Annotated in this window: 52 protein-coding genes and 1 tRNA gene (1 of these 53 running past the window's edge); 27 read left to right on the forward strand and 26 right to left on the reverse strand. The window is 46.8% G+C overall.

All coding sequences use genetic code 11. The features are described 5' to 3' along the window. Positions 1-273: 273 nt before the first annotated feature. The gene (gene rpsT / locus Q1A23_RS02150) at positions 274-534 is read left to right on the forward strand and encodes a 30S ribosomal protein S20 (protein WP_299818848.1); all 261 of its coding nucleotides are present in this window, start codon (positions 274-276) and stop codon (positions 532-534) included. Positions 535-815: 281 nt separating this feature from the next. Here the strand turns inward: rpsT and pyk are convergent, their stop codons facing one another. Both pyk and Q1A23_RS02160 read right to left on the reverse strand, forming a co-directional pair. Continuing rightward, complete coding sequence (gene pyk / locus Q1A23_RS02155) at positions 816-2,243, reverse strand: pyruvate kinase (protein ID WP_299818851.1); 1,428 nt, start codon at positions 2,241-2,243, stop codon at positions 816-818. Positions 2,244-2,245: 2 nt separating this feature from the next. Then, positions 2,246-2,674, reverse strand: a complete 429-nt coding sequence (locus Q1A23_RS02160) for an IPExxxVDY family protein (protein WP_299818854.1) — start codon at positions 2,672-2,674, stop codon at positions 2,246-2,248. A gap of 159 nt (positions 2,675-2,833) precedes the next feature. Between Q1A23_RS02160 and Q1A23_RS02165 the strand changes: the two genes are divergently transcribed. The 5 genes from Q1A23_RS02165 (at position 2,834) to lgt (ending at position 8,342) form a co-directional block, all read left to right on the forward strand. Continuing rightward, entirely contained in the window at positions 2,834-3,070 is a 237-nt protein-coding gene (locus Q1A23_RS02165) for an acyl carrier protein (protein WP_018477241.1), read from the forward strand. 58 nt (positions 3,071-3,128) lie between these two features. Beyond that, positions 3,129-4,382: a beta-ketoacyl-ACP synthase II gene (gene fabF / locus Q1A23_RS02170; protein ID WP_299818858.1), complete on the forward strand. Its 1,254-nt coding sequence runs from the start codon at positions 3,129-3,131 to the stop codon at positions 4,380-4,382. Then, a complete protein-coding gene (rnc, locus tag Q1A23_RS02175; RefSeq protein WP_299818861.1) occupies positions 4,382-5,122 on the forward strand; it encodes a ribonuclease III in 741 nt (246 codons plus the stop codon). Before fabF ends, rnc begins: the two co-directional genes overlap by 1 nt. A gap of 331 nt (positions 5,123-5,453) precedes the next feature. After that, a complete protein-coding gene (gene nadE / locus Q1A23_RS02180; RefSeq protein ID WP_299818864.1) occupies positions 5,454-7,340 on the forward strand; it encodes an NAD(+) synthase in 1,887 nt (628 codons plus the stop codon). 147 nt (positions 7,341-7,487) lie between these two features. Next, the gene (gene lgt / locus Q1A23_RS02185; RefSeq protein WP_363322013.1) at positions 7,488-8,342 is read left to right on the forward strand and encodes a prolipoprotein diacylglyceryl transferase; all 855 of its coding nucleotides are present in this window, start codon (positions 7,488-7,490) and stop codon (positions 8,340-8,342) included. Between the two features lie 61 nt (positions 8,343-8,403). Here the strand turns inward: lgt and Q1A23_RS02190 are convergent, their stop codons facing one another. Further along, positions 8,404-9,258, reverse strand: coding sequence for a hypothetical protein (locus Q1A23_RS02190; protein WP_299818866.1), 855 nt, complete (start codon positions 9,256-9,258; stop codon positions 8,404-8,406). A 148-nt stretch (positions 9,259-9,406) separates the two neighbouring features. Between Q1A23_RS02190 and Q1A23_RS02195 the strand changes: the two genes are divergently transcribed. Both Q1A23_RS02195 and rlmH read left to right on the forward strand, forming a co-directional pair. After that, complete coding sequence (locus Q1A23_RS02195) at positions 9,407-9,799, forward strand: VOC family protein (protein WP_299818869.1); 393 nt, start codon at positions 9,407-9,409, stop codon at positions 9,797-9,799. Positions 9,800-9,858: 59 nt separating this feature from the next. Continuing rightward, positions 9,859-10,332 (forward strand): 23S rRNA (pseudouridine(1915)-N(3))-methyltransferase RlmH, encoded by a 474-nt coding sequence (gene rlmH, locus Q1A23_RS02200; protein ID WP_299818871.1) that lies wholly within the window; start codon positions 9,859-9,861, stop codon positions 10,330-10,332. A 96-nt stretch (positions 10,333-10,428) separates the two neighbouring features. Here the strand turns inward: rlmH and Q1A23_RS02205 are convergent, their stop codons facing one another. From Q1A23_RS02205 to cdd, 3 genes are all read right to left on the reverse strand, one after another. After that, positions 10,429-11,013, reverse strand: a complete 585-nt coding sequence (locus Q1A23_RS02205; protein WP_299818874.1) for a hypothetical protein — start codon at positions 11,011-11,013, stop codon at positions 10,429-10,431. Between the two features lie 613 nt (positions 11,014-11,626). Then, a complete protein-coding gene (locus Q1A23_RS02210; RefSeq protein ID WP_299818876.1) occupies positions 11,627-12,280 on the reverse strand; it encodes a phospholipase in 654 nt (217 codons plus the stop codon). A 144-nt stretch (positions 12,281-12,424) separates the two neighbouring features. Continuing rightward, positions 12,425-12,907 (reverse strand): cytidine deaminase, encoded by a 483-nt coding sequence (gene cdd / locus Q1A23_RS02215; protein WP_299818879.1) that lies wholly within the window; start codon positions 12,905-12,907, stop codon positions 12,425-12,427. A gap of 126 nt (positions 12,908-13,033) precedes the next feature. Between cdd and Q1A23_RS02220 the strand changes: the two genes are divergently transcribed. Further along, positions 13,034-14,380, forward strand: coding sequence for a saccharopine dehydrogenase C-terminal domain-containing protein (locus tag Q1A23_RS02220; RefSeq protein ID WP_299818882.1), 1,347 nt, complete (start codon positions 13,034-13,036; stop codon positions 14,378-14,380). A 104-nt stretch (positions 14,381-14,484) separates the two neighbouring features. Here the strand turns inward: Q1A23_RS02220 and Q1A23_RS02225 are convergent, their stop codons facing one another. The 7 genes from Q1A23_RS02225 to thpR form a co-directional block, all read right to left on the reverse strand. Beyond that, positions 14,485-15,951 (reverse strand): sodium:solute symporter, encoded by a 1,467-nt coding sequence (locus Q1A23_RS02225; RefSeq protein ID WP_299818885.1) that lies wholly within the window; start codon positions 15,949-15,951, stop codon positions 14,485-14,487. A 78-nt stretch (positions 15,952-16,029) separates the two neighbouring features. Then, positions 16,030-17,058, reverse strand: a complete 1,029-nt coding sequence (locus Q1A23_RS02230) for an MBL fold metallo-hydrolase (protein WP_299818888.1) — start codon at positions 17,056-17,058, stop codon at positions 16,030-16,032. 135 nt (positions 17,059-17,193) lie between these two features. After that, positions 17,194-17,856, reverse strand: a complete 663-nt coding sequence (locus Q1A23_RS02235; RefSeq protein ID WP_299818892.1) for a hypothetical protein — start codon at positions 17,854-17,856, stop codon at positions 17,194-17,196. 94 nt (positions 17,857-17,950) lie between these two features. Beyond that, positions 17,951-19,783: a PDZ domain-containing protein gene (locus Q1A23_RS02240; RefSeq protein ID WP_299818895.1), complete on the reverse strand. Its 1,833-nt coding sequence runs from the start codon at positions 19,781-19,783 to the stop codon at positions 17,951-17,953. A 157-nt stretch (positions 19,784-19,940) separates the two neighbouring features. After that, entirely contained in the window at positions 19,941-20,612 is a 672-nt protein-coding gene (locus tag Q1A23_RS02245; protein ID WP_299818898.1) for a class I SAM-dependent methyltransferase, read from the reverse strand. Positions 20,613-20,648: 36 nt separating this feature from the next. Then, the gene (locus Q1A23_RS02250; protein WP_299818901.1) at positions 20,649-21,143 is read right to left on the reverse strand and encodes a CinA family protein; all 495 of its coding nucleotides are present in this window, start codon (positions 21,141-21,143) and stop codon (positions 20,649-20,651) included. 63 nt (positions 21,144-21,206) lie between these two features. Beyond that, positions 21,207-21,752, reverse strand: coding sequence for an RNA 2',3'-cyclic phosphodiesterase (thpR, locus tag Q1A23_RS02255; protein ID WP_299818905.1), 546 nt, complete (start codon positions 21,750-21,752; stop codon positions 21,207-21,209). A 91-nt stretch (positions 21,753-21,843) separates the two neighbouring features. Between thpR and Q1A23_RS02260 the strand changes: the two genes are divergently transcribed. After that, complete coding sequence (locus tag Q1A23_RS02260; protein WP_299818908.1) at positions 21,844-22,557, forward strand: phosphatase PAP2 family protein; 714 nt, start codon at positions 21,844-21,846, stop codon at positions 22,555-22,557. Between the two features lie 108 nt (positions 22,558-22,665). Continuing rightward, positions 22,666-22,747 (forward strand) — tRNA-Leu (locus Q1A23_RS02265). Between the two features lie 132 nt (positions 22,748-22,879). Here the strand turns inward: Q1A23_RS02265 and Q1A23_RS02270 are convergent. The 4 genes from Q1A23_RS02270 to Q1A23_RS02285 form a co-directional block, all read right to left on the reverse strand. Continuing rightward, positions 22,880-24,514 carry a glycosyltransferase family 39 protein gene (locus Q1A23_RS02270; RefSeq protein ID WP_299818911.1) on the reverse strand — a complete coding sequence of 545 codons (1,635 nt, stop codon included), beginning with the start codon at positions 24,512-24,514 and terminating at the stop codon, positions 22,880-22,882. Between the two features lie 6 nt (positions 24,515-24,520). Next, complete coding sequence (locus tag Q1A23_RS02275; RefSeq protein WP_299818914.1) at positions 24,521-25,171, reverse strand: lipid-A-disaccharide synthase N-terminal domain-containing protein; 651 nt, start codon at positions 25,169-25,171, stop codon at positions 24,521-24,523. Continuing rightward, positions 25,158-25,904, reverse strand: a complete 747-nt coding sequence (locus Q1A23_RS02280; RefSeq protein ID WP_299818917.1) for a glycosyltransferase — start codon at positions 25,902-25,904, stop codon at positions 25,158-25,160. The genes Q1A23_RS02275 and Q1A23_RS02280 overlap by 14 nt, the downstream gene beginning before the upstream one ends. Positions 25,905-26,094: 190 nt before the next feature. Then, a complete protein-coding gene (locus tag Q1A23_RS02285; protein WP_299818920.1) occupies positions 26,095-27,156 on the reverse strand; it encodes an NAD-dependent epimerase/dehydratase family protein in 1,062 nt (353 codons plus the stop codon). Between the two features lie 255 nt (positions 27,157-27,411). Here Q1A23_RS02285 and Q1A23_RS02290 point away from each other — a divergent pair, with 255 nt between their 5' ends. From Q1A23_RS02290 to Q1A23_RS02300, 3 genes are all read left to right on the forward strand, one after another. Further along, on the forward strand, positions 27,412-30,288 hold the full coding sequence (locus tag Q1A23_RS02290) for a tetratricopeptide repeat protein (protein WP_299818923.1): 2,877 nt from the start codon (positions 27,412-27,414) through the stop codon (positions 30,286-30,288). A gap of 54 nt (positions 30,289-30,342) precedes the next feature. After that, positions 30,343-30,933 (forward strand): phosphoglycerate mutase family protein, encoded by a 591-nt coding sequence (locus Q1A23_RS02295; protein WP_299818926.1) that lies wholly within the window; start codon positions 30,343-30,345, stop codon positions 30,931-30,933. A 125-nt stretch (positions 30,934-31,058) separates the two neighbouring features. Beyond that, positions 31,059-32,339, forward strand: coding sequence for a DUF389 domain-containing protein (locus tag Q1A23_RS02300; RefSeq protein WP_299818929.1), 1,281 nt, complete (start codon positions 31,059-31,061; stop codon positions 32,337-32,339). Here Q1A23_RS02300 and Q1A23_RS02305 read toward each other — a convergent pair. From Q1A23_RS02305 to Q1A23_RS02325, 5 genes are all read right to left on the reverse strand, one after another. Beyond that, complete coding sequence (locus Q1A23_RS02305) at positions 32,336-32,767, reverse strand: RDD family protein (protein WP_299818932.1); 432 nt, start codon at positions 32,765-32,767, stop codon at positions 32,336-32,338. The two genes, Q1A23_RS02300 and Q1A23_RS02305, sit on opposite strands and share 4 nt — an antisense overlap. A gap of 229 nt (positions 32,768-32,996) precedes the next feature. Continuing rightward, the gene (locus Q1A23_RS02310) at positions 32,997-34,001 is read right to left on the reverse strand and encodes a c-type cytochrome (protein WP_299818935.1); all 1,005 of its coding nucleotides are present in this window, start codon (positions 33,999-34,001) and stop codon (positions 32,997-32,999) included. Between the two features lie 179 nt (positions 34,002-34,180). Continuing rightward, positions 34,181-35,827: a pitrilysin family protein gene (locus Q1A23_RS02315; protein ID WP_299818936.1), complete on the reverse strand. Its 1,647-nt coding sequence runs from the start codon at positions 35,825-35,827 to the stop codon at positions 34,181-34,183. Between the two features lie 44 nt (positions 35,828-35,871). After that, positions 35,872-37,230 (reverse strand): pitrilysin family protein, encoded by a 1,359-nt coding sequence (locus tag Q1A23_RS02320; RefSeq protein WP_299818939.1) that lies wholly within the window; start codon positions 37,228-37,230, stop codon positions 35,872-35,874. Between the two features lie 237 nt (positions 37,231-37,467). Beyond that, the gene (locus Q1A23_RS02325) at positions 37,468-38,907 is read right to left on the reverse strand and encodes a cation:dicarboxylase symporter family transporter (RefSeq protein ID WP_299818941.1); all 1,440 of its coding nucleotides are present in this window, start codon (positions 38,905-38,907) and stop codon (positions 37,468-37,470) included. Positions 38,908-39,204: 297 nt separating this feature from the next. On the opposite strand from Q1A23_RS02325, the gene Q1A23_RS02330 reads away from it, so the two are divergent. The 5 genes from Q1A23_RS02330 to Q1A23_RS02350 all read left to right on the forward strand — a co-directional run bounded on the left by Q1A23_RS02330 (position 39,205) and on the right by Q1A23_RS02350 (position 43,227). Further along, positions 39,205-40,194, forward strand: coding sequence for an enolase C-terminal domain-like protein (locus Q1A23_RS02330; RefSeq protein WP_299818944.1), 990 nt, complete (start codon positions 39,205-39,207; stop codon positions 40,192-40,194). Between the two features lie 141 nt (positions 40,195-40,335). Then, positions 40,336-40,806, forward strand: coding sequence for a MarR family transcriptional regulator (locus tag Q1A23_RS02335; RefSeq protein ID WP_363322014.1), 471 nt, complete (start codon positions 40,336-40,338; stop codon positions 40,804-40,806). A 30-nt stretch (positions 40,807-40,836) separates the two neighbouring features. Beyond that, positions 40,837-41,487 (forward strand): YceI family protein, encoded by a 651-nt coding sequence (locus Q1A23_RS02340; RefSeq protein ID WP_299818946.1) that lies wholly within the window; start codon positions 40,837-40,839, stop codon positions 41,485-41,487. A gap of 210 nt (positions 41,488-41,697) precedes the next feature. Continuing rightward, positions 41,698-42,357, forward strand: a complete 660-nt coding sequence (locus Q1A23_RS02345; RefSeq protein WP_299818949.1) for a YceI family protein — start codon at positions 41,698-41,700, stop codon at positions 42,355-42,357. A 108-nt stretch (positions 42,358-42,465) separates the two neighbouring features. Continuing rightward, a complete protein-coding gene (locus Q1A23_RS02350; RefSeq protein ID WP_299818952.1) occupies positions 42,466-43,227 on the forward strand; it encodes a DUF6503 family protein in 762 nt (253 codons plus the stop codon). A gap of 319 nt (positions 43,228-43,546) precedes the next feature. Here Q1A23_RS02350 and Q1A23_RS02355 read toward each other — a convergent pair whose 3' ends face one another. Together Q1A23_RS02355 and Q1A23_RS02360 are read right to left on the reverse strand one after the other, a co-directional pair. Further along, positions 43,547-44,092 (reverse strand): hypothetical protein, encoded by a 546-nt coding sequence (locus Q1A23_RS02355; RefSeq protein ID WP_299818954.1) that lies wholly within the window; start codon positions 44,090-44,092, stop codon positions 43,547-43,549. A gap of 274 nt (positions 44,093-44,366) precedes the next feature. Continuing rightward, entirely contained in the window at positions 44,367-46,550 is a 2,184-nt protein-coding gene (locus tag Q1A23_RS02360) for a S9 family peptidase (protein ID WP_299818957.1), read from the reverse strand. A gap of 242 nt (positions 46,551-46,792) precedes the next feature. Between Q1A23_RS02360 and Q1A23_RS02365 the strand changes: the two genes are divergently transcribed. The 6 genes from Q1A23_RS02365 (at position 46,793) to Q1A23_RS02390 (ending at position 54,071) form a co-directional block, all read left to right on the forward strand. Further along, entirely contained in the window at positions 46,793-47,080 is a 288-nt protein-coding gene (locus Q1A23_RS02365; protein WP_299818960.1) for an ATP-dependent Clp protease adaptor ClpS, read from the forward strand. Positions 47,081-47,093: 13 nt separating this feature from the next. After that, entirely contained in the window at positions 47,094-47,702 is a 609-nt protein-coding gene (recR, locus tag Q1A23_RS02370; RefSeq protein ID WP_299818962.1) for a recombination mediator RecR, read from the forward strand. A gap of 438 nt (positions 47,703-48,140) precedes the next feature. Continuing rightward, positions 48,141-49,355, forward strand: coding sequence for a pyridoxal phosphate-dependent aminotransferase (locus tag Q1A23_RS02375; protein WP_299818965.1), 1,215 nt, complete (start codon positions 48,141-48,143; stop codon positions 49,353-49,355). Then, complete coding sequence (locus Q1A23_RS02380) at positions 49,355-50,374, forward strand: bifunctional ADP-heptose synthase (RefSeq protein WP_299818967.1); 1,020 nt, start codon at positions 49,355-49,357, stop codon at positions 50,372-50,374. Before Q1A23_RS02375 ends, Q1A23_RS02380 begins: the two co-directional genes overlap by 1 nt. Beyond that, on the forward strand, positions 50,355-52,154 hold the full coding sequence (locus tag Q1A23_RS02385) for a potassium transporter TrkG (protein WP_299818970.1): 1,800 nt from the start codon (positions 50,355-50,357) through the stop codon (positions 52,152-52,154). The genes Q1A23_RS02380 and Q1A23_RS02385 overlap by 20 nt, the downstream gene beginning before the upstream one ends. A gap of 117 nt (positions 52,155-52,271) precedes the next feature. Further along, a complete protein-coding gene (locus Q1A23_RS02390; protein WP_299818973.1) occupies positions 52,272-54,071 on the forward strand; it encodes a potassium transporter TrkG in 1,800 nt (599 codons plus the stop codon). A 142-nt stretch (positions 54,072-54,213) separates the two neighbouring features. Here Q1A23_RS02390 and hemE read toward each other — a convergent pair whose 3' ends face one another. Further along, positions 54,214-55,245, reverse strand: a complete 1,032-nt coding sequence (hemE, locus tag Q1A23_RS02395; protein WP_299818975.1) for a uroporphyrinogen decarboxylase — start codon at positions 55,243-55,245, stop codon at positions 54,214-54,216. 202 nt (positions 55,246-55,447) lie between these two features. Beyond that, positions 55,448-56,071, reverse strand: a complete 624-nt coding sequence (locus tag Q1A23_RS02400; protein ID WP_299818978.1) for a MarC family NAAT transporter — start codon at positions 56,069-56,071, stop codon at positions 55,448-55,450. A 148-nt stretch (positions 56,072-56,219) separates the two neighbouring features. Here Q1A23_RS02400 and Q1A23_RS02405 point away from each other — a divergent pair, with 148 nt between their 5' ends. Next, positions 56,220-57,350 carry a 5-(carboxyamino)imidazole ribonucleotide synthase gene (locus Q1A23_RS02405; protein WP_299818981.1) on the forward strand — a complete coding sequence of 377 codons (1,131 nt, stop codon included), beginning with the start codon at positions 56,220-56,222 and terminating at the stop codon, positions 57,348-57,350. A gap of 3 nt (positions 57,351-57,353) precedes the next feature. After that, a protein-coding gene (gene purE, locus Q1A23_RS02410) for a 5-(carboxyamino)imidazole ribonucleotide mutase (protein ID WP_299818983.1) crosses the window boundary here: on the forward strand, positions 57,354-57,671 show its 5' portion. Its footprint extends 210 nt past the window's final position; 318 of the gene's 528 nt are visible here — the first part of the coding sequence; the start codon lies at positions 57,354-57,356; the stop codon falls past the right edge of the window.

A 57,671-nucleotide genomic window follows, 5' to 3' on the forward strand; every position in this document is an offset into this window, starting at 1 on the left:
CAACACAAACGTATTGGAGGTCTCAAATTAAAAAGTAATTTCGTCTCAAACCCGTCAACTTATATCAGGACGAGACATATGCAGTCTTTGGCTTTTGTATCAGATATTAAACAAAAACAGTACTAGGACTAACGCCCTGTGTTTGTTACCTTTGCAAACCCAGGCATACTTTTAAAAAAATATGAAGAGGTGCTTTGGAAATTAGTTGTAAAGAATTTACCTTTGCAAACTCATTACAGAACGGAATAAAAGATTTAATTAGTATAAAATAATATGGCTAACCATAAGTCGGCATTAAAGAGAATCAGAGCGAATAACGCTAAACGTCTTCGTAACAGATATCAGGCGAAAACTACTCGTACTTTTATCAAGAGATTAGAAAACCTTACTGATCAGGCCGAGGCGCAAGAGCTTTACAAGACAGTTTCTTCTATGCTTGACCGTCTTGCCAAGAAAAACATTATCCACAAGAGAAAAGCAGCTAACAACAAGTCAAGATTGGCTAAGTTAGTTAACGGCCTGGCCGCAGCTTAATTTTGCTGGTATAAAGTAAAAGGGAGCCTTACACTTAGTGTAAGGCTTCTTGTGTTTTTTATACTTTTCAAAATTGCTGGTTATAAGATGGCGTCTCGTAATTACAAGTGTAAACCTGGCTCCTGAGAAGTGTACGTTTAGCCTGCCAGAGAAATTGCCTGGCTTATGCGAAAGACGAATCTGTAGTTGAAACTGTACAGCATTGCCAGTTAGGCTGGCCCATAAATCAAAGGGGCCCGGATGTATACACACCCGGGCCCCTTTGCTTTGTAAAAAGTATGTTAAGCGATACTTATTTTTATCATGTTGGTGCGCTTTTGCTCATTCATCGGCATACTAGCCGTGTTGATGAACACATCACCTTTGTTTATGTAGTTCCCCGCTAAAAGCTCCTGCTTAATATCCGCTATCGTAGCATCAGTAGACTCAAACTTATCGTAGTGGAAACCACGTACGCCCCACACCAGGTTAAGCGTGTTCAGTAGTTTGGTGTTCTCCGTAAAGATAAAGATATCAGACTTAGGGCGGTGCTTGGCCAGTTGGAAAGCAGTATAACCTGACTTGGTCATGCCGATAACTGCTCGGGCATTGGTATCGCGCGCCAGGTTACAGGCGTTTGCCACAAGGCTATCGCTAAAGAAAGTCTCGGAGTGCGGGTTAAGAATATATGTCTTGTTAAAGATGTCAGAGTGCGTCTCTACCGTTTTAATGGTAAGGCTCATACTACGGATCGTCTCGATCGGGTAAGCGCCTACAGCTGTCTCTGCACTTAGCATAAGGCAATCAGCGCCATCAATCACCGCGTTAGCAATATCGTTTGTTTCGGCGCGGGTAGGGCGGGGGTTCTCAATCATGCTCTCCATCATCTGGGTAGCAATAATTACCGGCTTAGAGGCTTTGTTTGCTTTTTCTACCAACATCTTCTGGATCATCGGCACTTTTTCCATGCCAACCTCAACGCCTAGGTCGCCGCGTGCTACCATTAGGGCATCAGCCGCATGGATGATCTCATCAATGTTTTTGATGGCCTCAGGCTTCTCTATTTTGGCTATAACACGCGTGTCTTTGCCGCGCTCACTTATAATACGCTTAATCTCCAGGATATCCTCCACTTTACGCACAAACGAAAGCGCCACCCATTCTACATCGTTATCCAGCCCGAAGTGCAGGTCGCGAATGTCTTTCTCAGTAAGCGATGGTGCAGAAACTTTTGTATCGGGAAGGTTGATGCCCTTGCGTGGCTTTACTACACCGCCATACTTCACTCGTGCTTCAATCATGCAGTCCTTATCGGTAGTAAGTACAGTCAGCTCCAGTTTGCCATCGTCAAGCAATATAGCATCGCCCTCGTTCACATCCCTGGCAAGTTCGGTATAGCTAGTGGCAAGATGGTCTGCGTTACTTACAGAGCCATCACAAAGCAGCTTTACAATTTGGCCTTCTTTAATTTCGACGCCGCCGTTCTCTACTTCGCCCACACGAATTTTCGGGCCTTGTAAATCCTGAACTAAGCACACATTGGTTTTATGGTTCTTGTTTAATTCACGCACATGCTCAATAACCTGTTGGTGTGCAGCATACTCACCATGCGAAAAGTTTAACCTAAAGGCGTCTACTCCTTCATGTACCAAGGCTACTAAACGGTCATAAGAATTGCAGGCAGGGCCTACTGTGGCAAGAATCTTTGTTTTGTTAAATGAAATTTCCATGTTTAGAAAAGTAGATTCTCCTTAAATTTAAGTGTAAGTGGATCGAATTTTTTTACGTACTGCACCAGCGGGGTTTTGAGAATCTTGTTAATAAACTCCTGCGGGTAAAGTTGCTGCATAGCACCTGCAATTTGTATCACATAATCATACTCTTTTATATCCGGTAACAGAAAAGGCTTTTTCAGCGTTGTAGCAACCAAGGCTTTATTACGGAATAATCGAATTATTGTGTGGTCGGTAATGTACTGATAATTTGAGATAATCAGGCGGTCTTTCCCAAAAAGGTCATAACATAGGTCCTTTTGTCTGGAAAGTTGCAGATCAAACAAGTTGTTCAGAACCCAGGCTAATTTATAATCCTTTACAGGCGAGACAATGCCGTAAATGTCAAAATCATAATCGTATTCTATGTTTAAGCTCAAAGTCTTCATGGGCCCGACTTGTTTGTACCCAAAAGTAAGAACCTCTTGCAGCAAAAGCGAAGTATTAGCGTTAAAACTTTTGTTAAAGTGCTAATAGCGTAATTTTTTTTGACATTGTCTGCCTAATTATATTTCTTTGCACAGTGTTTTAATAAACTATAAGAAAAAATGTCAGAAATCGCAGAAAAAGTAAAAGCTATCATCATCGATAAGCTTGGTGTTGAAGAGTCAGAGGTTACACCGGAGGCTAGCTTCACTAACGACCTAGGCGCTGACTCACTGGATACAGTTGAGCTTATCATGGAATTCGAAAAAGAATTCAATGTGTCTATTCCAGATGATCAAGCTGAGAATATCGCTACAGTAGGTCAGGCGGTTAGCTACCTGGAAGAGCACGCAAAGTAATTTTTGCTTTAAACCTATTAGTATAAATCTCTACCTATCTATCCTCTACTAGCAGCTTATGGAGCTTAAGAGAGTTGTAGTTACTGGGCTTGGCGCACTCACGCCACTTGGAAATACTGTTTCTGAATACTGGAACGGTTTGATCAATGGCGTGAGTGGCGCAGCGCCTATAACCCGCTTTGACGCGACAAAATTCAAAACTCAGTTTGCCTGTGAAGTAAAAGGATACGACGCAGAGAAATACTTCGACCGGAAAGAAGCCCGCAAAATGGACTTGTTTTCTCAGTTTGCAATGGTAGTTGCCGATGAGGCTGTTACCGATGCAAATCTGGTCGAGGGAAATTACGACCCTGACCGCGTTGGCGTGATCTGGGGTTCTGGTATCGGCGGTTTACGCACATTCCAGGAAGAATGTGTGAACTTTGCCAACGGCGACGGAACGCCACGTTTCAACCCGTTCTTCATTCCGAAGATGATCGCTGACATCAGCGCGGGTCACATTTCTATTAAGTATGGTTTCCGTGGACCAAACTTTGTAACCGTATCTGCCTGTGCATCTGCCACAAACGCTATCCTGGACTCTTACAACTATATCCGTTTGGGTATGGCTGATGTAATTGTAACAGGTGGTTCCGAGGCTGCCGTAACAGAGGCTGGTATTGGTGGGTTTAACGCCCTGAAAGCCCTTTCTGAGCGCAACGATTCTCCTGAAACTGCTTCCCGCCCGTTTGATGCTGACCGTGATGGTTTTGTATTAGGAGAGGGTGCCGGAGCCTTGATTCTGGAAGAGTATGAGCATGCAAAAGCCCGTGGCGCAAAAATCTATGCCGAAATAATCGGCGGCGGTATGTCTGCGGATGCTTACCATATTACTGCTCCGCATCCAGAAGGATTAGGTGCCTTAAACGTAATGAAAAACGTACTGCGTGATGCTGGCATTCAGCCGGAAGACGTGGATTACATTAACGTACACGGTACTTCAACACCACTTGGCGATGTGAGCGAGGTAAAAGCGATCCAAACTGTATTCGGGGAGCATGCCTATAAGCTTAACATCAGCTCAACAAAATCAATGACCGGCCACTTACTTGGTGCTGCAGGTGCCATAGAGGCAATTGCTTCTATACTTGCCATCAAAAACAATGTGGTGCCGCCAACCATTAACCACTTTACCGACGACGAAGCATTTGATCCGAAGCTGAACTTTACGTTTAACAAGGCACAAGAGCGCGAAGTAAATGTTGCCCTGAGCAATACGTTTGGTTTTGGTGGGCATAATACATCTGTTTTATTTCGTCAATTCAAGGATTAGTGTTTGGGCCTATTAAACCAGTTCGGCGCGTTTACCATAAGCTTTTTACCAGAGACAGGGAGTTACTACGCGCTATTACTGGGATAATTGGCATCACGCCAGATAACATCCGCCTTTATAAACTTGCCTTAACGCACACCTCTTTTGCGCGCCAGAATGACGCGGGCAAACATGAGACGAACGAGCGTTTAGAATTTCTGGGCGATGCTATACTTGGTGCTGTAGTAGCTGAACATCTCTTTAACAAGTTTCCGTACGAAGACGAAGGTTTTCTGACAGAAGTACGTTCCCGAATCGTAAACCGCGAATCGCTGAACCATATTGCCCTGAAAATCGGATTAAACCTGCTGGTAAAGGTAGATACTTCTAACCACAGCATGCGCCACAAATCTGTAAATGGCAATGCTTTGGAAGCATTGGTGGGTGCAGTTTACCTGGATAAAGGCTACGACAGAACACGGCACTTTATACTTAAAAAACTGATCAGGCCACATATAGACCTGCACGGCATCTTAAATACCACCGCCAACTTCAAGAGCAAGCTTATTGAGTGGGCACAGAGGCAGAATAAAGAAATACGATTCGAGATTGTTAATCGTAAGCAACAAGGCAATACCACCGAATTCACTTCCGAAGTATACATCAACGACGAGCCTATAGCCGTAGGTGTAGGTCTTTCCAAGAAAAAAGCTGAACAGGCCGCTGCAGAAAAAGGCTTGACTGCCCTTAATATTTCCTGATTGCTGCTGCTTTGCAGTAGGCCAAATACTTAAAAGTATAACGCTGTATACTTGGCTGCTGCAGTTTAAGGAATGTATTCAGATTTACACAAGTATAGGCTTTTGCATGATGATGCTTTGAGCATGAAAACTCAAAGTATAAAGTATGGCGTAAGGCTGTAAGCAACTCTGGCGCTATGACTTGTATCGCGCTATACTGTAAAACTGAGTACCGGCATCGCAGCAACAAACCCTTCCCAATCCACACCCGAGCCAATAATTACGACTGCTACTGTAGAACAAATCTGTAGAACGCTTAACTTGCCAGCGAAAAGTTGCGTTATAAAACTCCATGAAAGAAACCAGACTACAACTGGCGGCTGCTGCGCTCAATCAAACTCCGATGGATTGGGACAACAACCTGCAAAATATAAAAGATGCCATCACAGAGGCAATCACAAATAAAACAGATATACTTTTGCTGCCTGAGCTTTGCATTACCGGTTACGGCTGCGAAGACATGTTCCTGAGCCCCTGGTTATCGGAGGTGGCATTTGAGAAATTACTGCAAATAAAAGAGTGGTGCGAAAACATCACCGTTGCTGTTGGCCTGCCCGTTTTCCTGGACCGTAAAGTATACAACACCGCCTGTGTCATCAAAAACAAAGAGATTATAGGCTTTACGGCAAAGCAGTTTCTGGCAAACGATGGCTTGCATTACGAACCGCGTTGGTTTACACCCTGGCCTGCTAACGAGGTGCAGCAGTTCGAAATGATAGGGCAAACATACGCTATCGGCGACATTGTTTATGAAGAAAGGGGTGTGAAGTATGCCTTTGAGATTTGCGAGGACGCCTGGAGGCCAAACCGCCCTGCGGAGCGCCACATGCCAAAAGGTGTTCAGCTTATACTTAACCCAAGCGCCAGCCATTTTGCTCTAAGTAAAACCGATGTACGGCACAGGCTGGTAGTAGATGCCTCAAAAAAATACCAGTGCGCTTACATGTATGCCAACCTGTTAGGTAACGAGGCGGGCCGCGTTATTTACGATGGTGAAGTGCTGATTGCGCAAAACGGAAAACTGATTCGGAGAAATGAGCTGCTGTGCTTTAAAAATGTAGACCTGGAGTGTGCAGAAGTATGTTTCTCGGATAGCCCGAAAATAGAAGAAGTAATCGAGTACCTGCCACCCATTGATGAAAACAAAGAACTGATTGCTGCCTTGAGCCTGGCATTGTTCGATTACATGCGTAAGAGCCGGAGCCGGGGTTTTGTGCTGTCGCTGAGTGGTGGTGCAGACTCCTCGTTGTGTGCCGTGGCTGTGGCAGAGATGGTGCGGCGTGGCATACATAGCCTCGGGTTGCTTGGCTTTGTTGCAAAATTGCAGATGTTCTCGTTGCGCGATGCGGCTTATATCGAGGATTTGCCTGCAGAAGAGGCGCAGAGAGAACTGGTAAGCCGCTTGCTTACCTGCGCGTACCAGGGCACCGTAAACTCCTCCGACGATACGTATACTTCTGCCAAAGAACTTGCCGACTCTATTGGAGCTAAATTTTATAACTGGACGATTGATGACGAAGTAGCGGGTTATACTTCTAAGATTGAGGCTGCCCTGGCGCGGCCTTTAACCTGGGAGCAGGACGATATTACGCTGCAAAATATACAGGCAAGAGTGCGTGCCCCGGGTATCTGGATGCTTGCCAATATCAACAATGCCTTGTTAATGGCTACCTCTAACCGAAGTGAAGCATCGGTAGGGTATGCTACCATGGATGGCGACACAGCCGGAAGTATATCACCGATTGCGGGGATTGATAAAGCCTTTATTCGCCAGTTTCTGGTTTGGATGCAGCAGGAGCTCGGGTATGTGGGCCTGCAGTATGTAAATAATTTACAGCCAACCGCAGAGTTACGCCCGGCCAAAGAAGCCCAGACAGATGAGAAAGACCTGATGCCATACCCGGTGTTAAATCAAATCGAACGGCTTGCTTTCCATGACAGGTATTCTCCAAAAGAGGTGTTTGATATACTGAATGAGCAGCAGATTGCAGCGCCTGAACAATTGCAGAACTGGATAACAAAGTTCTACAGCTTATGGTCGCGTAACCAATGGAAACGAGAACGTTATGCGCCCGCTTTCCACCTGGACGATTACAACGTGGACCCTCGAAGCTGGCTGCGTTTCCCGATTCTGAGCGGGGGCTTTAAAGAAGAATTAACTAAGCTAAACCAAATGTAAAGTATAAAAAGGCGTTGCAGGCAAAGCAGCGCCTTTTTTGCGTTATGGGTTATACTATCTCTGATTTATAACTGATTAGCAGAAACACCTGAAGCAGCTGCGGCTTTACAATTTTTTCCATACCCGATTTATTGTAACTTTGGCTGTATGAGCATCATCCTTATGAATCTGTTAAACTACATTACCTGGAACGTTGATCCGGAGATATTTAGCATAGGCCCTGTAAGCGTACGCTGGTATGGTTTGTTCTTTGCCCTGGCATTTGTGTTTGGGCAGCGCATACTTACCAAAATTTATGTAGCCGAGGGCCGCACCGAAGGCGACGTAGACGTGATCACGCTTTATATGATAATCGGTACGGTTGTAGGCGCGCGTTTAGGCCATACCTTGTTTTACTCGCCTGAGTATTACCTGAGCAACCCCATCGAGATATTGAAAATATGGGAAGGCGGACTTGCAAGCCACGGTGCCACCATTGGTATACTTTTCGCGCTTTGGCTGTTTAGCCGCAAGCAAAAGTTTGACTACCTGTGGGTGCTGGACCGTATTGTGATTGTAGTGGCGCTTGGCGGTGCCCTGATACGATTAGGTAACCTGATGAACTCCGAGATAATCGGACACCAGACTACGGTACCATGGGCGTTTTTATTTGAGCGCCTCGGCGAGAACCCTACAGTACCGCGCCACCCAACACAGCTTTACGAATCCTTAAGCGTATTTCTGCTGTTTGTGTTGCTGTACTGGCTCTGGAAGAAGTATAAAAGTGCTTTACCGAAAGGCTTGTTGTTCGGTATTTTTGTAACGGCGCTCTTTACGTTCCGCTTTTTAGTTGAGTTCCTGAAAGAGGACCAGGTGGAGAAAGAGGCGAGCATGGTGCTTAATATCGGCCAATTGCTTAGTATACCTTTGATCTTGGTTGGCTTGATCATACTATTCAGAGTATGGCAAAAACCAAAACCAGCCCTGCCTGGTGGGCGGCTAGAGGAAAGTCGCAAAGCCTAGCTTCGAAAGATTTAAAGTATAAAACGCCTCTTTACCATAACCGGTAAAGAGGCGTTTACTTTTATAAGGCGTAGCGGTATAGGTTGCCGCCTTCGCTGGTAATTACAAGCGTTTTATCATTTTCAAAAGCAACTGCCTCTGTTTGTCCGGCATCCTTTAGCACTAGCTGCTTATATGTTCCTTCGTAAAAAGATGCCGGCGAAGTATAAGCTGTAAATATATGCAGCTTACCCTTGCTTATTAAAGCTACCGTACCTGCATCTTGGCTGATGGCTGCCCCTGTTATCTCAGCCTTTATTTTGTGGCTGCCTAGCAGTTTTGCTTTGTAGGTTCCTGGCTTATCGGGTAGTTGGTATACTTTGGCGGTTGCGCCCTGGCCTCTGTCTTTAGAGATGAGGTATAGCTGGCCGCCGTGCCAGAAGACTGCCTCGCAGTCAAAGTTGCGCTCTTTTTTGGATGGAGGGAATTCCTTTTGGTCTTCGTAAGTAAAGCGAATAGCTTCGGGGCTGCCTGTGTTGCTAAGGTTTACTTTGTAGATGGCCAGTTCTTTTCGCTTGTTGTCGTTGTTGCCCGTATCGGCTATATAAATATTCCCTTCCGCATCTTTTGCCAGGTCTTCCCAATCCACATTGGGTAGCTTCAGGGTAATCGTTTGCTCTAGTTTGCCTTTGCTGTTTATTATATAAAGATTCGGTTTGTTGCCGGCATCGTTGTGCGTTGCGTATTGGCCCTTTTCGCTGATTACCGCGATACCCGAACTCTCGCTTATCTGGCTGGGTAAAGCGGCCATCTTTTGCAAACTGCCGCGGTTTACGCTTTCAGAGGTGGCTTCGGAGGCTGTAGAAAAAGTTGCGGGCCGTAAAAAGTATAGCATGGCAGCAATAGCAACTACAAAAACGATTAAAATTTTTACCATAAGCTTCATAGTTTGTGTATAAATTAAAATAAGTACAGCATACTTTACTTAACGAGAAGTAGCAACAGACGTTAAAACATTTATCCTGTAAAAGCCTGTAGCAGCTAGCATAAAGCATCGCCAGGCGCATCTAAAAACAACCAGCAACATGAAGATCAAGAAAATAAAGGAAACCTGCCTGTATGTAGAGAACCTGCAAAACAGCAAAGAATTTTATAACGGGAAGTTGGGGCTTGAGGTAATAGGGGAGGTAAAGGACCGGCACGTTTTCTTTAGAGCCGGCGAGTCGGTGCTGTTGTGTTTTATTTCGGAGGCCTCGGGCAAAGGCGGCAATTTGCCACCACACTATGGCACCGGACAACTACACCTGGCATTTGAAGTTAGTAAAACAGATTATCCTGCCTGGGCAGAAAAGATAAAAAGTGCAGGCATAACCCTGGAGCAGGAGTATGATTGGGGAGGCGGCTATTTGTCTTTCTACTTCCGCGACCCTGATAAGCACCTGCTGGAGGTGGTAATGGAGGGCATGTGGGAGCGGTGATTTGCTTTATGGTTGGAAAATATGCCTTTTAAAGCGATATTGGCGAAAACCAGTATCAGATGAAGATTAAACTTATTGCGATAGGCAAAACAGACGAGGCGTTTCTGGATGAGGGGATTGAGAAGTATCTTAAAAGACTCAAGCATTATCACCCTTTTGAGTTCACCATTATTCCGGACATAAAGCAGGGCGGCAAGTATACTGCCGATAATTTAAAAGAAGCTGAAGGAAAACTTATACTTCAGAAAATACAGGAAGGCGACCACGTTATTTTGCTGGACGAAAAAGGAAAGATGTTTACCTCTGCGGAGTACGCTGCTTTTCTTCAGAAGAAACTGAATGTAGTAAATACTAATCTCGTGTTTGTTATTGGTGGTGCTTTCGGGTTTTCTGAGGCTGTATACCAAAGGGCAAACGAGAAAATAGCCCTGTCTAAAATGACTTTTTCACACCAAATGGTAAGGCTTTTCTTTATTGAGCAGCTATACCGTGGGTTTACAATATTAAGAGGCGAAAAGTACCACCACGAGTAGTGGAGGTAGGGTTTGTGATTGATAGTTTATCGGACTTGGCCATAAGGCGGCTCAGCTGGCTTATGGGTGTGGTTAGCATAGTGTCGTTTTGTTCTTCTATTTAACAAAGTAGTTGAACTGAATTGGGTACACCTGCCCATCCAGCATTACTTTTGCTTCGAAAGTATTAACTCCTTTATTTGGTGCTTTGGCTCTATAAATGTATCTAACACCATATTCTCCCTCTTCCTGCTTAACTGTATAGGCTTCTTCATTTTTGATACTTATAGATGTGTTTTTTATGTCAGTAGGATTCAGGCAAATAGAAGCCTCAAAAGGTACTGATGCTGACGCAGTATCATTGTTAAAGCTCACTGATAAGTCTTCTTTTCTGTAGTCATACTTGAAGACTTCCTTTTTTACATATCCTCTATCCTCACCTTTGGCAAGCCTATAAAAGACATCCCCATTCAATTGGCTGTTAACTAATTCTACAGAATCGCTTACCGTGTCTCTTTTTGAGTGAATTAACTTTCCACTTTCATCATAAACTGCAACAACAGAAGAGTCAGCCATCATTTCTTTTAATAATTCTTCTGATGAACCTTCATAGAACTCTACATTCCTGTTAGGCCTTAAAAGGTAAAACAAGAGTAGCGACAAAAGTCCGACAATGACGAGCCCAATTATTCCCTTCTTCATTAATTATCTATATGTGCCAACGGTACTCGTACATGAGGTGAGCGAGGCGTAGCCGAAGCTCTGCTCATGTGCTGTGTTGCCAGAAGTTATTCTATATTTTATTCTTTAACAATCCGTATAAAAGTATCACAATAGTAGCACAAAAAGCAATGATGAATAGGTGTGAAAAAATAAGGAACACCACATCTAAGCTTTCTTGATAAAAAGAAGTCAGTAGGTACAATGCGAGGCAAAAGCTAATAAGCAACAGAAGCCCCAAAGCTGATTTTACTACCTTTTGTATGTTCTCATTCTGCTTATTCGCAGAATTTAAGCTCAACATTAGTAGCACCGTTAGTACAGGGTGTGCAAAAATTAAGTAATCTGTAGAACTGAGTCTGTATCTGTGTCCACTTGAGCCTGCAATAAGCAGCATAAATACAATAGCAATAACATGAATTGTTATGTATCCGATGAAGCTTATTTTATAGGTTCTTTCCATTTTTCATGCTTACTCATTACTGCCAACTACTGTATAAACGTCATCGTGACGTTTAGCTGCATTATATGCGAAGGCGCTTGTACAGCAAACGAGCATTTTTCCGCACATCAGTATCAATATAGCTAAAATAAATTACAATTGTTTATCAACCAGTTGCAGCGTATCAGGATGCAATGTATGGCCGCCTTCAAAAGTATAAATGCTTGGGGAGATGCCGAGTTGGGCCATTAGCTGTTGCTTGCGCTCTAAAGCTTCCGGTGTGATGAACTCATCTTGTGTGCCGTAAACCATGGCAACGGGCAGATTAGCAAAGGCAGTTTTGCCTGCGGCAAAATCAATGTCTTCGGGGAAAGAGGCGGCCCAAAGTATAAGCCGGTGCACTTTTATGTTTTCGGTAGCAAGCCAGCGGCTAACCGTGGCGCCACCCTGCGAGAAACCCAGCACCGTTACACGTACGTTTTGGGGCAATTGCTCTAGCTGCTCCTGCAGTAACAGGTTTAGGTAAGCAGCCTGGTCCTCTATCTCAGCTAAACGATCTTCTTTGGTCATCCAGGTAGCACCAACGCGCCCCGAGAAACCATCCAGGTAAAACCTTGATAAAGCTTCCGGAGCCACTACAACAGTTTTGCCATTATCAAGGATTGCAAAGTGCCGCAGAAAGTACTTTGCCAACTGGCCGTATCCATGGCACACAATCCAAAGGTCCTGTACCTCCGGAGAGGGAATACCCAAAGTATAAAAGCGGGCAGTACGTGGTACAATAAGTTTTTGCTCCGTTATAGGCATAACGTTAATACGCTTTGGTAAGGCTTTGAAACCATAAGAAATGCGTTTTGTTGCTTAAAGCAGCGCCAGTAATTTGCAAAGCGCTACAACTCCACCGTGTAGTAGCTACTTACCTTCATGCAGGATACCAGCTTTACAGCTCTTTTACAGGTTTTCGCGGTTAAACTGGAACGGTAGCAAATCGGCTACAGACTTGAAACGGTAAAAATTGCCGTCAGGGCCTTGCAGCAGCACCGGTATTGCCTTGCCCTGCTTGTGCTCATACTCGGCCATTACCTGGCGGCAGGCACCGCATGGCATAGCAGCTAAAAAATTTGTATCGTTGCGGCGGCGGGCAGTTACGGCAAGCATTTCAATTTGCTCGTTTGGGTGGTGGGCGCTAAAGGCGAATAAGGCCGTACGCTCGGCGCAAAGCCCAGATGGGTAAGCCGCGTTTTCCTGGTTGCTGCCTTTAAACATCGTGCCATCTTCCAGCACCAGCGCTGCGCCTACCAAAAAGTTAGAGTAAGGGGCATATGCATCGCTTGCAGCTTGCTGGGCCAGTTGCATGGCCTTGCGCTCGCGCTCGTTTAGTTCTTCCGGGGCCAGCACGTCAATGCTAATATTTATAGTTAGTTCACTTGCCATTTTGTAGCGAATAGTTCAAAAAAATAGAAAAGGGTTATAAATTTAAACTAATATTCTGAGAAAACCATACTTATAGTTTGCCTTACGTGCCGTAATGTTTAAATTAAGGCAAAACAAAATGCTACTATGAAAAGAATTCTGCTGCTGGGAGCAGGCCGCTCCGCCTCATCGCTTATCGCATACTTACTTAAAAATGCGGCTACTGAGAACTGGTTTATCACCATAGGCGACATCTCTGTAGCGCACCTGCAACCGCTTTTAGCGCCGTTCAGCGTTGCAAAAGCCATTCCGTTTGATGTGCACAACCAAAAGCAGCGAGCAGAAGAGGTGGCAAAGGCAGATTTAGTTATTTCGTTGCTTCCGGCTGTTTTTCATATAGAGGTAGCGCGTGAATGCCTGCGGCAAGAGAAGAACCTTATTACAGCTAGCTATGTAACGCCCGCTTTTCTGGAGCTGCACCAGGAGGCGCAAAACAAGAACCTGACTATACTTATGGAATCTGGCCTGGACCCAGGCATTGATCATATGTCGGCGATGGCAATTATTCGGCGCATACAGGCAGAGGGAGGCAAGCTTACTTCTTTTAAATCATACACAGGCGGTTTGGTAGCGCCCGAGTTCGATACTAACCCCTGGCAGTATAAATTTACCTGGAACCCCCGCAACGTTGTACTCGCTGGGCAGGGCACAGCAAAATACATCAAAGAAGGAGAGTATAAGTATATACCGTACCACCAGCTGTTTCAGCGCACCGACGCGTTTTATGTAGATGGTTACGGCCACTTTGAAGGCTACGCCAACCGCGACTCGCTTAGCTACCGTGAGCCTTACGGACTTCTCGACATCCCCACGATGCTGCGCGGCACCCTTCGCCGCCCCGGCTACTGCGAAGCCTGGCATGCGTTCGTGCAACTTGGCCTCACCGACGATAGCTATACTTTAGAGAACTCCGAACGTATGACCTACCGCAGTTTTGTAGAAGCTTTTCTGCCGCCACCTGCTATACCCGGCGAAAGTATAGAAGAGCGCATCAGTTTATACTTAGGCATACCCGTGGAGGGCGAGGTGATGCAGAAGCTAGCTTGGTTGGGTTTATTTGAGGATACTGCTGTAGAGCTTGCCGGTGCCACGCCTGCCCAGGTGCTTGAGAAGATTCTAAAAAAGAAGTGGACACTAAGCCCGGGCGACAAAGACATGATTGTGATGCAGCACCTGTTCGAGTATGAGCTTGACGGAGAGCAACGCGAAATAACCTCTTCTTTAGTAGCTATCGGCGACGACGAAATACAAACAGCCATGGCCAAAACTGTAGGCCTGCCTGTGGGTATACTTGCTAAGCTGATGTTGCAGGGTAAGATTCCACAGAAAGGCGTTGTTATCCCTATTCATCCTGAGCTGTACGAGCCGGTACTGGAGGAGCTAAAGGAATACGGAATTGATTTTGTAGAGCAGGAGAGAAGCCTGGTAAGTTAGAAATTACTTACTCCTAAAGCGCAACTTGCACATCTTAGCTAAAGCCTTTGCAATATACAAGTGCTACGAAGGGGGCAGGCCCCTACGTAGTGGTACAGCAACCATTACTTTTGTGCCAGCTCCAGTTCGCCCATTTTGCCCTTAGCTATGGCCATTAAGCCCGCAAAAGTCAGGAAGCCGTTTAAAATCAACACTTCGAAACCGAACTCATAACCCCAAAACCATTTTACAGAGTTGTAGCTGATGATGTAAGTGAGGATAGGGGAAACAACACAGATAACCGGAACAAACCTATCGCGGACGGTGCGTTTGGTATAAAGGCCGAAGGCGTAAAGGCCAAGCAGCGGCCCGTATGTATAGCCGGCAACGGTAAACATAGTAGAGATCACGCTGGGCGAGTCCAGTACATCAAAGGCAATAACCACCAGCACCATTACTACAGAAACGCCTGCGTGTGCCCAATAGCGCTGCTGTACCCGCTCGTGCTCCGTTTTATCTTTAAAATTAAGGAAATCAACACAGAAGGAAGTGGTAAGAGCGGCAAGGGCTGAGTCGGCGGAAGCGTAGGTAATGGCGATAATACCAAGTATAAACACAATGCCCAGAAAAGCCGAGAAATGGTTCAGGGCCAGGAATGGGTACACATCGTCGCCTTTGGCTGGTAGTGCAATGCCTTTAGCCTCAGCGTAAGTATACAGCAGTACGCCAAGCGTCAGGAAGAGCATGTTTACAATAACAAGTATGATGTTGAACCAGAACATGTTTTTCTGGGCCTCTCCGATATTTTTGCAGCTCAGGTTTTTCTGCATCATGTCCTGGTCAAGCCCCGTCATTACGATGGTGATAAATGCCCCCGACAAGAATTGCTTCCAGAAATAATTGCCTGCTTTCACATCCCAAACAAAAACGTTGCCATAACTGCTTTCCTGCACCGTTGTTACAAGCCCTTGAAAGCCATAATTCAACTCTTCAGAAATAAGCCATATAGTGGTAACTACAGCAACCATCATGGCCATAGTTTGAAAAGTATCGGTCCAGATGATGGTTTTCATGCCGCCCCTGAAAGTATAAACCCAAATCAGAAGCACAGTTATGATAACCGAGACGGCAAACGGCACGCCCAGCTCATCAAAAACAGCCAATTGCAGTACGCCAGCTACTAAAAACAGGCGAATAGCAGCCAGCAGCGTGCGCGAAAGCAAGAAAAATGCAGCCCCGGTTTTATAGGACCAGAAGCCGAAGCGCTGCTCCAGGTAAGTATAAATGGAAACCAGGTTGAGGCGGTAGTACAACGGCATAAGCACCGTGGCAATAACCAGGTAACCCAGCAGGTAGCCCAGCACCATCTGCATGTAAGTAAACTGCGTAGCCTTCACCATCCCTGGTATCGAGATAAAAGTTACACCAGAGAGGGTAGTACCAATCATGCCGAAAGCCACAATGTACCACGGTGATTTGCGGTTGGCCAGGAAAAAGGTATCGGAGTCGGTTTTGCGGCTGGTAAGGTACGAGATAAGTATGAGTACGCAGAAATAGCCTGCAATTAAGCTAAGTATAAGTGTAGATGACATCGTAAATGCTGTTCGTAAGCCTGGTATAGGAACACAGGGCTGCAAAGATAGCAAAAGTATAAAGCTGTTGGCTTTTGCTTACTGCAGGTGCTTTAGCAATACAGGCTCGCCTATGGCAGGCATTTTAAGCCCTTGCAGTATACCGGCTGCCGCTATCTGCTGCACTAATCTGGCTGGTTCCCCGGGTGGCTCATCAGATAAATCGAAGGTGCCGTAGTGCATGGGGATAAAGGTGCCGCCGCGTAGGTTATTATAAGCCCGTACCGCTTCATGCGGATTCATGTGGCTTTTTGCCATCAGAAATGCCGGTTTATAAGCGCCAACAGGCATTATACAAATGTCCATCGGGCCGAGCAAGTCCGCAATTTCTTCAAAGTGCGGGCCTATAGCTGAGTCTCCGGCAAAGTATAAACTTAACTCAGGAGTCTTAAGCACAAAGCTGCCCCACAGCATTTTATTCATATCGGCTAAGCCACGGCGGTGCCAATGCATAGCCGGCATAAAGTATACTTCTACTGCATCAGGCACCAGGTCATACTTTTGGTACCAGCCAGCTTCCTGGTAAGGCAAATGCGGACAGGTGTTGCGCAGAATTTTTCCTACCTCCAGCGGGGCCAGCGCTTTTAGCTGTGGGTTATGCTTAACAATGGTTTTGATAGACTGTTGATCCAGGTGGTCGCGGTGGGCGTGCGAGAGCAGCAGGAAATCCAGGTTTTGAAGTTGCTCGGGCTGGCAAGGCAGTTCTGTTCTGCGCTGAACCATGGGCAAACTGTACAGCACCGGGTCAATTATAAAACTAATTCCTTTTAAGCGGATAAAGAAACTGGCATGCCCCAGCCACACAACCATGTCCTGATCAGAGGAAATGAAATCAGCGTTTTTAAGTACGGAAGGCGTATAGTTGTCCTGCTTTTTTTCTTCGCGCTGCGGGTTTTTAGAGAGTTGCCACTTAAGCACATTACTAAATGCAGGAATATACAGCTCTTCGCCATTGGCAAATTTACCTTTGATTACCTTATTGCCCCGGTGTCCGGGCTTTATCGTTTCAAGGCGTTCGTTTTTGAGGTGGCGGATGCGCTTATTATGCTGCTGCAAATTTTCTCTCATGTTGGTGTTTTACCCTTAAACGTCCAATTTAGTTAATTAGCTTGCATTTTTCCAGAAAGTATACTTTGTAAGAACCCATAAAAAAGGCGCTTCCCCGCCAAACGGAGAAGCGCCTTTTTTATAGTGTGCCTGCTGTTAGTACCCTACGCCAAAGCTGTTGTAGTTGCCAAAGCCTGGCCCGTAAAACGACGAATTATAAGGCGAAGCACCATCGGTATACCTGATAGCGCCTGATACTGTGAAGTGTTCTGTTATTTTGTACGTAGCTCTGAAATCGGCACCCATGCGGCCGGGGCTGTAAAGGTTGTAGTTCAGGTTATTGGCTGGTACATTCGAGAAATCTTTCCAGATGTTGCCGCTAAGTATAAGCCTGTCGCTGGCCAGGTAATCTACGCCAACGCTGGCAATATAGTGGCTACCGCCGTTGTTGCGGTAAACTACTGTGTTGCCCTCTGGGTTTACCATACTTGTGCTGTAAGGCATGGTATTGATATACGTAAGGCTGGTGTTTACCCGGAAGCGGTTGCTAACCTGATAACGTACCGACGGCTCTAAGTAAGTTGCGCTGCCAAACCCGCTGCTAAAGCTGGCTCCTGCCGATAAGCTGTAGCTAAGTTTAGGGCCTGCCCAGGCCGGTTTGGCTTTAAGCTCAGTTTCCGGGGTTACCGTTGCGGCAGTTGGCGTGGCAGTAGTAGTTGGTACCGGTGCGGCGTCCAGGCTGGGCTTTACGTCCTGCGCTGCAACCTGTCCTGCCCAAAGTAAGCTAACTGCCAGTATGGTTCTAAGTATATTTTTCACGTGAAATCTCTGAAGTATAAATCTTTATACTAAGTTACGGCGATACAAGTTCAAAAGCAAAAACGAACAGCTCCACACTTTGTTGTACAACTGCTTACTTTGCCTTTGCGCCCAGCCATGCCGTGCGGTAGGCTTGCATCTCCGGTGTCAGTTCCTTGTTTATACTTTCGTAAGGTACCAGCTCCAGCGTCAGGTTTTCCTCCAGCGCAAGGTTTGTGCTGCGGGTCTGGCCATGGCGCGTAAAGGTTACTGCTACTGTATCGCCCACTTTGTGCTTGCCTAGCACTTTATCCAGGTCTTTTTCAGATTTTAGCTTGCGTCCGTCTATAGTTAAGATCACATCGCCACGGTCCAGGCCGGCTTTGTAGGCTGCAGAGGTTACATAAGTGCCATTGCTGATAGTGGCTCCGTCTTTTGCGTATTTAAGCGAAACAAGGCCTAGCGTAGCTTTGTTTGGCTTGGCTTTTCTGAGTTCTAAACCTGCCTTAGCCAAAAGCGGGGCAAAGTCTGGTAACTGGCTGCCGTAAATGCTGTTTTTAAAGAATTGGCTGGCAAATGCTTTATCCCCGGATACTTCTGCTAAAGTCTCTTCCAGGTCGGCTAAAGTATAAGGCTTTTCTGGTTGGCCATACTTGCGCCATAGTGCCTGCATATAATCATCGAGGGTTTTGCTGTACTGCTGGCGTAGTGTCATGTCTAAACCTAAGCCTGTAACCAGGCCATAAGTATAATAAGAGATAAAGGTGTTGTGGCGGTTTACGGGATCTACAGAGCGTGCCGCATCTACAAAGGGTGCCTGCTGGCTCATCTCCATAAGGCTATGGTACTGCCTTCCCGGGGAAAGCAGCACGTAGTTTAAGTCGCCTGCTAAGTCTGCTGCATATTTCTTTGCATCAATAATGCCGCTGCGCGCCATGGTCAGGTCGCCGTAGTAGCTGGTAAAGCCTTCTGCCAGCCACAGCGCCTCACTCATGTTCGCCTCCTGAAAATCAAACGGCTCCAGGGTCTTAGGGCGAATGCGCTCCACGTTCCAGGCATGGAAAAGCTCGTGCGATACCGTGTTCAGCAGCGGTACCATAGCCGAAGCAAGAGGGCGGGAGCTGGTCAGTATGGTAGAGTTGCGGTGTTCCATGCCATCGCCAACAGCCTGCGGCATATAGCAACCTATAAACGTGTAGCGGCCAAAGTCGAAATCTGGTAACTGGCCAAACACGGCGCGTTGCTCTGCTACAATCTTTTTGGTCTTATCTACATACTCCTGAAACTGTGCCGGCGTGTCGTTGTGGTGCAGCGTTACCTGAACCGTTTTCTGCTTCCCGTTCTCATTTACGGTCCATTCCGCAAAATCAAAGTTGCTTAGTTCGGTGGGGCTGTCCATGAGGTACTGGAAGTTTGGAGCGTAGTAAGTGTTGCCCTGTTCCTGCTTTAGCTGCGTAGCTACTTTCCAGTTGCTGTTTTGGGGTACGTTAAAGTTCACGTAAGCTGGTGCTTCCTCAAAGCCGCGCGCATACATAAGTGTAGCCGGCGCGTTTAAGTGCGCATGCGTCTCGTCGATGCCGGCGTAGGTGCCATCAGCATGATCCGCGAACAGGGTGTAGCTAATCGTAACGCTGCCTTGCGGCTTTACGACATTCCATTGGCTTGTATTGGCTCTGTATAGCTGTAGTGGCTTGCCTTGTGCATCGGTAGCGCGTACGTTATATACATTCTTGGCAAACTCGTGCACGGCATATCTGCCTGGCGAGCTTCGTGGCATCAGCACTTGCAAGGTATCTGTGTTAACGCCGGTAAATGTTACCTGTACCTCTGCCTCGTGGTGCACCGCATTCGGGAACGATAGTTTATAGTCTACTTTCTGCTGGGCCAGCGCTGGAAGGGCTGTAAGGCCTAAGGCAAGGCTTAGCAAGGTTAGCTTTATACTTTTCATTAAATGGAGTTTATACTTTGAAATTTAAATATAGGAATTGTAAAGTATGGGAGCAAGGGAGCTATGCTGTAGTTTTAGCTGTTACAAGAGTTAGCCTTTTTCTGCCTTCCGGAAAGGAGTTTTGGTAGCGTGGAGCAAAGGCTTAAGCTCGTTTCCCTCAAGTTTTTTGTGATAGGTTAACTCTCTCAAACACCTTCGCCTGCACAAAACCACCGTAAAACGGTCGAGTAGCTATCTCTCGGAAATCCAGTTCCTGAAAATGCCTGCTATAATCCGGGAGTTTTTTAGCCTCTACGCCACTCACAGCACCAAAGAAAGTATACATGCCAAAGGTCAGAACTTTTTGCCACCAAGGCGCCGGCTGTTGTACAGGCCAGAAATCGGCAAAAAGCCACCGGCCCTCTGGTGTAAGGGCAGCAGAGAGTTTTTGCATGAGTTGCTGCAGCCGTTTTGGCGGGAAGAGATCTAGCAGAAAAGGGGTGATAACACAATCAAAGTGCTCGTGGGGTTGTAAAGCGGCTTCGGTGCCCAAGCGGAAAGTAATCTGGCAAGCGTGTGGTTGTGTTATACTTTTATACTTGGCTTCAGCCCGAGTAAGCATACCCGGGGCGGCCTCTAAGTATAAAACAGCCAGCTGCTTGCCTGTAAGTATAAGCTGCTCCAACAGCCAGCCGCTGCCGCCTCCTATTACAAGTACTTTGCTTTGGTCAGGTATAAAAGGCAGTAAGTGTAACTGCGCTTTCTGGAGGGCATCACCATAAATTAGGCGGGCTAAGCTATCGTAGAAAGGAGCTACACGGTTAAAGCCGCTGTCGGGGAGAGTTGGCAAGTTTGGTATTGTTTGCTACGGCAACAAAGGTAATGCTTATCTGCTATTATAGTGGTCGTCCAGGATGCCCTGTAGCTTCTCAAAGATATAATCCACCAGTTGCTTTCGAACAGATTCGGTGTTGCCCTTAAACACTTCCCTGAACTCTTCGGCTTTGCCGTCATAAAGTATTGAGACAAACATAGTGCCTACCGGCTTCTCTGGGTTTTCGGAGCCTCCTTCGCCAGCCAGGCCGGTGGTGGCAATGCTTATATCAGCATTTAATATTTTTTTCAGGCCCATTACCATCTCGTTGGTTACCTGCTGCGATTCGGCTGTGTAAAGGTCGAGCGTGTCTTTTTTTACGCCAAGCAGTTTTTGCTTTACTTCGGGCTGGTAAACAACTAAGCTGCCCTTTAATACATCGCTGCTGCCCTTGGCTTTCACAAATTCAGAGGCTAACATGCCGGCGGTGCAGCTTTCTGCAAAAGCTACGGACAGGCCGTTATCCTTTAGCCCCATCATGAGTTTAGTTAATTCTGTTTGGTTCATATAGTAAGTATACTTCTGACTATGCGTAGTAGCCTCTATTACTCTAATCTGCAGCAGCAGGTTTTATCCAAGTGGGTAAGCATCTATCACAGTATATACAGGGTGAGGCGATGCCAACTCCGACTGCCACAGCGCGATTCCGTTTACGTGCAGCTCCAGCGGCTCCTCTGAGGTGATAACAGGTAAATCTTTAGGAGCGGGCTTATCTTTCCGGAAGCGGGCCAGCGTAACATGGGGCAAAGGCTTTAAAACGGGGTTAGGCTGATCAGAAAGTTTAAGGGTTAATTGTTTGCTCAGGCTTTCGAATGCGGCATCTGGCTCAAACCTGGCCCAGATTAAACGTGGTTTGCGCTGGTGCGGGCCAGGCTCAGTTTGTGCATAGCGCAGGGTAAATGGCTGGTGGTGTTTTGCAATTTCCTCAACCACCTGTTTAATGCTTTCCAGCTGCGCTAGCGGTACATTGCCAATAAAATAAAGTGTAAGGTGCAGGTTCTGTTTTGGGATAAACTTTGTGTGTGAATGTTCGAAAGCCTGAAGCTGCTCCTGCAGCTTTTCTTTAAGAGCCTCTGGCAAAATAGCCGCCAAAAACAACCTGATTGTGTCTTTCATAGTTTTATACTTACTTCCGGTTAATGATTTACGTAGGTGAAGTAATGTTGTAGCGCCCCAGGAGCAAAGGGGTTAACCAGATTCGATAATTATGTTTTCACGAGTCTATAAAAGACTGGTGGCAGCCTCGGCGCTGTTTACCATTGAGCTTTTAATTATTTGGGCACTCTTCCTGATATGCATTATTGTGTTCCTGTACTTGAGCAGCGCAATACTGGCAGGGGGAACCCTAGGTGTAGACGAGGCGGCCTTTAACTTTGCAAAAGACATATCCAGCCCAGCCTTTAGCAGCTTTATTCAGTTTATTACATTTTTTGCCTCACGGCACTTTCTCACACCGGCCGCGCTGCTTTTAGTTGCCTACTTTCTTTTTATACGCAAGCACCGCTGGTACTCGCTTAAGGTGCCGGTGGTGGCTTTAGGTAGTATAACGCTAAATGTTGTGCTTAAATACTTTTTCGACAGGCCACGCCCCATGATGCCTTTGGTAGAAGCATCCGGGCTCAGTTTCCCGAGCGGGCACTCTATGGTGGCGGCCTCTTTTTATGGGTTGTTGATTTACCTGGTGTGGCACAACGTTAAAAGTATAGCCTGGCGAAACAGCATTATAGCTTTGCTGGTGGTGTTTGTCTTTTTCATAGGCTTTAGCAGGGTATACTTGCGGGTGCATTATGCAACCGATGTAATGGCCGGTTTTGCTGCCGGTTTCCTGTGGGTGGTGATAGGCATTAGTACCCTGCGCAGGATCGAGCGTATCTCTAAAAAGGAAATAGACCCTGTAGTGGAAGAAGAACCTGTAACCTGAGATAAATATTTTTCATTCAATATATTGCAGATTAAAATTAGTGTTGTAATTTTGTCATCCCAATGAACAAGGGTTAAAGGGTTTTGGGAAATTAATTTAGTGACCAGCGCGCACGTGGCGAAACTGGTAGACGTGCAGGTCTCAGAAGCCTGTGCCTTCGGGTGTGGGAGTTCGAATCTCCCCGTGCGCACACTATCTTAAAACAGAACGCCAGCTTCACACGAGGCTGGCGTTCTGTTTTTTTTTTCTTCTCTGGTAATTCCCTGTTCAAAAAGTAAGTACAGGCTCTGTGGCCTGACGGAAGTATAAAAATACTTTGCCATCAGTAATAAACAGTCCACTTGCCACTTTGCTGACTGCTTTTGTAATAGCGCAGCAACCACCGCTGTTTTTGCGGTAAGTCATCTTTTACTACCAGTACGGTTGGCTCCTGAAGCAGCTGGTTCAATCTCCTTCTATCCTCTGGCTTTTTAACATCCAGTAGACTTTCTCGCCATTTCTCATCGTTCTCAAACTGAATTTCCCTGTCTAAATGCCTGGACTCTTCTTTGATGGAAATGATGTTTTTGTTCAGCTCAAAAGCCAGCGAAGGCAGCAGGTTATCATACACCAGCACAGGCCGGTTTTGCAACTGCTCGCTTTGGATAATGTGTGCAATAGGTCGGCTACCTTTTATTAAGTGTGGGTTGCTGCCCATCAGGTGCGTAGCGTAAGGCAGCAAAAGCAGCATGAAAGCTAACGCACTTGCAAGCAATTTTGCAAGTGAAGAAACTGGGCGTTTCCAAAGTATAAGCAACACAACCAGCATCAAGACCGGAAGGAGCAGGGCCAGGTAAGGCAGCGAGATACCAACAGGCACAAGTGGCGCTACTAGTAAGGCAAAGGCCAGCACCACAAAGTATAACATGCTGGCACGGGTAACCTTAGCAACGACATCAGGAGCCAACTGGCAAAGCAACCACGATGTCAGCAGCGCCTGGCCAGCAAAAAGGGGAAGTATGTAAAGTATAAGTTTAGAGCCTGAAAAAGAGAAAAACACCAGCGGCACCAGTATCCAAAGTATAAACAGGCGCTTTAGCTGTTTCGGCAACTCTTTCAGCTTTCTGAAATAGATCAAAAGTATAGCAGCCCAGGGCAAACTTAGCGCGGGGGCCAGCACCAGGTAAAACCACCAGGGCTTCGACCGCCCGAATGTCTCGGGGTTGGCATAGCGCTGCACCGTGTGCTTAAACAGGAAATAATCGACAAAGGCAGGGTTTTGCAGCATGAGATACACATACCACGAAGCACCAACCACCAGAAACAGCAGCAGCGCCGGCAAATGGTGCCAGTACGAAGCTCGTTTTATGCGTTCGGTTTGCGGCCATCTGAATGCAATGGCCACGAGTACCGGAAATATTAACCCTACAGGTCCTTTGGTAAGGAAGGCCAGCGCCAGCAGCAGGTAAAAGAAGTATAGCCAGCCAGGCGCAGCGTCTTTTTTATACTTTACCCAGCACCAGATAGCGGCCAACTCAAATGTAGTCAGAAAAGAGTCGGTGGTGAGGTTGCGGGCCGATAATACCACGGCTGGTATGGTGATGTATACTATGGCGGCTATCAAGGCCTGCTTGTTGTTGCCAAAAAGTTCTTTGCCTATAAGGAACACAAGCCACACCTGCAGTATAAGCGAAATTTGCAGAAAGAACCTGGCTCCAAATGCAGTTGGCCCGAACAGCTCCATCCCGAAAGCAGAAATAACATAGGTAACCAAAGGCTTATGGAAGTGCTGTATTTCGAGCAAACGCGGATGCAGATAATCACCAGTAAGCCACATTTCGCGGCTAATTTCGGCGTAACGGGCTTCGCTGGTTTCTACCACGCCCCAGCCACCCAGGTTGTAGAGCAGCACCACAGACAAAATAAGCAGGAGCCAGAACAGCAGGCGGTTACTGTTCTGCATATTGGTTAGTAGCATGTATGGTTAAGTTGTGGTGGGTTCTTGTGCGGGCTGCTCACGCATCGCCAGGTAAAAATTGCGGCTATAGGCTACCAACCCGAAAATCTGGCCTAAAAACAGAATAGGGTCCAGGCGCAGCACCGCATACGACATGATCATGAGGCTGCCTACCAGGCTTATCACCCAAAAACCTACCGGTATTACAGACTCCTGCAGCCGCTCTGAGTAATACCATTGGTACACAAACCGCAGCGTAAAAACTACCTGCCCCAAGCCTCCCCAGGCTATCAAAGTGCCCGATATCTTGCTGTGCTCCATTATGTAGCTAAAGCTGTACTTGTCGCTCCAGAGCAGCCAGCCAATGGCAAAGAAAGGAAAAAGCAAAGCTCCCCATCGCACAGGTGGCGCAAGGTTCTCCCACAGGTTCTTTAATTTAAGGTTGCGCAGGTAAATGAAGTATGATATAAGTTGGCCGCCTACAATTACAATGTCGTTGCGCAGGGCTCCGTAGGCCATTAAAAGTATAGACGCTATCACGCTGGTTGTCCAGAAGGAGGTAGGCGAGAGTACTTTTCCCGCTTTCTCAGACTTTATCCATTGCGACAGTATGCGTGCCGAGAAAAGGAGTTGGGCCAGTAAGCCTACTCCGTATATCAGCATCTCAGAAATGTCCATTGGCTACTGGCTGGTTCGTAAATTCTTCGGCAACAGTATAGTTAATGTAACGCTTGCGCATCCACCTGAAAGCAAATGTATCGTTGAGCGGGCCCCAAAGCCGGTTAAAAAGATGGTACTTGGAGTAGCCTGCATACCGCTCGAAATGCTGCACCGGCAACTGCTTTACTTTGCCGCCCTGCAATTGTATGAGCGCCGGTAAGAAACGGTGCATGCCATCAAAAAACGGGACACGCTTGGCGTAAGCAGCATCCATTATCTTTAGCGGGCAGCCTGTGTCTACAATACCATCGTTTATCATGTAGCGCCTGAAGCCGTTGGCAATTTTAGAGGAGATTTTCTTCACGAAAGTATCCTTGCGTTTGGCGCGTATGCCGATAACCATATCGTGGTGTGGCAGGTGCTCGAGTAATAGCATGAAATCCAGCGGAGAGGTTTGCAAATCAGAGTCGATGTAGCCGATGTGTGTGGTCTGGATTGTATCAATGCCTGCTTTTATGGCGGTACTCAGGCCATAGTTGCGGTTTAGCGATAAAAAACTGTAGCCAATCTTCTGCTGGCATATTTCCTTTATCTGCTCCAGGCTGTTGTCAGTAGAGCCATCATTCACAAACAAGACCTGAGTAGGTACAGGAGTTCTCTCCAGAAAAGCATCCATAGCTTCAGTAAAGCGTTTCAGGCAACCTTCCTCATTGAAAACGGGCACTATTACGGTAAGTGACAAAGAATCCATCTACTCTATTTTTTACTAACGTCTGATTTAAACTTTATAAACTGCTGTACCTCGGCTTTAAGCAAGTACTGGCATTGTAACTGCTTCGTATCCAGGCTATACTTGCTTTGAAACAAATCGTTCAGAAACTTGTCAGCCCTCCTGTCTTAAGAGGGAGTACTACTCGGGACTGTTTTTTGGTAACCGGCTGCTACGCTTGCATAACAGCTGCATGTGGCTGTTTTGTGTATTCTTTATACCAGGCTACAAACTTAGCCAAACCATCTGCCAGCGATGTTTGGGGGCTATAACCGGTTGCCTGTATCAGTTCATCCACATCAGCATACGTACGTTCCACGTCGCCGGGCTGCATAGGCTTTAAATCCAGTTTAGCCTTTTTGCCCAGTAATTGCTCCAGGTTAGCTACTAAATCCAGTAGCGGCTCTGGTTTGTTATTGCCGATATTGAATACTTTGTATGGGGCTGTACTTCCAGCTGTAGCACCTGTTTTGGGGCAATCCTCCAGCAATTTAAGTATACTTGTAATTACATCATCCACGTAAGTGAAATCGCGGAGCATGTTGCCGTTGTTAAAGATCTGGATGGGTTTACCTGTTGCTATAGCCTCTGCGAAACTGTAGTAAGCCATGTCCGGGCGCCCCCATGGGCCATATACCGTAAAAAAGCGCATGCCTGTTATGGGTAAGTTGTAAAGGTGCGCATAACTATGGGCCATTGCTTCGTTTGCCTTTTTGGTAGCGGCATAAAACGATACCGGTAAATCTGTCTTGTCGCTTGTTTTAAAGGGAATGCTGCTGTTTAAACCATAAACTGAACTAGACGAGGCAAAAAGCAAATGCTTTATGCTATGCCTTCGGCAACACTCCAGCACGTTGGCAAAACCTACCAGGTTGCTGCTTACATAAGACTGCGGGTGCTCTATGCTATGCCGAACACCTGCCTGCGCTCCCAGGTTAATTACTACATCAAATTTATACTTTGAAAATAGTTGTTGCAGGTTTGCTTCATCTGCCAGGTCAAGCTTAACAAAATATTGGCTATACCCCAGGTTGTTCTGCACAATCTCGTTGTAACCGAGGCGCTGCGTCTCAAACCCTTGGGCACGGAGGCGCTCCGTTTTCAGGTTGGGGTCGTAGTAACTGTTCAATACATCCAGCCCCACCACGATGTGCTCAGCATTACGCAAAGCCAACATCAGGTGGTGACCGATAAAACCTGCGCTTCCTGTTACCAGAATCTTTTGTCCTGCCATGCCTGTTCAGATTTAATAGCGGCTTTTTTTTAAGTAGCTGCAACCGCTAATTCTACACTACGAATCTGTAGTAAATTTGTAGTGAATTTTCAGTTTTCGTTATAAATGTTTCGGGTTAAAGCCGTCCTCAACCCGAATATCCTTCCGTATACTTTCATCCTTCTACGAAAGTGTATATTTTTAGGGATAGCTTATTTCTGATGATTGCCTGCCATACAATTCTTACAGGCAGTATCACACAACTATACCCTGCCCATGCGCCCACTTCTTAAAAGCGTTTTATACTTGCTGCCCGGCCTGCTGCTGGTTTTGCCAGCTCTTGCCCAGCACCCCGACAATGTAGCTGCCATTCGGCAAAAGCTAGCCCAGGAACGGCAAACGGCCTTACAGTTGCCTGCTGCAAATGCTGCTGCCAAAGCAGATAAACTGGTAGAGCTAGGGCTATGGGAGGAGGCGCGTGAGGTGTTGCAGCAGGCAAAGCCATCTGCAGCCGTAAAAATGGCGGAGGCAAAGCTGGCTATACTTCAAAATGATTTTGATGCTGCTGAAAAACTGGTAGCTGCGGCATTAAAGTATAATCCAAAGTCACCGGATGCCCTGTTACTTAAATCCAGGTTGCAGGTGCAAGCCTGGCAATTGCCTGATGCCATGGCAACTGCACAGCAGGTGCTACAGGCAGAGCCTAAAAACGAAGCCGCTGCGCTGGCTATCGGCCGTGTGCTGATGCTGCAGAAAAAGTATAAGCAGGCGCTGGAGTGGGCACAAAAAGTACAAAGCCTGAACCCGAAGAACGCCGAAGCCTACCTGCTGGAGTCTGATGTGCACTTCTGGAACCAGAAGCCGGAACTGGCCGAAAAGCCCTTACTTACCAGCCTCACATTAAACCCGTTTAACCCCGATGCCCGCTTTAACTACGGCTATGCCATCTGGCGCCGTGTAGATGCCACCCAACTGAATGCCATGGCAGCGCAATGGGAATTAGCTTTGGAGTTGAACCCCTTGCACTACGTTACGCATTGGCATTGGGGCAACGGCCACACCAACCTTACCTACGCCGACTACGCGCAACCCGATGATGAGCAGGTACGCCAGGAGTTAAAGGCTGCGGATAAACTCTTATCTGAAAATAAAATAGGACAGGCGCTGACCGAGATTGAAAAAGTACAGCAAAAATATAAAAGCTCAGTATTGCCGCTAATGTTGAAGGGATCTGCCTATTACATGGCTTTTGATATGGATCGTACCACGCGCCTGGATTCGGCACAGGCTATATTTAAGCGCATACTACTTAAAAAGAAACATTACGGCCCGGCACACAATGCCTTGGCTGCTGTTATAAAGCAAAAGCAACTTACTTACCTGCACAACTACGACTCGCTGCAGCAGGTTATCCAAACAACTTTGATCAAAGACCCGGTAAATTTTACCAGGGTGTTTCCGGATGTGGCATACTATCCCGGAGATGAGGTTCAGAAAATGGTATGGTCGCAGCTTTACGAGAGCATCGTATACTTTCCGTTCCTGTCTAAGCAAAACGAGAAGTTCGTAATTCCGCCTTTGCACATGGACCTGGCCATTGCCATGCAATCGCCCTACTTCAGGCAGGCTACCACCTTTGATAACCGCCAATGGATGGATATACGCGGTGTTGGCAGCGGTGCTGCTGCTATTGAGTACGTTGTGCGCGGCTCCTACCTGGAGCGAAACGTGGTATTGCACGAGTATGTACACCTGTTTCATGGGCGCGTATTTACCGATGCCGAAAACCGGATGGTGCGCCGCCTTTACAACAATGCCATGAAAGAAGGCCGCACCCTGGACTACTACTCAGCTAACAACGAGCACGAATACCTTGCCCAAACCTACCCGGCCTACTTTGAGCCCGTAAAGGTGCACCCGCTCAATCATAAGTCCATTAACACCACCGCCGACCTGAAGGCCAAAGACCCTGAACTTTATACTTTTCTGGACCAACTGGTGCAAAGGCAGCGCACCTACTTGGCCGGTAACAAGCAAGCAATGGCCAGCAACTGGGCCGAAGTATACCTTAATCTGGCAGAGCAGGCACAAAACAGGAAAGACTATGCACAGGCAACATCTCTGCTCGATACTGCTTTGGTATGGGACGCAAACTACCAGCCGGCGCTAATAGCCTATGCTGGGGTTAAACAGGTGCAGAAACAATTTGAGGCTGCAGGTGACTGGCTCCGGAAAGCAAAAGAAGTTGCTGCCGGTTACGCGCCGATTTACCTGGCAGAAGCAGCGTTAACGGAAGCACAGCGGAGAGAGGGCAAACTAAAGCAACAAGAGGCGATACAACATCAGGTTAGCTTGTACAGTAAGGCGCTAGAGCTAGAAGATGACCTGCTGATGCGAGCACAGGCAAACCAACGTTTCAGAGAGTTTTACCTGAGCTATGGTATGGTGCCCGAGGCAATTGCCGTTGCCAAAAGTTACATAAAAGATGCCCCGACTGTTTCTACCTACCTCCGTGACCGCCGCGACGAAGCCATTGCCTTTGCCAGTTGGTTGCAGGGAACATCAATACAGACGCAGGAGCCGGAGCAGGTTTTGGCAAAGCTTGTTGCGCAAAAGCCGCAGCAGTATGAGTTGCGCCGGCAGTATGCCGATGTGTTAGCTGCGCAAGGCAAGTATAAAGAGGCATTCGAAACACTAGAGGAGGCACAACGAATACTAAGTGCGGCCGGAACACCCCGTGCCGATTACTTGCTGCGCATGGCAAACTATAAACTGCAGCTTCAGGACAGAGACGCAGCCATGGCCGTAGCACAACCGCTGCTTACGGGTAAAGCCAACCTACGGGGCGAAACATACCTGCTGGCGGGCCTCTATGCCGACTTAGGAATGATACCTAAAGCAGAAGAACTTATGCAACAGCAGGCTGCACCAGCCACACAGCAGGAGTTGGTACAGCAGCAGTTTGCCCATGCCCGTATGCTGGAGGCGCAACATAAAAACAAGAAGGCTATTAAAGTTTATAAAGAGGCCCTGGCCCAACAGCCCTACCACCTCGAACTGCGCAACCGCCTGGCAAGCCTGTTGCTTAAAAGTGGCAAAGCAAAGGAAACTGCTGCAGTACAAAATTTTGGTAAAGAACCCATAACATTGTAAATAGCAAAACAAACTACAACTATACTTTCAACAATCTAACCAACCAACAACATTATGAGAATACGTTTACTCCTGCATATGTGGGCTTTGCTGCTGCTGCTGGTAACTGCAGCCTGTCGTAATACACCCTCTGGCAACGAAGGCGCCGTTGCGGTGACCAACCCCATGCCAAACGAAATAAATGCGTTGCCTACTACCGTTTACCTGGTGCGCCATGCTGAGAAAGATATCGCTAACCCATCTGATCAGGACCCAGGACTTACACCTGAGGGAGAAGTCAGGGCAGCGGCATTGCGCGCTGAGCTGGAAGGCCAAAAAATAGATGTGCTTTATGCAACAAAGTATAAGCGCACACAAAATACACTTAAACCTATGGCAGAGGCCCGAAACCTGGAAATTAACATATATGAGGCGCATGATTTCAATGGCCTGCAGAAAAAGATACGCGAGGAGCACCCAGGTAAAACAGTAGTGGTGGCAGGCCACTCGAATACGTTGCTCCCATTAATCGAAGCATTCGGTATAAAGCGCCCTATTGCGGATATAAGAGACAGCCAATACGATTACCTGTTTAAGTTAACCTTTACGCCCGATGGCACATCAGCTGTGGAAACAACCCGCTTCGGTGCCAGCTCAAAGGAATAATCTATTATGCCCTCAATTAAAAGAAAACCCCTGGCCATCAAGGTCAGGGGTTTTCTTTTGCTCACAATTGTAAAAACATCTTTGCCTTTAATCTGCGTAGGTAATACAACACGAAACCAAGTTTTATGCGCGCATTAACAGTTAAAGTACCACAAGGAAAAGGGGAGGAGGTTAAAGAAAAGGCTCAGGAACTTAATGGCAAAAACCTCAGCATCGAGCAAGTGGAGGCCGGAGAGTTAGTTCGGGTGCATTTGAGTAATAAAAATGTAAATCAGTTTATAGAAAATATAAACAACATAGAGGAAGCAGAGATTACGCTGATTCCGAGGGGGGTTATCACGTTGTACCCACCCCACGACCAGGCCCCAGACCAGGTGACGGATGTAACTTACCGCAGCCCCTTAGAGATATTTATGGGAGGTTTGCAAAGCGTTGGTTCCAAGGTGGGGTTAATGGGGTATGCGCTTTCAGGGGGAATACTGGTGTGGGTCGGGCTTTATACAAACACCGTTTTCTTATTGGTAGCGGCTATGTTGGTTTCGCCTTTTGCAGGCCCTGCCATGAATGCTGCTCTGGCGGCGGCAGCCGGCAAAGGTAAGTTGCTGCTTCAAAGCCTGAAACGGTACTTCCTGGCTATTTCTATCAGTATAGTCACCACATTTATACTTTCTTTTCTGGTTGGGCAGGAGCATGCCACCCCTTTAATGGTGGAGGTAAGCCACATATCCCAAATGGCCGTACTTTTACCCTTGGTTGCTGGCTTTGCCGGCGGCATAAACCTTATACAATCGGAACGGGATAGCCTGGTGCCCGGTGCAGCAGTAGGTACGTTGGTGGCGGCCTCGTTGGCACCGCCTACCGGCCTGATTGGCATGGCACTTAATTTCGGGAACTGGCAGATGGTGCAGAGTGGCATTTTCCTGCTTATACTTCAGTTGGCGGTCATACAACTATCGGCGGCCTTGGTTTTCAGGTACTTGGGTAAGATAACCATAAAAGGCGTGCGTTTTGCAGATGGGCAGGAGTATGTATATAAGCTCTCTTTGGTGGTATCGGGGCTGATAGTGGCCGGGCTGATGTATTGGCAGTTTAACAAACAGCCCAACCTGCAAAAAGGTAGCCTTGCCACGCAGATAACCGAAACTATTCGCACCTCATTAAAAGAGTATGACTATGTAGAGACCATTGAAGTAAACGCCCGGTTTACCAGGGGCACTCTACCAGACCTGAACCCTGTTATCTGCGAGCTCTATCTTTACAACCGCAGCGACTCTTTGCCTGATGAACAGGTAAAGCAACTGCTGCAAGCCGAACTGTTCAGGCGTGTAAAAGAGAAAAACTTTAACGCTGACCCGATGTTCGACATCAAAATGCTTGACTATAAAGGAGGAGAAGGCAAGCCTTAGCGCGTAACTACTACAGAGCGAGCCAGCCTGTCATGCAGGGTTCTGCGGGAAATGGGATGCACGCCAAGTATAAAGCGCATCAACAGCATTACAACAGAAAGCGGTTTAGTAAGATAACGGATGGAGGCACTCTTAAACGATATCCTTTTTCCGGTGGTGGAGGTTACGCGCAAACCCGTAAGGTATTTACCTAGTGTAGCCTGGCAAGCACAGGTTTCCATGCCCGCAAAGTATAGCCAGGCCAACGAGAAATCGAGAAGGCGCTCTGGCTTAAACAAGTAAGCTTGCTCGTTGCTGCTATAAGTTAGATAATCGATTATGCCGATAAGAGTAAGTAAAAGCAATACATCCAGTACAAGCGCAACCATGCGTTTACTTAAATCAGCAAGCTCAGTTTTCTTGTCTGTTTGGGTATAAATTGCCTGCATATAAATAGTAGTAGAGTTCTCCGCACCTTCTTATACTTTTATGTCCGTAGTTGGTTACAGGCTATGCAGGATTATTTTTATTATGGATAAATTGTGGTACCGTGTTGATGTTTAAGGTGTTATGACAGGAAAAGAGGCTGTCCTAAGGGTATTGCCTCTTTTCCTGTTACTTAAATATTTCGTTGCCTCTATAACTTAGGCCGTATCCGGAGCGCAGCCTACGCGTGGTTTATGATTTGGCTGGAGCAGGCGTAAAACGCTCTATCTTATTTTTTTGTGGCTCCAGGGTTCTCAAATACCTGTAAATGGCACGCAGGTCTTGCTCTTTCATGCCGGCATACATGGCCCATGGCATAATCGTGTTCATTTCGCCTGGCGATACTTTTCGCGCTGTCATAGCTGGGTCTTCAAAGCTTTTGAAGCGCTGCACAAACATATCCTCCGACCATGTGCCAATGCCGGTTTGTTTATCTGGGGTGATGTTGGCAGAGCGCAGCACAGCACCGTTCGGAAACTTAAACTCGAATCCTCCAGCCATATACTTGCCCTCGATAGGTTTGCCCTTTTCTGCCGGGGTGTGGCAGTCGCCGCAAGATGCAATTGTTAAAAGGTACTTGCCTCTAAGTACTTCATCGCCTAAAGCAGTTTCTTCCACAGAGTTGGCATCTGCTTTAAGTGGCATGGTACGCATAATCAGGTTCATCGGGAAATCAGGATCAGCCTTTGGCACTTCGTTTTTAATTGGTTTTAAGGTACGGATGTAGGAAATAATAGCATAAGCATCCTGCTTCGACATTTTGTTATAGGCATTATAAGGCATCACCGGGAACAGAGGGTCTCCGTTTTTGCTTACGCCTTTGGTCATGGCACGGTAAATTTCGCCGTCAGTCCAGTTGCCAATGCCGGTTTCTTTGTCGGGGGTGATGTTGCGGGCGTAAAATGTGCCAGGGAAACCCATACTATGATTAAACACCTCACCACCCTTGCCTTCTGTTCCTGGCACCAACGGAGCTGCAAACTTGCTAAAGTCCCTGGCAGAGTGGCAATCTATACATACGGCAACATGGTTGGCCAAATACTCACCGCGCTCTACTAAGGCAGGGGTTTTGTTAATGGATATGGTAGGGGCAGCATCTACATTCGGGAAGGCATATTGCATGTAAAGTATGCCAGCTGCTGCGATAGCAACAATTGCCACTACCACATAGCCAAAGATCTTCAGGGCTTTTTTCATAGTTATTTAGGATTAATATTAATGGATAATATTAATTTAAAATATGATTAAAGTCAATTTATGCAAGGGCTATATTTATTTATTTTGCGTAGGGTATGCCTGGTAATGAGTGTACAGGCAAAAAAAATCCGCAGGAGGAAAGCCTGCGGATTTTTAAAGTATGAGTAAGTATAAAGTTATTATCTAAAAGTGTTCTTACTATCTACTATTTGCACATCCTTCACATTTAGTTTATAAGTGGCAATTTCATTGTCCTCAGCCAAAACGTCTTTCGGTAAACCTTCTTTTACAAGGTTAGAATAGCTCATCGGTGAGGGCGTATTGTTTAGTAGCGCCTGCTTAAGTGGTTCTGCTTCGCTATCGTCGGTTACGATGGTTACAAACATATTCTCCGTCTGCCAGTATTTCTTCACCGCATCGTTTACATCCTGCACCGTCAGGTTAGCCAATAGTTTATCCAGTTCCTCTATGTAATTCTGGCGGCCATAAAAGCGGGAGTCCATTAAAAAGCCAAGCTGTTTCTCCTGTGTCTGGATGTACAGTTTAATGTAGGAGCGCAGGAATTTACGGGTTAGCTCAAAATCCTGCTGCGTCATGCCGTTCTGGATCAGGTTATCTACCTCACGCATAGCCAGGCGCAGCGCAAAGTGTGCATGGCCTACGTTTATATCTTTTAATTCGGCGTACTGCTGCTTCAGGCCTTCGGCTATCTGCACCGGGCGTATCCAGAGGGCAAAATAGTTAGAACTGCGCGGCACCCCCGGGTTTGGCAACTGGAAAGAGCCGCCGTTGTCGTACCACTCAATGTAGGAATAGTCGCCGTAGTTCATGGAGCGGGTGGTGCGAATCTTGTCGTAGAGCTTGCCGTAGCTTTTGCGGTGCTCGCCTAAGTATGAGTTGGCCACCATCAGGGCTGCAAATTCGTCGGCAGAGCGGGTAACCGGCATAGGCGTACCCGTGAAAATGGCCGAGCCCAAGGCATTGTTTTTCTGAATGATCTCTACCTGCACGCCATTTGGCTTGTTTGGCTGACCTGCTACTGGTATGTTTGGCTTTACATCGGATAGTTGTGCCATGTCCGCTTTCAGTTTGTTCAGGAAGTCAGCGCTGTAGTTACCGGCAATCCCGATCATCAGGTTGTTGCGGGTAAACATGTTGCGCCAATGGTTCTTCACGTCATCCAGAGTTATACTTTGCACGCTGGCCGTTTTGCCTTCTACCATGTGCTGATAGTTGGTGCCCCGGAACAACAGATCTTCCAGCGCCTTTTTGCTGTACTCTTCGTCTGATGATGCTCTGATCACCTCATCCACAAAGTTCTGCTGGTTCGATTTTACACGCTTAAAGTCTTCTTCGGCAAAGGCAGGTGTCAGCATCAGGCCGCGCACGATCGGGTAAAAGTCATTCAGGAAATCCTGGTGTACGGCAAAGGTAAAGGTAGTTACTTCCTTATCCACGTTGGCACCGTAACCAGCCGCCCACGGAAATATTCTGTCCTTTATCTGCGACACCGTCATGTCCTGTGTGCCCGATTCGGCGATCATCTGGGCTGTGGTATAGGTCAGGCCTTCTTTTCCTTTCGGGTCCGACATAGAGCCGTTCTTGAACATCAGTTTAATGATAACCTTGTTCGACTCCGGCTGTTTCAGCTCCACCACTTTGTCCGGACCAAAGGCCAGGTTGGCATCGTAGGCAGTTGGCGTAGCGCTGGCGGTTGCTGTGTTGGTAGTGGTGTCTGTAGTGGTTTGCTCGGATACCTGCGGCTGTTTGGCACAAGCGGTTGCCAGTAATACTACAGGTAAGATATATGCAGCTAATCTTTTCATGCTTTTATACTTGATGTTTCGATAAACTTCTATTTAACTGTAGCTTACTTAACCGGCGACTTATCGGTAGGGGCAATGGTGCCAACCGTGAGCGTCTGGTTCACAAAATACTTCTTCGCCACATTCATCAGGTCCTGAGCCGTAATAGTATCAAATATACTGTAGATGTTGTTCAGCGATTCTGGGTCGCCGGTAAGCCAGATAAAGCGGGACAGCGAGTTAGCAATGGCATCAGGGCTATCCATGCTCATCGCAAAGCCATACTTGATGCGTGATTTGGTATCCGCCAGTTTCTGGGCATCTACAGGCTTCGTTTTGGCATTATTCAGGGCTTTCATCAGTTCATCTTTAACATACTGCATGTCATCGGCTTTTATCACAGAGGCTGATACAGAGATCAGGTTCGGGTCGCGGGAAAACTGTGGGCCGCCGCCAATAAAGCGTGCTTTCTGCTCATCTACTACTAATTTGCGGTACAGGTCAGAGTTTTCGGAGAAAAGTATGGTGGTAAGTATACTTAAAGCAGGCAGGTCTTTGTCTTTATCAGAGAAAGCAGGGCCTTTAAAATTGAGGCTCAAGTATGGCGGAAATCCCTGCTGCTGCACATGCGCGTAGCGTGTCTGGGTTTGCTTTGGCTCTGTCGGGATGTTAGGCTTATAGTTACCGCGCTTCCAGTCGCCAAAATACTGTTGGGCCAGGCTGTTTACACGCTCTGGAGTTACATCACCCACCACAACTATAGTAGAATATTCGGGGCGGTAAAAACGATCGAAGAAGGTGAGGGAGTAATCGTACTGGTTTGGCATGTCTACCACATCCTTGAAAAAGCCCATGGTAGTGTGGGAGTAGGTATGCTTGGTAAAGGCTGTGCTGACCAGTTTTTCGTACAGCTGCTGGTAGGGGCTGGCAGAGTTTTTAGTATACTCACCTTTTACCGCACCGGCCTCTGTTTTGAAATCGTGTACGCTATACTTCAGGTTCTGAAAACGGTCAGCCTCAATCTCAAACATCTTGTCCAGCATTTCGGCGTTTCCTGTCATGTGGTACACGGTTCTGTCGATGGAGGTATTGGCGTTGGCGGCGGCGCCCATTTCTTTCATAATGTCGCCGTAGGCTTCTTTGCTATACTTGTCGGTTCCCCGGAACATCATGTGCTCAAAAAAGTGGGCAAAACCAGTTTTTCCTTTTTCTATCTCTTCACGGGAACCGGCACGCACCACAATATAGAAAGCAGCAAGGCCGGGGCTGTTGTAAGGAACCGTAACCACATTCAGGCCGTTGTCCAGCTTTTTCTGATGGATAGGATAGGGCAGGATCTTTTCTTTCTGGCTGCTTTGCTGCGCCATCGCCGCCGAAGCGACAAACACCAAAAGCAACAGGAGTACTACTATTCTGTTTTTCATACTAGTTTTATATAGTTTGATTTAGTTGCAGATACTGGTCTTACGGTATTTTTGTAGTTAAATATATAGATTTTACCCTTTTTACCCTGTGTTGTTGCAGTTGCAAGTATAAAATCGCCCAGCCTTAAACTTTTATCGACCAATAGTAGGCGATGTATACTTTTTTTAAGCCGGCAGAAAACAAAGCGGCCACAGTTTGTACAACTGTGGCCGCTTCTGATACTCTAAGGTATAACCTTAAACCAGTTCAGGCTCCTTATTTTCTCTCGCTACAGTATCAGCAGCTATTTCCGGGTTTGTCGTTTCCACTAAACCAATTTCAGGCTCTGGGTTAAACTCACCTTCCCAGCGGGCAACTACAGCAGTAGCAAGGCAATTGCCGGTTACATTTATAGAAGTGCGGGCCATGTCCATCAGCTCATCAATACCAAGTATGGCAAACACCGGCCACACCGGCAGGTCGAAGGAGGCAACGGTGCCTAAAAGTATAACCAAAGATGCGCGAGGCACACCGGCCACACCCTTGCTTGTTAGCATCAGGGTAAAGACCATCACCAGCTGCTGCTCCCAGCTGAGCGGGATACCAGCGGCCTGTGCCACAAATACAGAGGCCAGCGCCAAGTATAAAGTGGTGCCATCCAGGTTAAAGCTGTAGCCTGTAGGCATTACAAAAGCTACAATTCTACGCGGCACACCCAGTTTCTCCATTTCTTCCATGGCGCGTGGCAAGGCAGCCTCGGAGCTGGTGGTAGCAAACGCAATAGACACCGGACCAGAGATGGCCTGCAGGAAACGCTTGATCGGGACTCTGGCAATAAGCGCCACCGGAAGCAGGACTAAAAGCACAAAAGCGAGAAGCGCCACATAAAGTGTAGCCAGTAACTGGAACAGGTTCACCAATATGCCTAGCCCCATATGGCCCACCGTGTAGGCAATGGCGGCACCTACACCCACCGGTGCAAAGTACATGATGATGTTCGTGAACTTGAACATGGTTTCGGAAAGGCTTTCGCAGAAATCAAGCATGGGCTTGCGCTTTTTCTCGTTTACCATGGCCAGGCCAATGGCAAACAGCACGCTGAACACCACGATCTGCAGTACCTGCCCTTCAGCAATGGACTTGGCGATGTTCTCCGGGAAAACGTGAAGTATAATATCAGAGGCCGATTGCTTGGCTGCCGGGGCAATCTCATCGTTTACTTCGGCCAGGTTCATGCTGATGCCTTCGCCTGCTTTGCTAATGTTGATGGCTGCCAGACCGATGAAAAGGGCCAGCGTGGTTACAATCTCGAAGTATACGATGGCTTTCCAGCCCATACTTCCCACTTGCTTCAGGTTAGAGTGGCCGGCTATACCCACCACGAGCGTGGCAAAAATAAGCGGTGCGATAATGGTTTTGATCAGCTTCAGGAAAACCTTGCTGAGCACGTTCAGGCCGGTAGCAAAACTCGGAAAGTCATAGCCAATCTCGGCGCCCACCACCATACTGATCAGAATCCAGGTGGTAAGGGAGCGCTTCTGGATGCCGTACATCAGCAACACGCCAATGCCAACCCAGCGTACGGCCATAAGCACATCCGCCGACAAAGAGATAAAACTGTACTGTTGCAGTACAGTAAGGAGGGCGGCTATGGTAATACACACCAAAGTGGCCAGCGGTAGAAAAGATTTTTTCATAAAAATGAATGTAAAAGCAGGCGTTTTCAGGCAGCTGCCGGGTAGATTTTATTTGCAGCCAAACATTGCTTTAAAGAACCTGAACAAGGGAAAAAAGCTAAAGGTACAGCTACAAAAATTTAGCAAATATAGAAGCAAATTGCACATCAGCAAATAGCTGCAAACCCAATTCTGAAACTTATTTTTCTGGCAGGTACAAGTATTAATTGCAGGGCCTGTAAATTGTGTTGCTTAGGGTTATTTTTCTGCCGTAACACACGTATGCAAGTATATAATATTTACCTTTTTGGTTGATGTATGCTTACATGGCACATAGAAGCGCTGCACCTTAAACTGAAGTATAAAATTAAGGCGGCAGCGTGCGCTGGCGAGGATCGGGTTAATTTCCTGGTGCAGGTTTCGGACGGCAGCTTGAGCGGTTTTGGGGAGGCTGCGCCGCAGGTGCGTTTCGGTGAAACACCAGAGCTGCTCCTGCAGCAATACCAGGTGCTGCTAATGGCAGGGCTGGTGCTGGTTAAAAACTTAGAGGACCTGCACCAACTGCTTCTGGAGCACCAGCCTATTAATTCTTTGCGCTTTGCCGTAGAGGCCGCCTACATCCATTACTACTGCCAGTTAAAGAGTTTGCCGGTAAACCAGGTGCTAGGGCAACGGCCGCCACACAACCAGCCTACCAGCTTCTCTTTGCCAGCCATGGAGCCTGAGCTGGCCCTGGCTTACATGCAACAACAGCGCATTAACCGGTTTTGCTGCCTTAAACTCAGAGTTACCCAGGATACGGATGTGGAACTGGTAAACAAGCTGCTTCGCGCTTCCGAAAGACCTGTAATGCTCGAAGGCAGCGAAAGCTGGAGCGACCCCGATAAACTACTGGCGTTTCTCAGATCCCTTGACAAAGACCAGGTTATTTCAGTAGAGCAACCCATGCCCGCTTCGCAGGGATATGCCTATGCCCATCTAAAAAACAAAACGCCAATTCCGATTATCGCAGACGAGTCCATTACCCATGAGGCTGACTTTGAGCTGTTGCGCGAGGAGTTTCATGGTGTAAACATAAAACTGATGAAAGCGGGAGGGTACTTGAACGCCCTTCGCTTGATGCGCGAAGCCCGCAAGTATGGGCTGATGACCATGATAGGCTCTATGGTAGAAACATCCTTGGGCATCTGGTGCGCTATGCAGCTAAGCAGCGGCTTCGACTTTGCAAACCTGGACGGATTTTTGATGCTTACCGAAGAGCCTTTTAAGCTGGTGAAAGAGCAGAACGGAATCCTGTACCTTAAATAGCAACAAAGCCTTACCTGCGCAGTTAAAAACTTAGCCTATATTTATGGTTTGGTAATTATCAGGATTTATGAAACTTTTTTAAAATATTTCTGTTGATGTGTTTGTACATTAAATGTATGTACATATATTTGCATCAGCATTATGAAAGACCTTGACTGCATGAAGATTGAAGAAGAAATAAAGCAGAAGACCTTTAAGAGTGCTTATCATAAAGCATTTATCAATGTAATGTATACATCTGGGTGGCTACAGCAACAGCAGGCTGCTATTTTCAAGCCCTATAGCATTACATTGCCGCAGTATAACATTCTGCGCATCTTGCGTGGGCAGCACCCACAACCGGCTACGGTAAGCCTGCTTATAGAGCGTATGCTTGATAAAACGTCTAACGCCTCCAGAATAGTGGATAAGCTGGAAGTGAAGGGACTTGTTACAAGAAAGCAATGCCCGGCAGACCGTAGAACCGTAGATGTGCTGATCACCGATAAAGGCTTGGGTTTGCTTAAAGAAATGGAGACGATAGAAGGCGGTGAAGCTACAGGCATCAAAAACCTTACGGAAGAAGAAGCAATAACGCTCAGCGACCTGCTGGATAAAATCAGAAACAAATAATTACCATAAATCAGGATCAATAAAAATAAAATGAAAAAGTTAGTAATTCTTGCCTCTTTGGCATCTGCTGTAATGTTTACGGCTACTGCTGGTAACACACCTAATACAACTGCTACAACAGAGGTAACTGCACCTGCTAAAGCACGCGCTTTTAAAGTAGATGTAACAAAAAGTGACTTAAAATGGCATGCTAAGAAAGTAACTGGCGAGCACATGGGCAATATTGCTCTTAAAAGCGGCCAGATGCTGGTTGATGGTTCTAAAGTAACTGGCGGTACGTTTGTAATCGACATGAACTCTATTACTTGCTCTGACATCAAAGACGAAGAGTACAACAAGAAGCTGGTAGGCCACCTGAAGAATGACGATTTCTTTAGCGTTGATAAACACCCAACAGCAACTTTCAAGATCACAAGTATTAAGCCTATCGCGAAAGCTGCAGCTGGCCAGCCAAACCAAACCGTAACTGGTGACCTTACTATCAAGGGCATCACAAACCAGGTTAGTTTCCCGGCAACAATCTCTGTTAAAAACGGAGTAGCATCTGCTAAAGGCGACGTAACTGTTAACCGCGCTAAGTATGACGTGCGTTATGCATCAACAAGCTTCTTCGATAGCCTTGGCGACAAAGCTATTTATGATGATTTCGTGATAACACTTGATGTAACTGCAAAGCAGTAATCGAGCAATCTTATAAAAGATAGTTTGTTTTGATTTCCGCTCCACGCTGGCAACAGGGTTGGAGCGGTTTTCTTTTTAGAGTATCTTTAACAGTACTCTGATCGTATTATTTTGCTTTACAACTATTTATAAGAAGGTTTTAGTTAAATCACTTTGTTTTAAAATTAAATGTACGTACATTTAATTAATTCTAAATTAGACCCAGAAACAATGAGAAAAACAGCATTTTATGCCAGCTTGATGGCAGCGGTATTTTTTACGGCTTGCGGTGGCGAGACTACAGAAACAGCACAAAGCACCGAGGTAACAACAGAAGCAGCAACTGGTGAGGGCGAAGTGTACGAAATAGCGCAGGACCAGAGTTCTGTAGCTTGGTACGGCGAAAAAGTGCTGGGTAAGCATGAAGGCGAGATAAAACTGCAAAGTGGCCAGCTTACCGTTGCTGATAACCAGTTAACCGGCGGTACAATAGTGATGGATATGAAAACCATCGCTAATAAAGATTTAACCGACCAGGAGCAGAATGACAAGTTAGTAGGCCACTTAAAATCGGATGACTTTTTTGGTGTTGAGACATATCCTACAGCGACGTTTGAAATAACAGGAGTTTCTCCGATAGCCAATGCAGCTGCAGACCAGCCAAACTATACTGTGCAGGGTAATTTAACTATAAAAGATAAAACTGAGCAGATCGATTTCCCGGCGCTGGTCACTGTAGATAACAATACGGTGAAAGCAAAAGCCGATGTGACCGTAGACCGCTCAAAATTTGACGTGCGTTTTGGCTCTGAGACTTTCTTCGGGGAGTTAGGGGATAAGGCTATCTCTGATGAGTTCAGGCTGAGCCTTGACATCACAGCGACGAAGTAATTAAATTATTTTCAGGAAAAGCCGCTCCGGATGTATTTTCGGGAGCGGCTTTTTTGTTTTAAATTAGCCATTGCTTTTTACCTTTGGCTACTACAGCCAATCAATGCGATGAAAAATTTACGAGCTATACTTTTATCCGGGTTTATACTTGCTTTACTTATAGTCAGCGCCTGTAGCAAAAAAGATACACCGGATGCACAGCAACTGGTAGACCAGGCTATTGCAGCACATGGTGGCCAGCACCTCGATAAAGCTATAGTTACCTTTAAATTTCGTGACACCCGTTTTCGTGTGCTGCGCGATGAGGGTGCCTTTGTATACAGCCGCACCTTTACCAACGACACCACAGGGCAGCGCATACATGATGTGTTAAGCAACAGCGGCTTTAAACGTACTGCCGATGATGTGGAGGTTGAGCTGCCACAGGAACGACAGCAGGCTTATACTGCATCAGTTAACGGAGTAGTATACTTTGCGCTGCTGCCATACTTCCTGAACGATGCTGCGGTGCAGAAAGAGTATATCGGCGAGGCAACCGTAAAAGGAGAGCCCTATCATAAAATTAAGGTTACTTTTGCCCAAGAAGGCGGCGGCGAAGACCATGAGGATATTTATGTATACTGGTTTCACAAGCAAACGCACACCATGGATTACCTGGCCTACAGCTACCAGGAAGAGGATGGCAGGGGCTCCAGGTTTAGAGAAGCCGTAAATCAGCGCGAGGTAGGCGGCGTACGTATCCAGGATTATATTAACTACACAGCCAAGGAGAATTTTGCGCTGGAGAATTATGATAAAGCCTTTGAGGCTGGAAACCTCGAAAAAGTATCTGATATTATACTAGATGAGGTGCAGGTGTCGGAGCTGTAACAATTTTGTATAAGTATAACCATGCCGCAAGTTTAGCGGCAGCGTAACTTGAGGATGTGTAGGAGGCTAGTATGTAACTGGCTTTCTGCGCAAGCAGAAAAGTATACTTTCTGAGATAAATTTTTCACTTAGAAGATTGGCATGTTTATCTACAGTAGACAAAGTATAAAATATAGCCAAACCATCCCAGCCCCATGTTTTTCAAAGCAAAGCAGTTGAAAACTACTGCTTTGCTTTACCACCAGTTACCGCTACACTCAAAATGGCGGTATACAATACATTTAAGGGTAAGAAATCATGCTAAATCATTAAAATCCCCTTAATCACCAGTCTCAAGCTCCCTTGGCAGCTCTACCGGCAAAGGTTTGTTGCGCTCACGGATCTGCAGCAGGTAATCGTCTATCGTGTCTTTATACTCCAGGTGGTAATCTTCGTGCAGGTTTTTGCGGATGAGCTGAATGGTTTTGAGCAGCAAACGGGCCGTTGAAGTATAAAATACCTTATAGTAGCTGTCGAACTGGCCGGTGTAGTTCCTGAAAATGATGTCTAAGGTATACAAGTGCAGTTCTACTTCGCCTTTTTTGTCTTTGGTGATGCGCTTGAAACGGGCAATCTCTTTTGCTGCTTTACGTAACGCCTTTGCCAGGGCTTTGGGCAAGCTGCGGCCGGTGGCATTCAGAAACAGATCATGTATTGTGTCCTGGCTTTGCTCCTGCAGTTCTTCCAGCGTCAGTTCGCCCAGTTCGTAGGAAAACATGTCATATAGCTCGGCATCGCGGCGCACGGCCTTTAATAAGAGTGCTTCCTTATCCTTATCGCTAAGTTGTTTGATAGCTTTTTTGAAAGATGCAGATGGTGCAGGCATGGTGGTTTGCTATTGTTTTATACTTTGACTTTATGACACAGGACTGCTTAACAAAAGACTTTCCGTATCTCGTAGCACGTATCAAGTAGCAAGACTTCATCTTTAAATTTATAGCTCGATAAACTTATGATACTTTTTAAGTCTTTAGTCTATTGTCACAAAGTCTATTTTCTAATTGTCAACGAATTCTTTGTCAGGTTACAGCCTACGTTAACAGAGGCTAAAAGTATAAGAAGCTGCACGTTGGTGGTGCAGCTTCTTACAAAAGTATACTTTAAAGACTTGATTCGGTAACTTTCAGATTCTCGTCGAGGTACTGCGTTACCTTGCGCATCAGGTGCACACGATCTTTGCCTCTAACGTTGTGCGGGTGGCCCGGGTAAACAAAATAATCAAGTAGGATACCTTTGTCTACAGCCGTTTTCAGGTACTGCAGGCTGTGTTGCCATACTACTACGTCGTCTACAGTACCATGTATCATCAGCAGTTTACCATTCAGGTCCTGCACATAGTTTAGCAGATTCGCTTTCTCGTATCCTTCCGGGTTTTGCTCCGGAGAGTCCATGTAGCGCTCTGTGTACATTACTTCGTAGTAGCTCCAGTCAATAACCGGGCCGCCGGCTACACCAACCTTAAATACATCCGGAGTACGCGTCATAAGCGAAGTCGTCATAAAACCACCATAGCTCCAGCCGTGCACGCCCATGCGGTTGGCATCTACATAAGGCAAAGATTTAAGGTATTCCACACCTTTCAGTTGGTCAGCAACTTCCGGGGTACCCATCTGGCGGAACATCGCCTGCTCAAATGATAAACCTCGGTTAGCTGATCCACGTGAATCCAGGGTAAACACTACATAGCCTTTCTGCGCCATCAGGTGCATCCAAAGGTTAGCGCCGCTCAGCCAGTTGTTTGTTACCAGCTGCACATGGGGGCCACCGTATACATACACCACCACCGGGTACTTTTTGCTCTTGTCCATGTTCGGAGGGGTGATGATGCGGCCGTAAAGGTCAGTCCCATCCTCTGCCTTAATGGTAACTATGCTTGTCTCGCCCAGATTATATGCTGTAAGTGGGTCTTTAGCAGTTAGTAGCGTTTGCGCTACTTTGCCGTTATTGTTAAGTATAGCAATTCTGCGTGGTGTTGCCTGACTGCTGAAGTTATCGATGATATACTTGCCAGAAGGGCTAAGGCTGGCATTGTGTGTACCTTTTTCAGTAGAGATGCGCTTGCTTTTGCCGTTGTTCAGGTTTACGCTGTAAATGTGGCGCTCCAAAGGGCTTTCTGCAGTAGAAGTATAGTATAGCTCGTCGCCTTTTTTGTTAAAGCCCAGAACATCGGTTACCATCCAGTTACCCTTGGTTAGCGTTCGGATTTCTTTGCCGTTTGTGTCGTACAAGTATAAATGGTCGAAGCCGGTGCGCTCGCTTACACGTACAAACTGGTTGGCTTTGCCCGGCACAAAGTATAAACCGTGCTCCGGCTCCACATACTTGTCGTGCTTTTCTTCCAGTAATGTTTTTACAAAGTTGCCTGTAGCCACCTCGTATTGGTTCAGCTTCATGTGGTTCTGGTCGCGGTTAACCACGGCAATGTAAATGTGCCTGCCGTCAGGGCTCCAGGTAAGGTTGGTCAGGTACTGCTCGGCGGGCTCACCGGTTTTCAAGAAGGTAGTTGCCTTCGTATCCAGGTTATAAACGCCTATGGTTACGTGGTGGCTTTTGCCGCCAGCCATTGGGTATTTAATAGCATTTAATTGTGCAGGCAACGGAGCCACATCTACCAGCGGATAGTCTGTAACCATACTTTGGTCCATGCGGTAAAAGGCCAGCTGCTTGCCGTTAGGCGACCAGAACGTACCTTTCGTGATGCCGAACTCAGAGCGATGTGCTGCCTGTCCGTTCACAATGCCTTTGTTTTCCTCGTTGGTAACGACTACATCTGGCGCACCCGGGGCAGAAACAAACAGGTTATTGCCTTTGGTATAAGCCACGCGCTGGTTGGTTGGGTCCAGTTCGGCGTTCTCAGCCTCTGAAGTATACTTTGCTACAGCCGTTGCCTTACCTGTTTTCAGGTTGTAATGGTAAACAGCGTTTTGCGTGTTCAGTACCATGGTGTTGGCATCAGCCCACTGTATTGCCGGGAAACCGGTTAATTTTTTAGCGCCAGCCGCCTCTAAAGCGCTGCTCAGTTTGTTTAGCGTAAGCGCCTCACTCTGTTTGCCTGTACCGGCATTGCCACGCACCAGTACTTGCTCGCCGTTGTTTTGCTTGATAAAAGTATAATCCTCAGAGCCGGCCACCCAGTTTAGCTGGCGCAGGTTCTCAGGCTGAAGCGCCGGGTTGATAATAGCGTCTTCCATGGTCAGCATTTTGTTCTGGGCCTGCAACTGCAGCGAAGCAGCCACAAACGCAAGTATAAATGCAACACCCTTAAATTGCTTAGATAATGTCATTTAGCTCGATTGTGATAGTTGGTTTAATCAACATGCAAGAAAGCACGAATAAACTTACTGAGCAAAAACTGCGCCTCTTATGCATGTTGTTAGTAACCGGAATTATATCAGAAGAAAGGAATCATACCCCATCCAGAATTGTTAAAATCTATACCTTTTTTGGGTATGGGCACTACCCGTTGAAACAGTTTATACTTAGGCTATTGCTTCGTTTAGTGCTTTGCATTTCGTAATTTTGTACTATGAATTGGGAGACAGATATTTTACATAAAGAAGATTTTGAGGTTGCCTTGCTCGAGGAAACAACCGACCTGCGCAACCTGGTAGTATACAATGATGATGTGAACACGTTTGACCACGTGATAGAGACGCTTATCAAAGTATGCGGCCATACAGCAGAGCAGGCAGAGCAATGCACCTTATTGATTCATTACAAGGGCAAGTGCACCGTTAAAGTAGGCTCTTTTGAGGAGCTAAAAGGTATGTGTACTTCGTTGCATCAGAAAGACCTTTCGGCGGACATAGAATAGTTTAGGAGGTTAAATGAATTTTCCGTCGAAGTTGATAGAAAATGCCGTGGAGGAGCTGGCAAAGCTACCCGGCATTGGAAGAAAAACGGCGCTGCGCCTGGCGCTGCACTTGTTAAAAGAAGAATCTGAAGAAAGCTTTTCGCTGGCGGAGGCCCTGGTAAAGATGCGCACAGAGGTAAAGCATTGCAAAGAATGCCATAATATCTCTGACACCGAAATATGCAGCATCTGCTCTAACCCGCTGCGCGATAAGAGCCTGCTTTGTGTGGTGAGTGATATACGTGATGTGATCGCCATCGAGAATACATCGCAGTATAAAGGCTTGTACCATGTGCTGGGTGGCGTTATTTCGCCTATCGAGGGTATTGGACCTTCGGACCTGCACATAGATTCGCTGTTGGAGCGCCTGCCAAACTCAGAGGTAAAAGAGCTGTTGCTGGCTATCAGCCCAACTATGGAAGGCGACACTACCGCATTTTACCTCACCCGTAAATTGCGCGACCATAACGTACGCATTACCACCATTGCCCGAGGCGTGCCTGTAGGAGGAGAGCTGGAGTATACCGACGAGATTACGCTTGGCCGAAGTATAGTGGAGCGAACTGTCTATGGCAAAGTATAAAGTATAAACGATAGCGTTGAGAAAGCCCTTGCTGTAAAGCTGGGGCTTTTTTGTTTTTCAGCGTTAGGTCCAACCACCCCTGCCCCTCAGAGCTACGCTCGCTAGTTTCGAACTCGCGTTCTCATTAGTCCAAGGAGGGGAGTTTTTACTTACTGCTTTATCTTTCATCACAATAGCAACTGTTCTCCTCCTTTGTTATCCTGAAAAGATCTTGGTAGAAGGGAGGTTAGGCACCAGCTATAGAATATCAACCTATGCAGGAGTAAAGCATGAACTCCCCACCTTAGCCAAGGAGGGGCAGCGGTGGTTGGACCAGGTTTCGAAAACACACGTACATGAGCTATCAACTGCACTTCCTACCACAAAATAAACCTTCAGCTGTTTTTCTGGAAAGTCTGTGGCTTTATGAGTAAATTGCCGGCTTAATTACAATTACTTATGCACGAACTTGAAGAGGCGAAAGCCATACTTTCAGATAGAATCTCTGCTTTGTCAGAATCGCAGACAATTGCCATGGCTAAAAAAGCCCGTGAACTGGCCGCGCAGGGGCACGATGTGATAAACTTAAGCTTTGGCGAACCTGACTTTCAGACGCCACAATACATAAAAGATGCTGCAAAGCAAGCCATTGACGAAGGATTTACTTTTTACACACCAGTTGCCGGTTACCCGGAGCTGCGCCAGGAAATAGTTAAAAAATTTAAGCGCGACAACAACCTGGACTTTGCTCCGGAGAACATTGTGGTATCTACAGGTGCAAAGCAAAGTATAGCCAATGCGGTGCTGTGCTTAACTAATCCCGGTGATGAGGTCATCATTTTCTCGCCATACTGGGTTTCTTACGAGGAGATCGTGAAACTGGCAGAGGGAACTACGGTGCCCTTAATGGGCCGCCTGGAAAACGACTACAAAGTAACGGCAGAGCAGCTGGAGCAAGCTATCACCTCTAACACAAAGCTGATCATGTACTCTTCGCCGTGTAACCCAACGGGTGCCGTTTTCAGCGAAGAAGAACTGCAGGCTATTGCAAAGGTGCTGGAAAAGCATCCCAACATTTATGTAATAGCTGATGAGATCTACGAGTACATCAACTTTGAGGGCAAGCACGCTAGTATGGCCAGTATCGAATCGATTCGTGATAGAGTGATCACCATCAACGGATTCTCGAAAGGATATGCCATGACGGGATGGCGCGTTGGTTATTTGGCTGCACACAAAGATATTGCCGCAGCCTGCGATAAAATGCAGAGCCAGATAACATCCGGTACCTGCTCCATTGCCCAGAAAGCCGCTGCCGCTGCCCTTAAAGGTGGCAACGCATCGTCGTTGGAGATGACGGAGGCGTACCGCCGCCGCCGTAGCCTGGTGCTGGACCTGATGCAGGATATCCCAGGCTTCCAGACCTATGTACCTGCTGGCGCTTTTTACATCTTCCCGGAGATAAGCGCGTACTTTGGCAAGAGCTATAACGGTACAGTAATAAACTCGGCACTAGATTTAAGCATGTTTATACTTACAGATGCGCATGTGGCCGTGGTAAGCGGTGAGGCTTTCGGCGCTCCGCAATGTATACGATTCTCTTACGCCACCTCCGACGAGAAACTGGTAGAGGCACTTCGCCGCATCAAAAACAGCCTGGCTAAACTACAGTAATGGATCAAATCAATAGTATAGAAGAACTGTTTGCTGCTTTCGATAAGCTTACCGTTTTGATTGTGGGTGATGTGATGATCGACTCCTACCTGTGGGGTAAATCCACTCGCATTTCGCCGGAAGCACCGGTGCCGATCGTGAACGTGGTTAAACGCGAGAAAAGATTGGGTGGTGCCGCTAACGTAGCCTTAAACGTGCAGGCATTAGGAGCAACGCCGCTTCTTTGCTCTGTTATCGGCGACGATCAGGATGGTATGGATTACCTGCGCCTGATGGAGGAGAAAGGCCTGTCGACGGAAGGTATTGTGCAGAGCCCGGAGCGGGTTACCACTATCAAGCACCGCATTATTGCCGGAGGGCAACAGTTATTGCGCGTAGACTCAGAAATTGAGCACAACCTGGTCGAGCACGAAGAGCGCCACCTGGAAGAGCGTTTTGTGCAGCTGCTGGAGAAAGCTGATGTGGTTATTTTTGAAGACTACGACAAAGGCGTTTTTTCTAAAGAGAACATTCAGCAGTTTATCAAACTGGCTAATGAGCAAAACATACCAAGCGTGGTAGATCCTAAAAAGAAAAACTTCCTGAGTTATGTGGGTAGCACGTTGTTTAAACCAAACCTGAAAGAGTTGCGCGAAGGCCTTAAAGTCGATTTCGCTGATGAAAACCTTCCGGCTTTTGAAGATGCGGTGGCCGCTCTGCAAAACGAACTGCAGTTGCAGCAGGTGTTGGTAACGCTATCGGAAAGAGGCGTATTTATAGCCAACGGCGACGACAAGACATACATTGAGGCGCACCGCAGATCTATTTCAGATGTATCAGGGGCAGGGGATACGGTGATAAGTATAGCAGCCTTGTGTATGGCCTTGGGCACAGCGCCACAGTTTCTGGCAGGCTTAAGCAATTTAGGAGGTGGTCTGGTGTGCGAGCAGGTAGGCGTAGTGCCTGTAGATAAACAACGTTTGCTCGAAGAGGCGAAACACTTCAGGCTTTTCGAAAAGCATGAATACCGAAACGCTTAACAGGATACTATACGGCAGCAAGCTAAAAGCTTATGCCTTTATGCGCCGCACAGCCTACGTGTTGTCGGTGCTGGCTGTTGTGCTTTTAATTCTGGCGCATGGTGTAGTAGAAAGCCCGGTTAGGCTGCACATGCTCTACTATGCCATAGATGCCATCTTCTCTGTATTTGTTATCATCTACTTTATCCGCATACTTTATACTTTTGAGCGGATTAAGTTTATAAGGCGCACCTGGTTCGAAGCTATACTGATGTCGCTTATACTGGTAAACCAGATAGGCACTTATTTGCTCGATTTTCCGGTTGTATACCACATTTTTGAAAGTATAGGCATCCCGCTTTCTGTGGAGTTTTACCGTGTGCTTGTGTCTACGTACATGCTGGTGCTGCTGATTGTGGAGTTGCTGGAGACCAAGGTGCATTTAAAAACATTGCAGCTAAAGCCATCCATCTCTTTTATACTTAGCTTTCTTATACTTATCGCGATTGGCACCGCCTTGTTTATGCTGCCCAAAATAACGAACGCACCGGATGGCATGCGCTTTATCGATGCGCTTTTTATGGCCACCAGCGCATCATGCATTACAGGGCTTGCCGTAGTAGACCCTGGCACGTACTTTACATTTTCGGGGCAGGTGGTGCTGTTGATACTGGTGCAGTTAGGGGGCTTGGGTGTACTGACTTTTGCTACGTTCTTTGCCTCGCTGATGCGGCAGGGGATGAGCATAAAACACCACATCGCCTTGCACGAAATAATGGACAGCGAATCGTTGTTTTCGACCAAGGGGCTGCTGCGCAAACTAATAACGCTTACCCTAACAATTGAAGCAGTAGCGGTGGTGCTGGTGTTTATGTCCTGGGGCAACGAGGTGCAGTTTGAGAGTTTAAGCCACAAGCTTTTTTATTCTGTTTTTCATGCGATAACAGGTTTTACGAACGCAGGTTTCTCGCTATACCCAGAAGGGCTCTACACCGAATCGATCAGGAGTTCCTATGTGTTGCACCTGATCATGATTGGGCTTATTTTATTAGGAGGCATCGGTTTCCCTACTATAGTGGATGTTTTCTCACCAACATCCATGCGCCGTCGCCTAAACGCACCCTGGAAAAACTGGAAGCTGCTCTCCCGGGTTACCATTTATACTTCGGCTGCGCTGATAGCCTTTGGTACAATTGTGTTCTTTTTGCTTGAGTATTACAATTCCTTGTCTCATCTTAATTTCGCGGAGGCGCTGGTTACTTCTTTGTTTCAGTCAGTTACAACGCGCTCATCAGGCTTTAACACAGTAGATATGTCGGCGCTGTCAGTACCTACGCTGCTCTTGTTTATGTTTCTGATGTTTATAGGGGCTTCTCCGGGGTCTATGGGGGGCGGCATCAAAACCACCACATTCACAGTAATTGTTATTTCTGTGTGGGCAACAATCCGCAACAAGCGCAACATGGAGATAGGCCACCGCACCATTCCGCATTGGGTGTCTTACAAAGCATTTGCTGTCTTCACTTTTGCGGCTATCATAAACCTGTGCTTCATATTTATACTTGCGATTACGGACTCACAGTTCGATTTCGTAAGATTGGCTTTTGAGCAGGTTTCGGCGTTTGGTACTGTTGGTTTAAGCACCGGTATCACAGCGGGTTTATCTGATATGGGCAAGCTTACTATTATCTTGTCGATGTACATTGGCAGGGTAGGAACCCTTACACTAGCCGTTGCCTTAAGTTCACGCGCATACACTACGGCTTACAAATACCCGTCTGCCCACCTGGCTGTAGGCTGATGTTTAGCCCGATTTATAATATCCGAAAGTTTAAGCCTTTGCTGCGCGCAGGATATTATATTTGCAGATTATACAGATCGTAACAAGCACTATACTTTAAGAAGCTAGCATTTAAGCATGAATACCGAGACGCTAAACCGGGTACTATATGGCAGTAAATTAATTGCCTATACCCTCATGCGCCGTACAACTTATACCTTGTCTGTGCTGGCAGTTGGTTTGCTTATATATGCGCATGGCGTAGTAGAAAGCCCGGTAAGGCTGCAAATGCTCTACTATGCCATTGATGGTATACTTGCCGTGTTTGTGATCATTTACCTCCTGCGGATACTTTATGCCTTTGAGCGTAGTAAGTTTTTGAGGCGCACGTGGTTTGAGGGCTTTCTCATGTTTGTCATACTTATAAACCAGGTGTGCACTTACATGCTTGGTTTTCCGGTTATATACAACATTTTCGAAGGTATAGGAATACCGCTTTCTGTAGAGATTTACCGGGTTTCGATATCGCTTTACATGTTGGTGCTGCTGTTGGTAGAGCTATTGGAGACAAAAGTGCACCACAAAGCAGTCCAGTTAAAGCCCTCTGTTACCTTTCTGTTAAGTTTTATATTCCTGGTTCTGGTAGGTACAGGCCTGCTCATGCTTCCTAAAATGACAAATGCGCCGGAAGGCATGCGCTTTATCGATGCGCTTTTTATGGCCACCAGCGCTTCTTGTGTAACAGGTTTGGCTGTAGTAGATCCCGGCACATATTTTACTTTTGCAGGCCAGGTTATTCTGCTGATGCTGATACAAATGGGAGGCCTGGGCATACTTACGTTTGCTACCTTTTTTGCCTCACTAATGCGACAGGGGGTAGGCGTTAAGCAACACGTTGCCATGCACGAACTCCTGGAAAGTGAGTCGCTTTACTCTACAAAAGGATTACTTAGGAAGCTGATTTTCCTTACTTTTTCTATAGAAGCGATAGGCGCGGTCATCGTTTTTGCTACCTGGGGGCCGTCAGCCGAGTTTCAGAACCTGGGGAGTAAGATCTTCTACTCTATCTTTCATGCCGTATCGGCTTTTTGCAATGCGGGTTTTTCGCTTTATCCGGAAGGGCTGTATACCGAGCCGGTACGTTTTGCCTATGTCATGCACCTTACCATTGCCATGCTTATTATACTAGGAGGCATTGGTTTTCCTACTATCCTGGATGTGCTGTCACCGGCATCGATGCGGGAGCGCCTGAACACCCCTTGGAAAAACTGGAAAATGCTTTCGCGCATCACTATTTATACTTCGGCTGCGTTAATTTTTTTGGGTACTGTAGGCTTCTTTTTGCTTGAGTACTATAACACACTCTCCGAACTGAATTTTGCGGAGGCAGTTGTTACATCTTTCTTCCAATCGGTTACAACAAGAACGGCCGGCTTTAACTCAGTAGATATCTCAGCGCTTAATGTACCAACTTTATTGATGTTTATCTTCCTGATGTTTATTGGAGCTTCGCCGGGCTCTACAGGCGGTGGTATCAAAACGACAACCTTTGTAGTTATACTTATCTCGGTGCTGGCAACCATTCGTAACAAGCGTAACCTGGAGATAGGGCACCGCACTATTCCGCACTATATTTCTTATAAAGCCTTTACCATATTTACGTTTGCGGCGGTCTTAAACATACTTTTCATCTTTGTACTGTCTATTACTGATGCACAGTATGATATAATGCGCCTGGCCTTCGAGCAGGTGTCGGCGTTTGCAACAGTTGGTTTAAGCACAGGCATTACAGCTGGTTTCTCAGATGCCGGTAAAATTGTGCTTATTCTATCGATGTACATTGGCAGGGTGGGTACCCTAACGCTTGCCCTTGCGCTCAGTACCAGGGCAACGTCTACTAACCACAGGTATCCGGACACGCACCTGGCTGTAGGGTAGAACAGCATTCAAAAGTCTAAAAGCCTTGTAAACAGAACGGCCTGCATTAGAGCAGGCCATTCTGTTTAAGGTACTATGTAATTGTTCTATGGTTTAGTCTGGCCGGTTTTGTAGCTCCAAACCTCAAACTATTTAATATGCGCTAATTGCTTCCGTATTCTTTAACGGTTTGCACAAAGCACTTCACTTTTTCAGGATCTGTGTCCGGGTAAACACCGTGGCCAAGGTTGGCGATGTGGCGGCCAGGGCCAAACTCCTTCAGCATATTTTTTGTTTCGCGCTCTATTGTCTCAAAAGAACTGTACAGCAGGCATGGGTCCATGTTGCCTTGCAGCGTTTTGTTTGGGCCAACCTGCTGGCGAGCCTTGCTAACCTCCATATTCCAGTCCAGGCCAATGGTTTCGCAGTTTAGTTTACTGAAATCTTCCAGCGCAAAAAAAGCACCTTTGGCAAATACTGTAACAGGCACCTCATTTATGGCATCGCATATCTCAGTAATATAAGGCAGCGCAAATTCGCGGTAATGTGCCGGCGAAAGTATGCCTGCCCACGAATCGAATATCTGAATTAAGTTAGCGCCTGCCTCTACCTGTGCTTTTAAGTAAGCAATAGTGGTATCGGTTATCATGCGCAACATCTGGTGGGCCAGGCGTGGGTTGGTGTAAAGCATGCCACGCGCATGCGAAAACGTTTTGGAGCCGCTGCCCTCTACCATATAAGCAAGTATAGTCCAGGGTGCGCCAGCAAAACCAATAAGCGGAACACGTCCGTTTAAGGCCCTTTTTGTTACTTTGATCGCCTCTAGTACGTAATTCAGGTGCTCGTGTGGGTCGGCAACGCGCAGGCGCTTCAGGTCTTCTTCGGTGCGGATTGTCTGAGGAAACAATGGCCCACGTTTCTCGATCATTTCGTAGGTGCAGCCCATTGCCTCTGGCACTACCAGAATATCGGAGAAGATGATGGCAGCGTCCACGTCAAGTATGTCTACTGGTTGTATGGTTACCTCAGCGGCAAGTTCTGGTGTTTCCACCAGTTCTTTAAAGCCACTCAGACTATTGCGTACAGCTCTATATTCAGGTAAAATACGCCCGGCTTGGCGCATAAGCCAAACAGGAGTGCGTTCTACGGCCTCTCCTTTGGCAGCTCTTATAAGCAGATCATTTTTCAGTTGCATGGCGCAAAGATACGTTAAAATTGCCGATTGTCAGATGGTGATTGTTATCATCAATCGTGCATGGTTCTAAAGTAAAAGTAAGCTAATACTAGCTTTTTACTCTTTTAGGCAAGTAGTTGTTATTGTTTTAATTTAAATCGAACCTGACAGGTAAGCAAGGCAGCATGTGCCAGCAGGGAGACTCCGAAAATGCGCTTAAAAACTATCTCTCAGTAAAAAACAGGGCAGAGAGGGCAGAAACAATAAAGTTTACACCTATAGACAGTACGATAAAGCCCATGATGCGTGAAAGTGCAGCTAAGCCGGATTTTCCCATATAGCGTGTTAGCTGGTGCGAAAAGCGAAGTATGATGTAACTTACAATAGCCAGTAAAATAATGCCTACCAGTATCATTGCCATATCCAAGTAAGAAAGCGAGGTAGTAAACAAGCCTATACTTATGGCAATGGCGCCCGGGCCCGAAAGCATTGGCATGGCTAGTGGCGTGAACGAGATGTCTTCTTTTTGCTGGCCTTCTTCCACCACATCCGGTGAAATTTTCTTTTTGCTGCCCCCTGGAGTAAGTAGGTCAAAGCCGGCACGCATAATCATCAGGCCGCCGGCAATGCGCAGGTCGTGTATGCGAATACCGAAAAAATTGAGCACGTACTGCCCCGCCAGGAAAAATATTGCCAGGATGCCCACCATGTATAAACAGGCTTTTAGTGCCTGCTGGTTACGGCTGGCAGGTGTATCGTCCTGGGTAAGGGTAAGAAAAACAGGCATAGCCCCAAAAGGGTTAACAACAGAAAATAAAGCAGAAAAAGTGGCAAGTATAATTTCCATGTAAATATGGTGCTTGAGAAAAGTATAGCCTTAAATATATATGTTAATCGATGCAAAACAAAGCTTTACTTGTTAAGCCAGTATTAAGGAGGTCAAATAAAGTATAATCCTTATTTTTGAGAAACGATCACCCCAAATTTAATTACCTATGAAAGGAGAAGTAAAGCTTGGCATACTTGGTGGCGGGCAGCTAGGACGCATGCTGATGCAGGCCGGGCTCGATTTTAACCTCTATACCTTAGTTCTGGACCCAGACGAAAACGCTCCCTGCAAGCATATTTGCAACGAGTTTTTTGTAGGCAGTTTCCGCGACTTTGACACAGTATATGAGTTCGGCAAAAATTGTGACATACTTACAATTGAGATTGAGCACGTAAACGCAGATGCGCTGGAGAAACTGGAACAGGAAGGTGTAAAAGTATACCCTGATTCCCAAACCGTTCGCACCATCCAAGATAAAGGACTGCAAAAAGAGTTTTTCCAAAAGCACAACATTCCAACATCAGATTTTATACTTCTAAAAGATAAAGCCGAGCTGGAGCAAAATCTTAATTTTCTGCCTGCTTTCCAGAAGTTGCGCCGCGAAGGCTACGATGGCCGCGGGGTAACCAGACTAACAGGAGCAGCGGATACAGCAAAAGCCTTTGAAGAGCCGTCGGTGCTCGAGAAACTGGTGGACTTTGAGAAAGAGATTTCGGTGATTGTTGCGCGTAACGAGAGCGGCGAGGTAACAGCTTTCCCGGTGGTGGAGTTAAGTTTTCACCCAGAGCATAACCTCGTAGATTCGCTTTTCGCGCCTGCCAATGTACCTTACAAACTACAGCGCCTGGCCATCGAGATTGCCACTCGTGTAATTGAGAGCTTTAACATGGTGGGCATACTTGCCGTGGAGATGTTCCTTACTAAAGACGGGCAGATACTCGTAAACGAGGTAGCGCCGCGCCCGCACAACTCCGGGCACCATACTATCAAGGCAAATTATACTTCGCAGTACGAGCAGCACCTGCGTGCCATACTTAACCTACCGCTGGGCTCAACAGATATACAAAGTGCAGCCGTGATGCTAAACCTGCTGGGCGAACCCGGTTACGACGGGGAGGCAGCGTATGAGGGGCTGCAGGAGGCGCTGGCAGTGCCTGGCGTAAACATCCACTTATATGGTAAAAAGTATACCCGACCTGCCCGCAAAATGGGGCATATTACTATACTGGGTAAAGATTTAGAAGAGGCGCAGCAACGTGCTGATCAGGTAAAAGACGTAATCAAAGTTAAAGCATAAACCATGGCCGAAGCAACAACACATACACAGCCTTTAGTTGGCATTATCATGGGCAGCCAGTCCGACCTTAAGGTAATGGACGCAGCAGCCGAAATACTGGAGACGCTGGGAGTGCCTTACGAACTTACGATCGTATCGGCTCACCGCACACCACACCGCATGTTCGAGTATGCTGAGAATGCACGCAAAAGAGGTTTAAAAGTAATCATTGCCGGAGCAGGAGGCGCTGCACACTTACCAGGCATGGTTGCCTCCATCACAACACTTCCTGTTATAGGCGTGCCGGTAAAATCAAGCAACTCTATTGATGGCTGGGATTCT

Source organism: uncultured Pontibacter sp. (genome assembly GCF_947492645.1).
In the GTDB taxonomy this organism is placed as follows: domain Bacteria; phylum Bacteroidota; class Bacteroidia; order Cytophagales; family Hymenobacteraceae; genus Pontibacter.

Coding starts and splice junctions, on each gene's coding strand:
- Q1A23_RS02385 (WP_299818970.1), top strand. CDS start 50,355: ATGAATACCGAAACGCTTAACAGGATACTATACGGCAGCAAGCTAAAA.
- Q1A23_RS02340 (WP_299818946.1), top strand. CDS start 40,837: ATGAAAAAGTTAGTAATTCTTGCCTCTTTGGCATCTGCTGTAATGTTT.
- Q1A23_RS02290 (WP_299818923.1), top strand. CDS start 27,412: ATGCGCCCACTTCTTAAAAGCGTTTTATACTTGCTGCCCGGCCTGCTG.
- rpsT (WP_299818848.1), top strand. CDS start 274: ATGGCTAACCATAAGTCGGCATTAAAGAGAATCAGAGCGAATAACGCT.
- Q1A23_RS02325 (WP_299818941.1), bottom strand. CDS start 38,907: ATGAAAAAATCTTTTCTACCGCTGGCCACTTTGGTGTGTATTACCATA.
- Q1A23_RS02195 (WP_299818869.1), top strand. CDS start 9,407: ATGAAGATCAAGAAAATAAAGGAAACCTGCCTGTATGTAGAGAACCTG.
- pyk (WP_299818851.1), bottom strand. CDS start 2,243: ATGGAAATTTCATTTAACAAAACAAAGATTCTTGCCACAGTAGGCCCT.
- Q1A23_RS02285 (WP_299818920.1), bottom strand. CDS start 27,156: ATGGCAGGACAAAAGATTCTGGTAACAGGAAGCGCAGGTTTTATCGGT.
- fabF (WP_299818858.1), top strand. CDS start 3,129: ATGGAGCTTAAGAGAGTTGTAGTTACTGGGCTTGGCGCACTCACGCCA.
- Q1A23_RS02230 (WP_299818888.1), bottom strand. CDS start 17,058: ATGAGAGAAAATTTGCAGCAGCATAATAAGCGCATCCGCCACCTCAAA.
- cdd (WP_299818879.1), bottom strand. CDS start 12,907: ATGGCAAGTGAACTAACTATAAATATTAGCATTGACGTGCTGGCCCCG.
- Q1A23_RS02400 (WP_299818978.1), bottom strand. CDS start 56,071: ATGGAAATTATACTTGCCACTTTTTCTGCTTTATTTTCTGTTGTTAAC.
- Q1A23_RS02165 (WP_018477241.1), top strand. CDS start 2,834: ATGTCAGAAATCGCAGAAAAAGTAAAAGCTATCATCATCGATAAGCTT.
- Q1A23_RS02260 (WP_299818908.1), top strand. CDS start 21,844: ATGTTTTCACGAGTCTATAAAAGACTGGTGGCAGCCTCGGCGCTGTTT.
- Q1A23_RS02320 (WP_299818939.1), bottom strand. CDS start 37,230: ATGAAAAACAGAATAGTAGTACTCCTGTTGCTTTTGGTGTTTGTCGCT.
- Q1A23_RS02310 (WP_299818935.1), bottom strand. CDS start 34,001: ATGAAAAAAGCCCTGAAGATCTTTGGCTATGTGGTAGTGGCAATTGTT.
- Q1A23_RS02360 (WP_299818957.1), bottom strand. CDS start 46,550: ATGACATTATCTAAGCAATTTAAGGGTGTTGCATTTATACTTGCGTTT.
- Q1A23_RS02225 (WP_299818885.1), bottom strand. CDS start 15,951: ATGTCATCTACACTTATACTTAGCTTAATTGCAGGCTATTTCTGCGTA.
- hemE (WP_299818975.1), bottom strand. CDS start 55,245: ATGCAACTGAAAAATGATCTGCTTATAAGAGCTGCCAAAGGAGAGGCC.
- Q1A23_RS02205 (WP_299818874.1), bottom strand. CDS start 11,013: ATGAAGAAGGGAATAATTGGGCTCGTCATTGTCGGACTTTTGTCGCTA.
- Q1A23_RS02210 (WP_299818876.1), bottom strand. CDS start 12,280: ATGCCTATAACGGAGCAAAAACTTATTGTACCACGTACTGCCCGCTTT.
- Q1A23_RS02355 (WP_299818954.1), bottom strand. CDS start 44,092: ATGCCTGCACCATCTGCATCTTTCAAAAAAGCTATCAAACAACTTAGC.
- Q1A23_RS02390 (WP_299818973.1), top strand. CDS start 52,272: ATGAATACCGAGACGCTAAACCGGGTACTATATGGCAGTAAATTAATT.
- Q1A23_RS02365 (WP_299818960.1), top strand. CDS start 46,793: ATGAATTGGGAGACAGATATTTTACATAAAGAAGATTTTGAGGTTGCC.
- Q1A23_RS02315 (WP_299818936.1), bottom strand. CDS start 35,827: ATGAAAAGATTAGCTGCATATATCTTACCTGTAGTATTACTGGCAACC.
- thpR (WP_299818905.1), bottom strand. CDS start 21,752: ATGAAAGACACAATCAGGTTGTTTTTGGCGGCTATTTTGCCAGAGGCT.
- Q1A23_RS02380 (WP_299818967.1), top strand. CDS start 49,355: ATGGATCAAATCAATAGTATAGAAGAACTGTTTGCTGCTTTCGATAAG.
- Q1A23_RS02305 (WP_299818932.1), bottom strand. CDS start 32,767: ATGCAGGCAATTTATACCCAAACAGACAAGAAAACTGAGCTTGCTGAT.
- Q1A23_RS02405 (WP_299818981.1), top strand. CDS start 56,220: ATGAAAGGAGAAGTAAAGCTTGGCATACTTGGTGGCGGGCAGCTAGGA.
- Q1A23_RS02270 (WP_299818911.1), bottom strand. CDS start 24,514: ATGCTACTAACCAATATGCAGAACAGTAACCGCCTGCTGTTCTGGCTC.
- rlmH (WP_299818871.1), top strand. CDS start 9,859: ATGAAGATTAAACTTATTGCGATAGGCAAAACAGACGAGGCGTTTCTG.
- Q1A23_RS02250 (WP_299818901.1), bottom strand. CDS start 21,143: ATGAACCAAACAGAATTAACTAAACTCATGATGGGGCTAAAGGATAAC.
- Q1A23_RS02220 (WP_299818882.1), top strand. CDS start 13,034: ATGAAAAGAATTCTGCTGCTGGGAGCAGGCCGCTCCGCCTCATCGCTT.
- Q1A23_RS02160 (WP_299818854.1), bottom strand. CDS start 2,674: ATGAAGACTTTGAGCTTAAACATAGAATACGATTATGATTTTGACATT.
- lgt (WP_363322013.1), top strand. CDS start 7,488: ATGAGCATCATCCTTATGAATCTGTTAAACTACATTACCTGGAACGTT.
- Q1A23_RS02295 (WP_299818926.1), top strand. CDS start 30,343: ATGAGAATACGTTTACTCCTGCATATGTGGGCTTTGCTGCTGCTGCTG.
- recR (WP_299818962.1), top strand. CDS start 47,094: ATGAATTTTCCGTCGAAGTTGATAGAAAATGCCGTGGAGGAGCTGGCA.
- Q1A23_RS02275 (WP_299818914.1), bottom strand. CDS start 25,171: ATGGACATTTCTGAGATGCTGATATACGGAGTAGGCTTACTGGCCCAA.
- Q1A23_RS02335 (WP_363322014.1), top strand. CDS start 40,336: ATGAAAGACCTTGACTGCATGAAGATTGAAGAAGAAATAAAGCAGAAG.
- Q1A23_RS02280 (WP_299818917.1), bottom strand. CDS start 25,904: ATGGATTCTTTGTCACTTACCGTAATAGTGCCCGTTTTCAATGAGGAA.
- Q1A23_RS02300 (WP_299818929.1), top strand. CDS start 31,059: ATGCGCGCATTAACAGTTAAAGTACCACAAGGAAAAGGGGAGGAGGTT.
- nadE (WP_299818864.1), top strand. CDS start 5,454: ATGAAAGAAACCAGACTACAACTGGCGGCTGCTGCGCTCAATCAAACT.
- Q1A23_RS02345 (WP_299818949.1), top strand. CDS start 41,698: ATGAGAAAAACAGCATTTTATGCCAGCTTGATGGCAGCGGTATTTTTT.
- Q1A23_RS02240 (WP_299818895.1), bottom strand. CDS start 19,783: ATGAAAAGTATAAAGCTAACCTTGCTAAGCCTTGCCTTAGGCCTTACA.
- Q1A23_RS02190 (WP_299818866.1), bottom strand. CDS start 9,258: ATGGTAAAAATTTTAATCGTTTTTGTAGTTGCTATTGCTGCCATGCTA.
- Q1A23_RS02375 (WP_299818965.1), top strand. CDS start 48,141: ATGCACGAACTTGAAGAGGCGAAAGCCATACTTTCAGATAGAATCTCT.
- Q1A23_RS02330 (WP_299818944.1), top strand. CDS start 39,205: ATGCTTACATGGCACATAGAAGCGCTGCACCTTAAACTGAAGTATAAA.
- Q1A23_RS02350 (WP_299818952.1), top strand. CDS start 42,466: ATGAAAAATTTACGAGCTATACTTTTATCCGGGTTTATACTTGCTTTA.